Source organism: Limosilactobacillus ingluviei str. Autruche 4 (assembly GCF_000312405.1).
Lineage (GTDB): Bacteria > Bacillota > Bacilli > Lactobacillales > Lactobacillaceae > Limosilactobacillus > Limosilactobacillus ingluviei.
In genome coordinates, this window is the sequence record NZ_HE997177.1 from 39,720 (window position 1) to 97,067 (window position 57,348).

Annotated in this window: 56 protein-coding genes, 1 other RNA gene and 1 pseudogene (1 of these 58 cut by a window edge); 14 read left to right on the plus strand and 44 right to left on the minus strand. The window is 53.5% G+C overall.

From position 1 onward, the window contains the following. Positions 1–195, plus strand: a 195-nt coding sequence (locus tag BN54_RS10360; protein WP_204365252.1) for a hypothetical protein, incomplete at its 5' end; no start/stop codon positions are given. A gap of 204 nt (positions 196–399) precedes the next feature. Here BN54_RS10360 and BN54_RS08945 read toward each other — a convergent pair. Both BN54_RS08945 and BN54_RS08950 read right to left on the minus strand, forming a co-directional pair. Further along, a complete protein-coding gene (locus tag BN54_RS08945) occupies positions 400–933 on the minus strand; it encodes a VanZ family protein (protein ID WP_019206858.1) in 534 nt (177 codons plus the stop codon). An 84-nt stretch (positions 934–1,017) separates the two neighbouring features. After that, positions 1,018–1,893 carry a LysR family transcriptional regulator gene (locus BN54_RS08950; RefSeq protein ID WP_019206859.1) on the minus strand — a complete coding sequence of 292 codons (876 nt, stop codon included), beginning with the start codon at positions 1,891–1,893 and terminating at the stop codon, positions 1,018–1,020. 127 nt (positions 1,894–2,020) lie between these two features. Here BN54_RS08950 and BN54_RS08955 point away from each other — a divergent pair, with 127 nt between their 5' ends. Beyond that, positions 2,021–3,052 carry a YeiH family protein gene (locus tag BN54_RS08955; RefSeq protein ID WP_019206860.1) on the plus strand — a complete coding sequence of 344 codons (1,032 nt, stop codon included), beginning with the start codon at positions 2,021–2,023 and terminating at the stop codon, positions 3,050–3,052. Between the two features lie 499 nt (positions 3,053–3,551). On the opposite strand, the gene BN54_RS08965 is transcribed toward BN54_RS08955, so the two are convergent. The 8 genes from BN54_RS08965 to trxB all read right to left on the minus strand — a co-directional run bounded on the left by BN54_RS08965 (position 3,552) and on the right by trxB (position 12,037). Beyond that, a complete protein-coding gene (locus BN54_RS08965) occupies positions 3,552–4,214 on the minus strand; it encodes an NAD(P)H-dependent oxidoreductase (RefSeq protein ID WP_019206862.1) in 663 nt (220 codons plus the stop codon). A 17-nt stretch (positions 4,215–4,231) separates the two neighbouring features. Continuing rightward, entirely contained in the window at positions 4,232–6,760 is a 2,529-nt protein-coding gene (locus tag BN54_RS08970) for an ABC transporter permease (protein WP_019206863.1), read from the minus strand. Positions 6,761–6,769: 9 nt separating this feature from the next. Continuing rightward, positions 6,770–7,471, minus strand: a complete 702-nt coding sequence (locus tag BN54_RS08975) for an ABC transporter ATP-binding protein (RefSeq protein ID WP_019206864.1) — start codon at positions 7,469–7,471, stop codon at positions 6,770–6,772. Positions 7,472–7,563: 92 nt separating this feature from the next. Next, a complete protein-coding gene (locus BN54_RS08980) occupies positions 7,564–7,776 on the minus strand; it encodes a hypothetical protein (RefSeq protein ID WP_019206865.1) in 213 nt (70 codons plus the stop codon). A gap of 9 nt (positions 7,777–7,785) precedes the next feature. Continuing rightward, complete coding sequence (locus BN54_RS08985; RefSeq protein WP_019206866.1) at positions 7,786–8,421, minus strand: YfbR-like 5'-deoxynucleotidase; 636 nt, start codon at positions 8,419–8,421, stop codon at positions 7,786–7,788. A 70-nt stretch (positions 8,422–8,491) separates the two neighbouring features. Next, positions 8,492–10,204, minus strand: a complete 1,713-nt coding sequence (locus BN54_RS08990; RefSeq protein WP_019206867.1) for a phospho-sugar mutase — start codon at positions 10,202–10,204, stop codon at positions 8,492–8,494. An 82-nt stretch (positions 10,205–10,286) separates the two neighbouring features. Next, on the minus strand, positions 10,287–11,060 hold the full coding sequence (locus BN54_RS08995; RefSeq protein WP_019206868.1) for an HAD-IIB family hydrolase: 774 nt from the start codon (positions 11,058–11,060) through the stop codon (positions 10,287–10,289). Between the two features lie 38 nt (positions 11,061–11,098). Continuing rightward, positions 11,099–12,037 carry a thioredoxin-disulfide reductase gene (gene trxB, locus BN54_RS09000; protein ID WP_019206869.1) on the minus strand — a complete coding sequence of 313 codons (939 nt, stop codon included), beginning with the start codon at positions 12,035–12,037 and terminating at the stop codon, positions 11,099–11,101. Positions 12,038–12,236: 199 nt separating this feature from the next. On the opposite strand from trxB, the gene BN54_RS09005 reads away from it, so the two are divergent. Next, the gene (locus BN54_RS09005; RefSeq protein ID WP_040470190.1) at positions 12,237–12,950 is read left to right on the plus strand and encodes a hypothetical protein; all 714 of its coding nucleotides are present in this window, start codon (positions 12,237–12,239) and stop codon (positions 12,948–12,950) included. Positions 12,951–13,013: 63 nt separating this feature from the next. On the opposite strand, the gene map is transcribed toward BN54_RS09005, so the two are convergent. After that, positions 13,014–13,871 (minus strand): type I methionyl aminopeptidase, encoded by an 858-nt coding sequence (map, locus tag BN54_RS09010; RefSeq protein ID WP_019206870.1) that lies wholly within the window; start codon positions 13,869–13,871, stop codon positions 13,014–13,016. Between the two features lie 141 nt (positions 13,872–14,012). Between map and BN54_RS09015 the strand changes: the two genes are divergently transcribed. Together BN54_RS09015 and BN54_RS09020 are read left to right on the plus strand one after the other, a co-directional pair. Then, positions 14,013–14,465 carry a flavodoxin gene (locus tag BN54_RS09015; RefSeq protein WP_040470192.1) on the plus strand — a complete coding sequence of 151 codons (453 nt, stop codon included), beginning with the start codon at positions 14,013–14,015 and terminating at the stop codon, positions 14,463–14,465. Further along, the gene (locus tag BN54_RS09020; protein WP_019206872.1) at positions 14,465–14,908 is read left to right on the plus strand and encodes a GtrA family protein; all 444 of its coding nucleotides are present in this window, start codon (positions 14,465–14,467) and stop codon (positions 14,906–14,908) included. Before BN54_RS09015 ends, BN54_RS09020 begins: the two co-directional genes overlap by 1 nt. A 61-nt stretch (positions 14,909–14,969) precedes the next feature. Here the strand turns inward: BN54_RS09020 and scrK are convergent, their stop codons facing one another. Continuing rightward, entirely contained in the window at positions 14,970–15,845 is an 876-nt protein-coding gene (scrK, locus tag BN54_RS09025) for a fructokinase ScrK (RefSeq protein ID WP_019206873.1), read from the minus strand. A gap of 116 nt (positions 15,846–15,961) precedes the next feature. Next, on the minus strand, positions 15,962–17,320 hold the full coding sequence (locus BN54_RS09030) for a glucose-6-phosphate isomerase (RefSeq protein WP_019206874.1): 1,359 nt from the start codon (positions 17,318–17,320) through the stop codon (positions 15,962–15,964). A gap of 322 nt (positions 17,321–17,642) precedes the next feature. Between BN54_RS09030 and clpP the strand changes: the two genes are divergently transcribed. After that, entirely contained in the window at positions 17,643–18,233 is a 591-nt protein-coding gene (gene clpP / locus BN54_RS09035) for an ATP-dependent Clp endopeptidase proteolytic subunit ClpP (RefSeq protein ID WP_040470195.1), read from the plus strand. A gap of 69 nt (positions 18,234–18,302) precedes the next feature. On the opposite strand, the gene BN54_RS09040 is transcribed toward clpP, so the two are convergent. The 12 genes from BN54_RS09040 to tadA all read right to left on the minus strand — a co-directional run bounded on the left by BN54_RS09040 (position 18,303) and on the right by tadA (position 29,510). Further along, positions 18,303–19,196 carry a M48 family metallopeptidase gene (locus BN54_RS09040; protein WP_019206876.1) on the minus strand — a complete coding sequence of 298 codons (894 nt, stop codon included), beginning with the start codon at positions 19,194–19,196 and terminating at the stop codon, positions 18,303–18,305. A 58-nt stretch (positions 19,197–19,254) separates the two neighbouring features. Further along, positions 19,255–20,163 carry a UTP--glucose-1-phosphate uridylyltransferase GalU gene (galU, locus tag BN54_RS09045; RefSeq protein WP_019206877.1) on the minus strand — a complete coding sequence of 303 codons (909 nt, stop codon included), beginning with the start codon at positions 20,161–20,163 and terminating at the stop codon, positions 19,255–19,257. Between the two features lie 53 nt (positions 20,164–20,216). After that, positions 20,217–21,233 (minus strand): NAD(P)H-dependent glycerol-3-phosphate dehydrogenase, encoded by a 1,017-nt coding sequence (locus BN54_RS09050; RefSeq protein ID WP_019206878.1) that lies wholly within the window; start codon positions 21,231–21,233, stop codon positions 20,217–20,219. 21 nt (positions 21,234–21,254) lie between these two features. Further along, positions 21,255–22,058: a prolipoprotein diacylglyceryl transferase gene (lgt, locus tag BN54_RS09055; protein ID WP_019206879.1), complete on the minus strand. Its 804-nt coding sequence runs from the start codon at positions 22,056–22,058 to the stop codon at positions 21,255–21,257. Beyond that, positions 22,051–23,007: an HPr(Ser) kinase/phosphatase gene (hprK, locus tag BN54_RS09060; protein ID WP_019206880.1), complete on the minus strand. Its 957-nt coding sequence runs from the start codon at positions 23,005–23,007 to the stop codon at positions 22,051–22,053. The genes lgt and hprK overlap by 8 nt, the downstream gene beginning before the upstream one ends. A gap of 33 nt (positions 23,008–23,040) precedes the next feature. Further along, a complete protein-coding gene (locus BN54_RS09065; protein ID WP_019206881.1) occupies positions 23,041–23,394 on the minus strand; it encodes a phage holin family protein in 354 nt (117 codons plus the stop codon). Positions 23,395–23,400: 6 nt separating this feature from the next. After that, positions 23,401–23,721: a PspC domain-containing protein gene (locus tag BN54_RS09070; protein WP_019206882.1), complete on the minus strand. Its 321-nt coding sequence runs from the start codon at positions 23,719–23,721 to the stop codon at positions 23,401–23,403. A gap of 72 nt (positions 23,722–23,793) precedes the next feature. Then, positions 23,794–24,910, minus strand: a protein-coding gene (gene prfB / locus BN54_RS09075; RefSeq protein ID WP_191976457.1) for a peptide chain release factor 2 whose coding sequence is annotated in 2 segments (ribosomal slippage) — positions 23,794–24,837 and positions 24,839–24,910 — 1,116 coding nt in all. Because the reading frame shifts where the segments join, the coding sequence is not laid out codon by codon here. Positions 24,911–25,019: 109 nt separating this feature from the next. After that, positions 25,020–27,386, minus strand: coding sequence for a preprotein translocase subunit SecA (secA, locus tag BN54_RS09080; protein WP_019206884.1), 2,367 nt, complete (start codon positions 27,384–27,386; stop codon positions 25,020–25,022). A 212-nt stretch (positions 27,387–27,598) separates the two neighbouring features. Then, positions 27,599–28,675 (minus strand): NAD(P)-dependent alcohol dehydrogenase, encoded by a 1,077-nt coding sequence (locus BN54_RS09085; protein ID WP_019206885.1) that lies wholly within the window; start codon positions 28,673–28,675, stop codon positions 27,599–27,601. A 198-nt stretch (positions 28,676–28,873) separates the two neighbouring features. Beyond that, positions 28,874–28,970: signal recognition particle sRNA small type (gene ffs / locus BN54_RS10085), an RNA gene on the minus strand. 48 nt (positions 28,971–29,018) lie between these two features. Continuing rightward, positions 29,019–29,510, minus strand: coding sequence for a tRNA adenosine(34) deaminase TadA (tadA, locus tag BN54_RS09090; protein WP_019206886.1), 492 nt, complete (start codon positions 29,508–29,510; stop codon positions 29,019–29,021). 260 nt (positions 29,511–29,770) lie between these two features. On the opposite strand from tadA, the gene nrdH reads away from it, so the two are divergent. The 4 genes from nrdH to abc-f all read left to right on the plus strand — a co-directional run bounded on the left by nrdH (position 29,771) and on the right by abc-f (position 35,170). After that, entirely contained in the window at positions 29,771–29,992 is a 222-nt protein-coding gene (gene nrdH / locus BN54_RS09095) for a glutaredoxin-like protein NrdH (RefSeq protein ID WP_019206887.1), read from the plus strand. A gap of 125 nt (positions 29,993–30,117) precedes the next feature. Next, entirely contained in the window at positions 30,118–32,289 is a 2,172-nt protein-coding gene (gene nrdE, locus BN54_RS09100; protein ID WP_019206888.1) for a class 1b ribonucleoside-diphosphate reductase subunit alpha, read from the plus strand. A 96-nt stretch (positions 32,290–32,385) separates the two neighbouring features. Further along, positions 32,386–33,387: a class 1b ribonucleoside-diphosphate reductase subunit beta gene (nrdF, locus tag BN54_RS09105; protein WP_019206889.1), complete on the plus strand. Its 1,002-nt coding sequence runs from the start codon at positions 32,386–32,388 to the stop codon at positions 33,385–33,387. A gap of 310 nt (positions 33,388–33,697) precedes the next feature. Further along, positions 33,698–35,170 carry a ribosomal protection-like ABC-F family protein gene (abc-f, locus tag BN54_RS09110; RefSeq protein ID WP_019206890.1) on the plus strand — a complete coding sequence of 491 codons (1,473 nt, stop codon included), beginning with the start codon at positions 33,698–33,700 and terminating at the stop codon, positions 35,168–35,170. Positions 35,171–35,293: 123 nt separating this feature from the next. Here the strand turns inward: abc-f and BN54_RS09115 are convergent, their stop codons facing one another. Together BN54_RS09115 and BN54_RS09120 are read right to left on the minus strand one after the other, a co-directional pair. After that, positions 35,294–36,160, minus strand: coding sequence for a transporter substrate-binding domain-containing protein (locus BN54_RS09115; protein ID WP_019206891.1), 867 nt, complete (start codon positions 36,158–36,160; stop codon positions 35,294–35,296). A gap of 73 nt (positions 36,161–36,233) precedes the next feature. Further along, entirely contained in the window at positions 36,234–36,914 is a 681-nt protein-coding gene (locus tag BN54_RS09120; protein WP_019206892.1) for an amino acid ABC transporter permease, read from the minus strand. A gap of 138 nt (positions 36,915–37,052) precedes the next feature. Here BN54_RS09120 and BN54_RS09125 point away from each other — a divergent pair, with 138 nt between their 5' ends. From BN54_RS09125 to BN54_RS09135, 3 genes are all read left to right on the plus strand, one after another. Beyond that, on the plus strand, positions 37,053–38,531 hold the full coding sequence (locus BN54_RS09125; protein WP_040470200.1) for an amidase: 1,479 nt from the start codon (positions 37,053–37,055) through the stop codon (positions 38,529–38,531). A gap of 68 nt (positions 38,532–38,599) precedes the next feature. Further along, positions 38,600–39,751 carry an ArgE/DapE family deacylase gene (locus BN54_RS09130; protein WP_019206894.1) on the plus strand — a complete coding sequence of 384 codons (1,152 nt, stop codon included), beginning with the start codon at positions 38,600–38,602 and terminating at the stop codon, positions 39,749–39,751. A gap of 321 nt (positions 39,752–40,072) precedes the next feature. Further along, positions 40,073–40,930, plus strand: coding sequence for an amino acid ABC transporter substrate-binding protein (locus BN54_RS09135; protein WP_019206895.1), 858 nt, complete (start codon positions 40,073–40,075; stop codon positions 40,928–40,930). A 71-nt stretch (positions 40,931–41,001) separates the two neighbouring features. Here BN54_RS09135 and adhE read toward each other — a convergent pair whose 3' ends face one another. Continuing rightward, positions 41,002–43,617 carry a bifunctional acetaldehyde-CoA/alcohol dehydrogenase gene (gene adhE, locus BN54_RS09140; protein ID WP_019206896.1) on the minus strand — a complete coding sequence of 872 codons (2,616 nt, stop codon included), beginning with the start codon at positions 43,615–43,617 and terminating at the stop codon, positions 41,002–41,004. A 445-nt stretch (positions 43,618–44,062) separates the two neighbouring features. Here adhE and brnQ point away from each other — a divergent pair, with 445 nt between their 5' ends. Continuing rightward, positions 44,063–45,403 (plus strand): branched-chain amino acid transport system II carrier protein, encoded by a 1,341-nt coding sequence (gene brnQ / locus BN54_RS09145; protein ID WP_155818385.1) that lies wholly within the window; start codon positions 44,063–44,065, stop codon positions 45,401–45,403. A gap of 56 nt (positions 45,404–45,459) precedes the next feature. Here the strand turns inward: brnQ and spx are convergent, their stop codons facing one another. The 16 genes and pseudogenes from spx to BN54_RS09215 all read right to left on the minus strand — a co-directional run. Then, entirely contained in the window at positions 45,460–45,858 is a 399-nt protein-coding gene (spx, locus tag BN54_RS09150) for a transcriptional regulator Spx (protein ID WP_040470203.1), read from the minus strand. A gap of 33 nt (positions 45,859–45,891) precedes the next feature. Further along, positions 45,892–46,629, minus strand: a complete 738-nt coding sequence (locus BN54_RS09155) for an NADPH-dependent oxidoreductase (protein WP_019206899.1) — start codon at positions 46,627–46,629, stop codon at positions 45,892–45,894. Positions 46,630–46,647: 18 nt separating this feature from the next. Next, positions 46,648–47,292 (minus strand): SDR family NAD(P)-dependent oxidoreductase, encoded by a 645-nt coding sequence (locus BN54_RS09160; RefSeq protein ID WP_268869347.1) that lies wholly within the window; start codon positions 47,290–47,292, stop codon positions 46,648–46,650. 197 nt (positions 47,293–47,489) lie between these two features. After that, complete coding sequence (locus BN54_RS09165; protein WP_019206902.1) at positions 47,490–47,894, minus strand: MarR family winged helix-turn-helix transcriptional regulator; 405 nt, start codon at positions 47,892–47,894, stop codon at positions 47,490–47,492. Between the two features lie 11 nt (positions 47,895–47,905). Further along, a complete protein-coding gene (locus BN54_RS10430; protein ID WP_019206903.1) occupies positions 47,906–48,322 on the minus strand; it encodes an NAD(P)H-binding protein in 417 nt (138 codons plus the stop codon). 5 nt (positions 48,323–48,327) lie between these two features. Next, positions 48,328–48,486, minus strand: a complete 159-nt coding sequence (locus tag BN54_RS10435; RefSeq protein ID WP_019206904.1) for a Rossmann-fold NAD(P)-binding domain-containing protein — start codon at positions 48,484–48,486, stop codon at positions 48,328–48,330. Positions 48,487–48,661: 175 nt separating this feature from the next. Then, positions 48,662–49,138: pseudogene (locus BN54_RS09175) on the minus strand (glycosyltransferase family 2 protein); the annotation flags it as partial. Further along, the gene (locus BN54_RS10335) at positions 49,128–49,274 is read right to left on the minus strand and encodes a hypothetical protein (RefSeq protein ID WP_019206906.1); all 147 of its coding nucleotides are present in this window, start codon (positions 49,272–49,274) and stop codon (positions 49,128–49,130) included. The gene BN54_RS10335 and the pseudogene BN54_RS09175, both read right to left, overlap by 11 nt. Positions 49,275–49,366: 92 nt before the next feature. Continuing rightward, on the minus strand, positions 49,367–49,600 hold the full coding sequence (locus BN54_RS09180) for a hypothetical protein (protein WP_155818388.1): 234 nt from the start codon (positions 49,598–49,600) through the stop codon (positions 49,367–49,369). Between the two features lie 44 nt (positions 49,601–49,644). Then, complete coding sequence (locus BN54_RS09185; RefSeq protein ID WP_040470208.1) at positions 49,645–50,121, minus strand: hypothetical protein; 477 nt, start codon at positions 50,119–50,121, stop codon at positions 49,645–49,647. Between the two features lie 149 nt (positions 50,122–50,270). Continuing rightward, positions 50,271–52,793, minus strand: coding sequence for a M1 family metallopeptidase (locus BN54_RS09190; protein ID WP_019206907.1), 2,523 nt, complete (start codon positions 52,791–52,793; stop codon positions 50,271–50,273). 15 nt (positions 52,794–52,808) lie between these two features. Further along, on the minus strand, positions 52,809–53,690 hold the full coding sequence (locus BN54_RS09195) for an alpha/beta hydrolase (RefSeq protein WP_019206908.1): 882 nt from the start codon (positions 53,688–53,690) through the stop codon (positions 52,809–52,811). A gap of 11 nt (positions 53,691–53,701) precedes the next feature. Then, positions 53,702–54,382, minus strand: coding sequence for a 2,3-bisphosphoglycerate-dependent phosphoglycerate mutase (locus BN54_RS09200; RefSeq protein WP_019206909.1), 681 nt, complete (start codon positions 54,380–54,382; stop codon positions 53,702–53,704). 77 nt (positions 54,383–54,459) lie between these two features. After that, entirely contained in the window at positions 54,460–55,413 is a 954-nt protein-coding gene (locus tag BN54_RS09205) for an AEC family transporter (protein ID WP_019206910.1), read from the minus strand. Positions 55,414–55,566: 153 nt separating this feature from the next. Continuing rightward, positions 55,567–56,541, minus strand: coding sequence for a mannose-6-phosphate isomerase, class I (gene manA / locus BN54_RS09210; RefSeq protein WP_019206911.1), 975 nt, complete (start codon positions 56,539–56,541; stop codon positions 55,567–55,569). 17 nt (positions 56,542–56,558) lie between these two features. Beyond that, positions 56,559–57,348, minus strand: the 3' portion of a protein-coding gene (locus tag BN54_RS09215; protein WP_019206912.1) for a beta-galactosidase small subunit. It continues 194 nt past the right edge of the window; only the last 790 of its 984 coding nucleotides appear in the window; its start codon lies off the right edge, out of view; it ends in the stop codon at positions 56,559–56,561.

The following is a 57,348-nucleotide window of genomic DNA, read 5'->3' on the forward strand; positions in this document are numbered from 1 at the left end:
TTTTTAGATATGTCGTATGTCAATTGGCAGATTAGGGAAAATTGCTTTTCAATTTCGCTAGCGCGCGGCAAAGTTACAAATGCAAAAAAGCAGCGCCCTGGTTTGGGACCCTGCCAGCTGTACTTCATTCACTTGATGCTTCGACCGGTCAGTCGGCCAGGCTTTGCAAAATTTCGTCAATCGCTGCTTGCTTAGAACCAAATAATCTGCAAAACCAAAAATCACCGCCAACAAGGACGGTGATCGGCATAAGAGAGAAAGAGAATTGATTAGAAGGTAAATACTTAATACCTTGTGACTATATGTTAGCGTTTACACATGGATTTGTCAATAACTTCCCCGATTTTATTTAAAACGGTTTCATCCCTTGGCTTCTTGACTTGCGCGCCCGGTTATGGCCTAGCGCAGACGGAAGGGCTTAACCAGGGCCTGCAGTGGGGTGTGGGCCAGCCCCCAGACTACTGCGTAGCCCAGCACCAGGCCGGCCCAGTTGGTAATCACGTCGTCAATATCGACCACCCGCAACGTGTGGACCAGCCAGTCCGAGGCAAATTGGGTACTTTCAATCACCAGCCCCGGCACGAGCCCGGCCAAAGCGACTTGCCACCACGCCCAGTGCGGTCGCCAAAGGTAGCAGTACACCCCTAGCGGCCCGGTCAGCAAAATATTGGCCAAAAATTCCGGGTCGACGTGAACCAACGGGTGGAGGTTATACGGCACCATATAAAAATACGACAGGGCCTTGTAAGAATCTGGCAGGACCAGCCCGACCGGCGCAAAGACCAGCCAGGCCACCACCATTAAATAGCCTAGGCTGGTCAAGACCGTCACCCGCTGGGCCGGCGTCCGGTTTGGCACCGCCAGTAGCCGGTAATACCCCGCCAGCAAAATTAGCCAGGCCACCCCAAACGTCAACCACCGTGTCTGCAACATCAAATTGCCCCCTTTTGTAAATAGTTCTAGCTTACCGAACGCAACCGGACCTGACCACCGTTGGTCCCCAAGCTTAACCAGAACTTAATTTCCCAGCACTTCCCGGGCGGTCGCCACCAGGGGGCCAAATTCGGCCGCAAAGGAGCTTTCCTTTAAATAAATCAAATTCAAGGGATGCTCGAGCGGAAAGCCAGCCAGCGGCAATTCAAATAAATCGCCCCGGGCCAATTCGTTGGCCACCAGGGCCCGGTACATAAAGCTGATCCCGACCCCCTGCTTAAGTAATTCAATGATCGCCGTCGGACTGCTTAAGGCCAGGGTCTGACGAAAGTCACTCAGCTGGGCGTTGTGCGCCGCCAGCCAGGTGGTCAAAATCTCGCGGGTCCCCGAGCCCACTTCCCGGACGATCAAAAGCTGGTCAAACAAGGCTGGCAACGTCGCTGGCGCCCCAGGCTGGGCGGCCACGCCGATAAAGGGGGCACTACCCAGTGGGGCAGCGGCAAAGTCCTGCCGCGAATAATTGCCCTCGATCAAGGCCGCATCGAGCTGGCCGGCCAAGAGTTGTCGGGAGAGAGCGGCGGTATTTTCAATCGTCACTTCCAGCTGGTAGCCGGCCGCGATTACCTTGGCCAGCAGCTGCGGCAGCAAAAAGGCCCCCAGCGAGCGGGTCGCCCCTAAGCGCAACGGCGGGGTCTGGGCCAAGCGGAGCCGCTTCAAGACCGCCTGATTATCCTGGCCGAGCCGCTGGGCGTAGGCCACCAGTTCCGTCGCCGCCGCCGTTAATTTGACCCGCCGCCCATGGTAAACCAAGAGCGGCACGCCCAGGTCAGCCTCTAAGCTGGCCAGCTGCTGGGAGACGGCCGGCTGGGTGATAAAGAGCTGCTGGGCGGCGGCGGTCAACGAGCCGGTCTGCGCCACCACCATTAAGGTCGTCAGCCGGTGATCCAGTAAATTTTCCATCGCCCTGCCCCTTTCATAAGGAAAATTAACTTACAAGAAAGAAATCATAATTTTTATTTATCAGTCTAGCATGGTACATTAAGAATGTAAAAAAATCCGGATCCCAATTCGGAAAGGAGAAAGAAGAATGCTCAAGAAGATATTTAGCTGGCCTTTTGCCTGCGCCGCGCTCTTAACCTTAATTTGTTCGCTGGCCGGCAGCTACCTGGCCACCCTGCCCTACCTCAAGGTGATTGGCGCCTTAGTGATTGCCCTCTTGTTAGGGATGGTGATGCAAGTCGGTCGCCCGGTCCTGGATTACAGCCGGCCGGGGATTGGCCTGATTGCCAACAAGTTCCTGCGCCTCGGGATCATCCTGCTGGGCTTTAAGCTCAATTTGATTGCCCTGGCCCAAGCCGGAATCAAGACGATTGCCCTGGCCGTCGTGGTCGTGACCTTCACGATCCTGGTGACTTACCAGCTCGCCCGCCGCTTTGGGGTCGACCGCCACTTAGCGATCCTGACCGCCAGCGGGACCGGGATCTGCGGGGCCGCGGCCGTGATGGGGATTTCATCGCAATTAACCAGCGATGACGATCCGGCCACCAAGTTGCGCCACCAAGAAAATGAGGTGGTTGCCGTGGCGATCGTAGCGATCCTCGGGACCCTCTTTACCCTGATCGAAATCGGGCTCAAGCCGCTCTTGCACATGACTGCCCTGCAATTTGGGGTGATGACCGGGGGCAGCCTGCACGAAATCGCCCACGCCGTCGCCGCTGGGAGCGCCGGGGGCCCGGTCAGCCTTGATACGGCGATCATCACCAAGCTTTCGCGGGTTCTGCTCTTGGCCCCAGTCGCGATCCTCGTCGGGATCTGGTACCAAAAAGCGACCCGGCAAGCGAACCCGACCGGTGAAAAGCAGCCGGTGCCGATTCCGTGGTTCATGCTCGGCTTTATCCTGGCCAGTGTGGCCGGCACCTTTATCCCGGGCCTGGCCGCGTTGGTACCAAGTCTGGTCAAGTTAGCCTACCTGCTCTTAGGGATGGCGATGGCTGCCTTGGGGATGAACGTGAACTTCTCCGTACTCTTCACCCGCGGCAAGAACGCCCTCGTGGCCGCCGGAATTTCTTCGGTGTTGCTCTTGGCCCTGGTCGCAACTTTGTCTAAGACCTTCTTTTAAGCCGTAATCAAACCCTAAAACCGCCGTCTTCCGGGAGTTGGAAGACGGCGGTTTTGCTGTTCTAAAAGTTTTTTTCACTATCCCGATGCCCAACTAGCGTACCGATGCTTTTCGTCCATATGGGGCAAGCACTGATAGACATGAAAGGTTTCTAGGCACATATAGCGATAAGTGTCATCTCTGACCCCCTCGACTTTGGGATCTCGCAAAACTTGGTAGCGCGGTTTTAATTTATACCCTAAAGGAGCTGCCCTTAAATGCTTGAGACGGGGATCCGAAGTTGGCCACGAAAAATCAATCACCGCGACACCCCAATCTTCAAAATCATTTTCAGGATGCGGAGAAAGGGGGGCCCAGTAAAATTTGTACTTGGTCCCGATCTTTCTGATTAGATAATATTTTCCATTCATCTCAGCCCACCTCGCTTCATAAGTATCTGAGGTTAACCCCAAACCGCCCTTTTCGCTCCCAAACCAGCGCAAAGGGCGGCTTTTATTAGCTACACTTCTTCATACAAGTCCCCCAGCGGTTGGCGGACCTTCGGCTTGATCGGTTGGGCCCGGTAGCCAAAGCTGACCATCACCGCGATCTGCCAGTGGGCCGGATCGATAATTTGCTGGTTAGCCAGGAATTGGTTCATCTGGGCGTAATTAAAGCCCTCGATCGGGCAGGAATCAATCCCCAGTTCGGTCGCTGCGAACATCATGTTGGCCATGGCGATGTAGGCCTGACGGCAAGCCCATTCAAAGCGGTCGTGGGCATCTTTCAGGGCCAAGTCGCGCTCCTGGAAAACCTTAAAGTGCTGGGACTGCGGGCTGGTCGGCGAATAGGCCTTGTGCTTGACGTCTTCCACCAAGTGCTGGATGTAGGGCGCATCATAGGTCACGTCGGTCCGCGCCAAGATCAATAAGATTTTATCGGCGCCGGCCAGGCTGTTGAGTGCTCCCCAAGCAAAGGGCTTGATGGCTTCCTTAAGCTGGGGATCTTTGAGCAAGACAAAGCGCCAGGGTTCGTAGCCAAAGGAACTCGGCGCCAGGCGGCCGACCTCTAAAATCGTTTGCCAATCCTGGGCCGGAATATGGCGAGTCGGGTCAAACTGCTTGGTCGCAAAGCGGGTATTTGCGATTTGTAACACGTGGGCACGTTGCGTTTCATTTGCCATTTGGATCACCTCATTGATTATTCACGGGCTTGCAGGGCCGCCAGCATCGAAATTTTTTGGATCTTTTTTTGCATCACCATCGCCACCAGCGCGGTAATCACCAGCGGGATCGCCGCCGACAACAGGAAGTTGGTGACTCGCATTTGCGGATCAAACATCGCATCGACCGGCGGCAGATTGGTAATAATAAAGCCGTGCAGCCAGTGCCCGAGCAAGAAGCCAACTAAAATCCCAACTACCGATAAAATAATCGTCTCACGGTAGATGTACAGTGTCGCTTCGCCTTCATCATACCCCAAGACTTTGAGCGTCGCCAGTTCGCGGCTTCGTTCTTCGACGTTGATGTTGGTCAGATTGTAAATCACCACCGCCGCCAAGACGGTCGCCAGGCCGATTAAAATCACCATCACCCGATCCATCGAGTTCAGCAGGTTATTAATCATCTGCTGGTTACTGCGGTTTTCGTTTACCCCAGCCACGGCCCCGGTTGCCATCAGCTGGCGGGCCACGGGATTGACCTTCGCCCCCGCAGCCAGCTTCAGGAGCTGGGCGTTGGTCCGGTAGGGCTGAGCAAAGTAGTGCTGGTACGTCGCCGGACTCATCACCATAAAGTGACTCATGTACATTTCGGTGATCGCGCCGACTTTAACCGACCGCCACTGGCCCTGGGTGTCCTGGAGGCGCAGGCGCTCGCCGACCTTGACCTGGGCGAGGGTCGCTAATTTTTCCGAGATGATCACGCCGGCGTTTAAGTCCAGCTGCTTTTGACTGGTGCGCGTCCGGAGAGTCATAAAGTGGCGGAATTGCTGGGCATTGCGCGGAACCAGCAGGGTAATCGTCTGCGGGGCCGGATCGGCGGCAAAGCGCCGGGTCAACGTTTCATAATGAATCTCCGTGTGCTCAGCCACCGCCGGCTGGGCCAGAGCCGTGTGAAGGCGCTCAGCTGATGCGGAGGTGACGGTCGGTTTTTGGACCGCCAGCAAGTCATATTTGATCAGCTGGCTGTACTGGCGGTGCACAATCCCGCCCAGCGAATCGCGGATCCCAAAGCCCATCACCAAGAGCCCGGTGCAGCCGGCCACCCCGAGGATCGTCATCAGCATCCGGCTCTTGTAGCGCCAGAGGTTGCGCAGGGTCGCCTTGTGCTTAAAGGCCAAGCGCCGCCACACGGGCGTCACGTGCTCCAGCCACAGCCGTGCTCCCCCCTTAGGGGTCGGTGGCAAGAGCAGCTGGGCCGGGATTTCCCGGGCGTCTTGGGCGAGGACCCAGCCGGCGGCCAAACCAGTCGCGCCCACGGCCAACCCCCACGTGGTCAGCAACCAGCCCCAGGAAAAGCCCAGCTGCAGGCCGCTGATGGTCGAATTGGCCGCGTAAGCCGAAAAAATCAAGCGCGCCAGGAGCCAAAAACCCCCGGCCGCCCCGACCAGGGTGCCGCCCGTCGCCGCCAGGGTGCTGTAAAGCAAGAACTTCTTGGCGACGTCAAAATTCGAATAACCCAACGCTTTGAAAGTCCCGATCTTTTGCCGCTCTTCGGCCACGAAGCGGGCCATCGTCGTCAGCGCCACCAGGATCGCCACGGCAAACATAAAGACCGGAAAGACGTTGGCCACCAGGTCAATCCGCGCCGAATTCGACCGGTAGACGGCATAGCCCGGGTTGCTTTCCCGGGTTTGGACAGTGAGTTGCGACGGTGCGGCTTTCAACTGGGCCATTTGGCGCTGGGCCGTTTGCAAGGCGGCCGCCGCTACCGGGTTGGTGGCCGCCGCTTGCCGTAAGCCGGGCAGTTGGGCCGTCAATTGGGCCACCTGGGCTTGACTTTGGGTCGTCAGTTGGTGGCGCAAGGTCGTTTGCAAGTGGCGCTGCTTGGCGGCCACCGTCGCTTGGTAGCTGGTCGCGTAGGGATCTTGACCAGCCGTCGCCGTCAAAGTCAAGCGGGCCAGCTGGGGCTTTTCGGCCCGAAAGGCCGCCTTGGGCAGCACTGCCATCCCACGCAGCTGGCCGCTGCCGACGGTGGTATTGCCAATTTGGTTGCGATCCAAATACTCACTGGAGCGAATAAAGCCCACCACCTTGACCCGGTGAACCTTCAGACCTGGGGCGGCCGTCAAGGTCAGCCACTGGCCGCGGTGGTAATGCTTCGCCAGCAAGTACGACAGGGCAATTTCGTGACGGTGCTGCGGTAAGCGCCCGCTGACCAGCTGGGCTTTAGACAATTGCCCGCCCAGGCTCGTGAGCCGAATGGCCGTCTGATCGCCTTTAATTACAGCATCGGCGGTATGGACAAATTCGACCCGCTTGACCCCGGCTTCCTGCCGCAAGGTCGTCTGAAGCGCCGGGGTTAACCCCGCCGGGCTGGTGACCGTCAGATCGGCCAAGTGGGTCTGGGCGTAAAAGTGGCGGGCGGTCTGGCGCATGTCCGGCCCGGTCATTTTCAACCCAACCAGGGTTAAGGACGCGACCGCCATTAACAAGAAGATGGCGATAAAACGACCCTTGGTGCGGCCAATCGCCTGCCAGGCGTCCCGCCAGAGAAGCTGCTTTTTCATCTCTGTCACCTACCATTCTAAGGTCGCAATGTCAGCCGGGTGGGCGTGGCGCTCGCTTTTTTGCAGGCGGCCGTCGTGAATGTGGAGGACCTGATCACCGATCGGCGCCAAGGCCGCGTTGTGGGTCACGATCACGACCGTCGTCTGGTGTTGCCTACTCATGTCCTGCAAAATCTGCAGGACCTGCTTGCCCGTCTGGTAATCCAAGGCCCCGGTCGGCTCATCGCACAAGAGGAGCTGGGGCTGCTTAGCGAGCGCCCGGGCAATCGCAACCCGCTGTTGCTCCCCGCCAGACAGTTGAGCCGGGAATTTGTCGACGTGGTCGGCCAACCCAACGGCCGCTAACGCCGTCGTCGCGTCCATCGCGTGGTCGACCAATTCAGCCGCCAGTTCGACGTTTTCCTTGGCGGTCAGGTTCGGGATCAAATTATAGAACTGAAAGACAAAACCGACCACTTCCCGCCGGTAGGCCGTCAGTTGCTTAGGCGTGTACTGGGCGATATCGTGGCCGTTGATGATTACTACCCCGCTGGTGTTGGTGTCCATCCCGCCGAGGATATTGAGCAAGGTCGACTTGCCAGCCCCGGAAGCCCCAAGGATGATCACCAACTCGCCAGCGTCAATGGTAAAACTGATATCGTGGTTGGCGTCGATTTGCGTCGTCCCGCTCTGGTAGGTCTTCGTATTGTGTTTGACTTCGATTAGTGGCATGTGCTGACCCCCTTTTCTTTTCATTGTGAACGCTTTCTGAATTGCTCGCAAGTAAAAAAGCGATCGTCAGTCGACAATCGCTTTGCATTCCCTTAATCTTTTGTTTCTGACTGGTGCAGCGTCAATTCCTTTTTCACCCGCTGGCGCAAGGTCGCCAAGTACCAGGCGTGCACGCAGGTAAAGGCCAAAAAAAGGCCTAAGCAAACCACAAACAGTACCCAGGCCTTGAGAATCAAGCAGGCGCCGGCGGCAAACATCGCCAAGTTGGCGACCGCCATCATGATAATTACCCCGTCGTATTTCATTATTTTCCCCTACTTTTGCAAAATTTGGGTCGTGGCAATTGCTAATTGCTGACTGTTGACATTGGCGTTGTCCTTGAGGAGTTCTGGCAAGATCTTCTTTAAGAAGTATTGCACACTGGTCAGTTCGCGGAAATCCATGATCGCTTCCAGACTTGATTTGTAAATATCCATGTAAACCGGCTCAGGATTCCCCTTTTGAATTTCCCCAAAAGATTCATACATCAAGTCAACCTTATCGGCCACCGAGAGGATCTTGCCTTCCAAGGTCTCGTCCTTGCCCTCGGCAAAGCGGCGCTCGTAAGCGGCCCGGAATTCAACCGGGATTTCGGTTTGGATAAAATTCTCGGTCAAGGATTCATCGACCTTGGCCAACAGCTTGCGCAATTCCGGCGTCGCGTACTTGACCGGGGTCTTGATATCGCCAATGAATTTTTCGGTGTAATCATGGTTAAGCGCCTTTTCGTACAAGGAGCGCCAGTCGACCTCATGGCCAGCCTGCTCTTCGATGTCGCCCAGCATCTGGGCCGCTTGGGTCACCTTAAACGAATGGGCCGCCACGTTGTGTTCTTCAAACTTGAAATAACCCGGCGCCCGGTTGATCATTTCCAGATCACTCAAACTCTTTAGGTATTCGTGCATTCCCATGGTCAATTTCCTCTCTTTTACCAAACGGGAGCAGGGTGTCAGTCACCCCGCTCCCGTACAGTTGATTAAATTAAAATTCGGCCAATGCGGCTTCAAATTCCGCCAATTTGGCAGTAGCGGCCGCTTCGGTTGGGGCCGATGTACCGATGTAGTATTTCAACTTCGGTTCCGTTCCGGATGGCCGGATCGCAATCCAAGTTTCATCATCTAAGACGTACCGTAAGACATTGGAAGTCGGCATTGTCAAGGCTTCGACCGTTCCGTCAGCCAGGGTCTTGGTACCCTGGGCAAAGTCTTCTAAGGCCACGACTTGGTGCCCGGCAAAATCAGTTGGTGATTCTTCGCGGAACTTCTTCATCAAGGCCTTGATCTTCGCCGGGCCATCAACGCCAGCGTAGACGTTGGCAATCGTCTTTTCCTTGAAGTAGCCGTAGGTCTTAAACAATTCTTGCACCCCATCGTAGAGGGTCATGTTCCGGCTCCGGTAGTAGGCTGCCACTTCGGCCAAGAGGGTCAAGGCTTGGATGGCATCCTTGTCGCGGACAAATGGTTGAACCAGGTAGCCGTAGCTTTCTTCAAACCCAAACATGAAGGTGTGGTTGTGCTTGGTTTCGTACTGGTGAATTTGATCGGCGATCCACTTGAACCCGGTCAAGACGTTGATCATTTCCACCCCGTAGCTGGCCGCAATCTTAGTGGCAAAGTCAGTGGAGACAATCGACTTAACGGCCGCCGCGTTGGCTGGCAGGGTGCCGGCTTGCTTGTGGGCTTCCAAGATGTAGTGCAACATCAAGGAAGCAATTTGGTTCCCAGTCAGCAGTTGGTATTCACCATTGGGTTGCCGGACCGCACAGCCCATCCGGTCGGCATCCGGGTCGGTAGCGATCAAGACGTCGGCATCAACCTGCTTGCCGAGGGCAATCGAGCGGGTGAAGGCTTCCGCAAATTCCGGGTTCGGATTCTTTAAGCCCGGGAAGTCCCCGTTGGGTTGGGCTTCCAAGGGTTCAATCACGAAGTTGAAGAAACCGGCTTGGCGCAGGGCCCGTTCCCCCAGCATCCGCCCGACCCCGCACAACGGGGTGAAGACAAACTTCATGTCGCGGCCGTATTCAGCGGCCAGTTCGCGGTTGATCGTAACCGCCTTGGCTTCTTCCAAGTAGGCAAAGTCGACGTCTTCGCCCATCACTTGTTCCAAACCGCTGTTAAGCATCGCCTGTTCGTCGGCCAATTCGATCCCAAAGACATCGTCGATTTGGCGAATGAAGGCCGTCATCTGATCGGATTCCTTCGGTGGCAATTGGCCGCCGTCTTCCCCGTAGATCTTGTAACCATTGTATTCCTTGGGGTTGTGGGAGGCCGTGATCATGATCCCGGCGTAAGCGTGATTGTAGCGCACGGCAAAGGACAGTTCCGGCGTCGGCCGCACGTTGTCGTAGATAAAGACCGGAATTTGGTGCGCCCCTAAGACCCGGGCACAGTCGTGGGCAAATTCGGCTGAGTGGTGGCGGGAATCATAGCCAATTGCCACCCCGCGCTGCTTGATTTCATCGCCCAAGGATTCCATCAAGGCCGCCAACCCGGCCGTGGCTTGCCGGACCGTGTAGACGTTCATCCGGTTGGTCCCCGGGCCCATCAAGCCCCGCATCCCAGCCGTTCCAAAGGAGAGCGGCCCGTAAAAGGCGTCTTCTTTTTCTTCGTCCGTCATCGTGGTTAATTCCTGCTTTAAATCAGCAGCCAGGCGTGGTTCATCGGCCCACGCTTGGTAAGTTTCCTTCCAGCTCAAAGAAACATCTCCTCTTCATTGGTTAACTAATTTCTCACTTTCCATAGTATACCGCATGGGCGATGGTGAGAAAACACACAAATCAGGATTGGGCCAAAAAGTGCGCCACCCCATCGGCTTGGTTGCTGGTCAGGATTTGCCCGGCGCAAGCGCGGACGGCCGGCTGGGCGTTGGCCACCGCCAAGGGGTGGCCGACGGCTTTTAAGAGCGGCAAATCGTTTAAGTCGTCGCCGACCCCGTACAGGTCCACCTGAGCGACCCCCTGGGCCAAGAGGTAACGCGCGGCCTGACTTTTATCGACCCCGGGGGCGGTAATCATCAAATAGCCATCCCCCGAATCGGCCAGGGTCAAGTCGGGCCAACGCGCGGCCAGCTGGGCCTGGATCCGATTAAAGGTCCGGCGGTCCGGTAAGATTAATAAAAAGGCCAGCACTGGCACCGCCGGTAACTTCGGCGCGTAAGTCACCGTTACGCCAGTATAGTCAATTTCGAGCTGGACCTGGGGCGTCAGCTCCGTCGCAAAAAAAGTGCTGGCGGTCAGCCACTGAATCGGCAAGCCCCACTGGGTGTGCACCAGGTCAAACAGTTCCTGGGCAACTGGCACTGCCAACGGGGTCGTGGTCAGCGTCCGCACCTGCCCACCGTTAACCTCAAAAACAATCGCCCCGTTCAACCCCACCTGGAGACCGGTTAAGTCCAGGGCGTCAATCAAGCTCACCATCTGAGCAGGCAAGCGGGCTGAGGCCAGCATTACTTGCCAAGCCGGCTGCTGGCGGATCACTTGGCGCGTGACTGCGCTAAGCTGGCCAGCTTCATTTAACAGGGTGTGATCTAAATCAGAAATCAAATACTTCATTGGTAAAAAAGCAGCTGCTCACCGCAACCGCCCCTCAATTACTTTTGTTCGTCTAAGTACTTAAAAACTTGTTGGCCGGCAATCGCCCCGTCGCCAACGGCCGTGGCCACTTGGCGCAAGAGGGTGTCGCGGACGTCGCCGACCGCAAAGATGCCCGGAATCTTGGTTGCCATCGTCGCGTCGGTTTCGACCCAGCCCTTGGCATTTAAGATCCCGAGGTCCTTAAACGGGGCCGTCATCGGATCGCTGCCGACGTAGATAAAGACCCCGTCGGCGGCCAGTTCACCGGTTTCCCCGGTCACGTTGTTAACGGTCTTGACCCCGGTGACCTTCATGTCATCGCCGACAATTTCGGTCACGCTGGTGTTAAAGATAAATTCCATCTTTGGGTTTTGCATTGCCTTATCTTGGACAATCGGTTGGGCCCGCAGTTGGTCGCGCCGGACCAGGACCGTTACCTTATCCGCCAGTTGGGTCAAGAAGGCCCCTTCTTCGACGGCCGAGTCCCCCCCGCCGACCACGATCAGGTGCTTGTTCTTAAAGAAGGCCCCATCGCAGACCGCGCAGTAAGAAACCCCCCGGCCGGAAAATTCTGCTTCGCCTGGCACGCCGAGCTTGCGTTGGCTCGACCCGGTGGCAATCACGACTGCCTTGGCGGTAAAGACGTCGCCCATGTCGGTCGTGATCTGCTTAACCTCCCCGACGACTTCAACCTTTTCCACCGCGCCATAAGCGTAGTCCGCGCCGAATTGGGTCGCCCCTTCGTACATTTCCTTGGCCAGATCTGGGCCCATGATCGACTTAAAGCCGGTGTAGTTTTCGATTTCGGCGGTGTTGTTTAAGTTCCCGCCGTAAATCCCGCGGTCAAGCATCAAGACGGACAGGTTGGCCCGGGACGCGTACATGGCTGCCGTCATGCCCCCGGGACCGGCCCCGATTACGATTACATCATAGTTTGTCTGCTTTGTTTCTGCCATCTTTTTTTGCTCCTTTTATCTGTGACACGATTTTAAGCTTATCATACTTGTTTTTGGACGTTCTGTCCATTCTCTTGCTTACTTTTTGTAAGGTTATTTTTAGTAAGCAGCAAACGGTAATGCTTTTGTAACCGGCGCACCGCCCTCATTTCTGTTATACTCATTTTTGAAGAAATCGTTAAGAAAGGGGGAGTGAAGTGTGATTAAAAAGTGGTGGTTAACGGTCTTAACCAGCCTTGCCCTCAGCCTGGGAGCCTGGGGTGGCGGCCCGACGACTCACGCTGTTGAGCTGGAAACGTCCACCCCAACGTCGCTAACCGCCCCCGCAACGCCGGCCGTGAACGCAACGCCAGCTTCCCTTACCGCCAGTAATCCAACCGTGGTGCTACCCGTCATGGCAGCGCCCCCGGCTCCGGTAGCGCCCCCGCGCAGCCGAACTTCGCTGCTAATCAGCCCCGCTGCCCCGGCCCAGCTGACGACCGACACCCCGGCCGCCGACCAGCCAACGCCAGTGGCCGCAGTTCAACCGGTGAAATCAACCGCCGCACTAGCGCCAAGCTCTGCTAAGCCTAGTCCGCCGCCCGCTGTACTAAGTCCGGTCTCACCGGCCTCCTCCTCCACGGCGGGCGCGCCCTTGGTCCCGCCGCTGACCAACCAGCGCAACATCGCCCCCGCGCCACCCCAGCCTTTACTAGCGCGGGGCCACCACCCTCTCAAGCCGAACCTTGCTAAGGAACCCGTGAGTGCCCCGGCGCTGACCCGGCAGTTACCCCTGAACAGTACCCCCGTAGCGCCGCCACACGACCAGCCCCTTTGGCAATGGGGCGTAATTGGCAGCCTCGTGATTTTAATCGGCCTCCTGGGGGGCCAAATTGCCCGGCGCCGTTATCCCAAAGCGCCGCCTTCCGAATAACCTACGTAAGCAAAAGAAAATGCGCGGCTGAGAAACCCTCTGTTTCCCAACCGCGCATTTATTTTAAGCAAAGTGCTTTTTGACCACGTCCGTGGCAATTGCCCCGTAGTGGGCTAAAAAGCCGGCGTATTCGTCATCATAGAGGTAATCCCGGTCGGCTTTTGGATCTTGGGAAGTCAAGATCTTCGGCCCGTCATCGGTGATCACCAGGGTATGTTCGTATTGGCACGACAAGCCCCCATCGGCCGTCTTAGCCAGCCAACCACTCGGGTCGGACGTATCGGCTTTCCACGTCCCGGTGTTAATCATCGGTTCGACGGTAATCGTCATCCCCTTGCGCAAGCGCAAGCCGTGGCCGGCTTCCCCGTAGTGGGGAACCATCGGGTCTTCGTGCATCGTCGGGCCGATCCCGTGGCCGACAAATTCGCGCACGTCGCCGTAGCCGTGTTCATCTTCCGTGTAGTGCTGGATTGCCGCCCCGATGTCACCAAGCCGATTGCCTACTTGGCACTGGTCGATCCCCAAGTAGAGGGCTTTTTTGGTGACGTCCATCAGTTTGGCAACTTCAGGACTCGCTTGGCCCACTACGTATGACCAGCAAGAATCAGAATAGGCCCCGTCGAGGTTGACGACCGTATCAACCTTGACCAGGTCGCCCTCCTTTAAGAGCAGCTTCTTGCGGGGGAAACCGTGGCAGATTTCGTCGTTAACACTGACACAGGTGGCGTACTTGTAGCCTTCAAAACCGATTTGGGCGGCAATCGCGCCAGCCTGCTTAAAGTACTTGCGGGCAAATTCTTCTAAGACCCAGCTGGAAATGCCCGGCTTGATGATTTGGCGCATCCCCAGGTGCATCCCGGCCAGGACAGCCCCAGATTTTTCCATCGCCCGAATTTCGCGCGGTGATTTTAAACTAATCATTCTAAATGCTTACTCCTTTGATTCCCGTTTTCAACCAACGAGATAAAATAAAACTTCAATCTTAAGTATATCACCAGAATCCAAAAAAGGAGTGTGATATACTTTCTTTGATTACGAATAAGAAAGAAACAGGTGAAGAACATGACAAAAGCAGTGGTAGTGTTTGCTACAATTACTGGCAACAACGAAGACGTTGCCGACCTGATCACCGACGCCCTGGAAAACCTCGGCGTTGACGTTGACGAAAAGGAAATCACGATGGCCGACGTCGCCGATTTTGAGGACGCCGACATCTGCGTGGTCTGCCCCTACACTTACGACGAAGGGGCCCTGCCAGAAGAAGGCTTGGACTTTTATGACGACCTAAAGGAAGCCGACTTAAGCGGCAAAATTTACGGGGTCGCCGGTTCGGGCGATACCTTCTACGCCGATGATTACTGCCGGGCCGTTGACGACTTCGGCGCCGCCTTTGAAAGCGCCGGGGCCACCAAAGGGGCCGAATACGTCCACATCGACCTCGCCCCGGAGGGTGACGACGTCGACACGCTGGACGCCTTTGCCGCCAGCCTGGTTGAAAAGGCGGCGGGCAAGTAATGGCCGCCCTGACTGCCCTGTGGCAGAAGTACAAAAGCATCATCGCCTACCTCTTTTGGGGCGTGGTGACGACGATCGTCAACCTCGCTTCCTACCAGTGGTTGAGTACTGGTTTGCACTGGCACTTTGAAGTGGCGACCGTGATTGCCTGGTTCTTATCCGTCTTGGTGGCTTACTTTACCAATAAGGTCTGGGTCTTTAACTCCCCATACACCACCTGGCGGGCCTTCTGGGACGAACTGGTGCAGTTCTTCTTCTACCGTGGGTTGACCTTATTATTAGACATGGCGATTGTCTTTATCGGGGTCTCGTGGTTGGGCTTTACGTCCTCGTTGGGGCAATTTATTGTGAAGGTCATTGACAATGTCCTAGTAGTGATTGCCAACTACGTCTTCTCGAAGTGGTTGATCTTTAAAAGCAACGCCAAAATGATGAAAAAATAAGCTGAAAGGCGCCGGAAGCATCAAACTTGATGGTTCCGACGCCTTTTTAACGTCCTGGTCTTTAATTCAAGTAGGTCTTCAAGGCTAACGCAAAGTTGCCGACCGTCGCCGAGCCGTTGTGTTTAGCCAGCGGCATCACGATGTATTGGTCGAGGTCGCCGACTTCCACGTAATCATTTAACAAGTCCTTGAATTGGGCCCGCACCTTCTTCAAGAAGGCTTCGCTGACCACGCCACCACCAAAGATAATCTTGGCTGGCCGGAACATCAAGGTCGTATCCAAGGCCGCTTGGGCCACGTAGTACGCCATGATGTCCCAAACGGGATCAGTCAGCGGTACGTCCTTGCCCTTCTTGCCGGTCCGAGCTTCAAAGGTCGGCCCGGCGACCAACCCTTCCAAGCAGTCGCCGTGGAACGGACAGATCCCCTTAAAGTCCAGGTCAGCGGTGTGGCGCTTCAACCGGATGTGGCCCATTTCCGTGTGGCCAACCTCCCCGACAAACTTACCGTCAATCACTGCCCCGGCGCCGACCCCAGTCCCGATCGTGTAGTAAACCAGGGAATTGATCTTTTGGTTAAAGAGGGTTGAAAGGACATATTCCCCGTAGGCCGAACCATTCACGTCCGTCGTCCAGTAGATCGGTAAATCAAAGGCTTGCTTTAAGGTACCGACAAAATCGACGTTTGACCACCCCGGCTTGGGCGTATCGGTGATGTAGCCGTACTTAGGCGAATTGTGGCGGATTTCAATCGGCCCAAAGGACGCGACTGAGATTGCCTTTAAGTCTGGGAATTGCTTAAAGTAGTCAATCGTCTTTTGCAAGGTTTCTTCTGGGGTGGTGGTGGGGAATTGGGTCGTATCTTGGATCCGGTAATCTTCATTGCCGACCGCGCAAACAAACTTGGTGCCCCCTGCTTCTACACTTCCGAGTAACATAGTATTTCCTCCTTTAACTTGGGTCATGTTCACGGTTGGTCTGGTGTTGCAACCGCTTAACATAAACTGGGAAAAATTACCGCCTGGTCGCCCAGACGGTAACCATAGTGATTAAATTATTGGTTGTCAGCCATTTCTTGGCGTAACTTGGCCCCGACTTCTTCGTAGCCCGGCTTGCCCAACAGACCAAACATGTTGGTCTTGTAGGCTTCGACCCCTGGTTGGTTGAACGGGTTGATCCCGTTTAAGTAGCCTGAGATTGCAATGGCCACTTCAAAGAAGTAGATTAAGTAGCCCAAGGTGAAGGCATCTTCCTTCTCGATGTGGACAGTCATGACCGGTACCCCACCAGCCACGTGAGCCGCCACGACGGCTTCGTAAGCCTTGGTGTTGACCCAATCCATGTTCTTGCCTTCCAGGTAAGCCAACCCGTCGAGGTTGGATTCGGTCGCTGGGATGACTTGATCATGGTTTGGCGTATCCAATTTAACGACCGTTTCCATCAAATTCCGCAGCCCTTCTTGGATGTATTGGCCCAAGGAGTGCAGATCGGTCGTAAAGTTGGCACTGGATGGGTAGATCCCCTTTTGGTCCTTCCCTTCGGATTCACCGGCTAATTGCTTCCACCATTCGGCAAACATCGTCATGTTTGGTTCATAGTTTTCCAGCAGTTCGGTGGTAAAGCCCTTCCGGTACAAGATGTTGCGGTAAGCTGCGTATTGGTAGGCCTCGTTCTTGGTCAGATCCGGATCCACGTAGGTGTCTTCGGCGGCCTTGGCCCCAGCCATCAGTTGGTCGATGTCGGCCCCCGAAGCGGCAATTGGCAAGAGCCCCACCGCCGTCAAAACGGAGTAGCGACCGCCGACCCCATCCGGAATCACAAAGGTTTCCCAGCCGGCCGCATCGGCTTCGGTCTTCAAAGCGCCGCGTTGGCGGTCCGTCGTGGCGTAAATCCGGTGGTTGGCTTCTTCTTCCCCGTACTTGTTGACCAGCAGTTCCTTAAAGATCCGGAAGGCAATCGATGGTTCCGTCGTCGTCCCGGACTTGGAAATCACGTTGATCGAGAAGTCCTTGTCGCCAATCAGTTCAATCAGATCATGAACGTAAGAACTGGATAAGGAGTTCCCGGCAAAGACCACCAGCGGAGCCTTACGGGCAGCTGGCGCTTGCGCTTGATAGAAGCTGTTGTGCAAGAAGTCAATGGCCATCCGGGCACCCAAGTACGAACCCCCGATCCCGATAACGACCAGGACTTCGGAGTCGCTTTGGATCTTTTTAGCGGCCGCCTTAATCCGGGCAAATTCTTCCTTGTCGTAGTCGGTTGGCAAGTGCAGCCAGTCGCGGAAGTCCGCCCCGGCACCCGTGCCTTGCCGCAATTGTTGGTCCGCGGCGTTGACCATTGCTTGCATTTCGCCCAATTCGTTATCGTGAACAAATTGCTTCAACGCTGAACTGTCAAATGATACGTGAGCCATGAATACAAAACCTCTTTCTTCCAAAATCAGTTGGGTTTATTTCTACATAATACGATCATATGCGTTTGTGAACCCGTTTTCAATACGCAAAACGAATTTTTCGTCGCCCTTACCGCCCTAATGGTCAATTGAAAATTTGTGGAAGCGGTTTCTTTTGGTGACGCCTATAATATACTTTACTTCCCAGCGTATGTCAACCGGTTAATATAAGATTGGGGGTCAGCTTTTTGACCAAATAATTTGACCTTTGCTGACCTACAGAGTAAACTATTCCTATCAGTTAGCAAACTACGCTAACCACTGCTAATTAGGAGGTTAGAAAATGAATCTTGTACCTACTGTCATCGAGCAATCCTCCCGCGGGGAACGCGCTTATGACATTTACTCACGCCTGTTAAAGGACCGGATCATCATGGTATCCGGCCCAATCGAAGACAACATGGCCAACTCGATTGTCGCCCAACTGCTCTTCTTGGACGCTCAAGACTCCACCAAGGACATTTACATGTACATTAACTCCCCAGGTGGGGTGGTTACGGCCGGGATGGCAATTTACGACACGATGAACTTCATCAAGTCCGATGTCCAAACGATCGTGATCGGGATGGCTGCTTCCATGGCCAGTGTATTGGTCTCCTCTGGGGCCAAGGGCAAGCGCTTTGGGCTGCCACACTCCACGGTAATGATCCACCAACCATCTGGTGGGGCCCAAGGGCAACAAACCGAAATTCAAATTGCCGCCGAAGAAATCCTGAAGACCCGCAAGATGCTGAACGAAATCTTGGCGGCCAACTCCGGGCAAACCTTTGAAAAGGTCCAACAAGATACGGAACGGGACAACTTTATGACGGCCCAAGAAGCGGTTGACTATGGTCTGTTAGACGGGATCATGGACAGCAACAGCCTCAAGTAATCCGGGAATTTAAAAACGGCTGACGTACCATTTCGGCACGCCAGCCGTTTTTTATCGTCTTCAAAAAGCCTATTGGGCACTCGCCTTCAACCGCGCAATCCGCTTCTCCAGCGCGGGATGATCCGCCAGTAAGTTGGCCCACCAACGTTGCGGTGGGGCCGCGTTAAAGGCCAGGCTGTTGACCACGAGGTTGGTTGCCTCTCCCGGGGCGGGCAGGGCCGCCAACTTTTGCAAAGCAGAAATTAAGCCCCGCGGGTCCCGGGTTAAGTCCGCTGAGCCGGCATCCGCCAAGTATTCACGTTGCCGCGACAGGGCAAAAAACATCAGCTTGGCTAAGGGAAAGCCCAGCACCAGCAAGGGTAGCCCCAAGCCCATCACCGCTACCCCGAAGATCACCAAAACCAATTTCAGCCAGCCGCCAACCCGGCTGGCAAATATCCCCCAGCCAAAGGCGACCAGCGTTACCCCCGTCAACAAGACGAGCTGAACCAAGGCCGCCGTCAACGTCGTCACCCGAATGTCATAATTACGGATGTGGGCTAATTCGTGGCCGAGCACCCCGCGCAGTTCTTCTTGATCCATCATGGCCAAGAGCCCGGCCGTGACCGCTAAGCTAGCGTGCTCCGGATCGCGGCCGGTCGCAAAGGCATTCGGCTCTTCGTCGGGCGTAACGTACAAGGCTGGCATTGGCAGCCCGCCCGCCAAGCAGAGTTCTTCAACGAGTTCGTACAAGACGGGGGCGTCCGCGCGGCTGACCGCCTGGGCATTGGTGACCCGCATTAAATAGCGGGTCGCGTGGTAGTAAAAGTACCAAACATAGCCGAGGCCAAAGAGGGCAAAGCCCAGGGCCACTTGCCAGCTAACCTGAGCAAACAAAATCGTGATCGCGATTAAAAGCAGCCCATAGCCGACCAGCACCCAACGGGTATTGCGCTTATTTTGGGCAATTTGGGTAAACAACATGCTTGATTCCTCCAAAAAAGCCAACGCCGAACCTAATCAGCGTTGGCTTTCTAGTTAATTACTTCTTCTTGGCCTTGTCTTCAGCGGCTAACTTCGCCCCTAAAGTCTTAATGTATTCGCGCAATTCGTCCTTGGTTTGCGGATGGTTCAAGCCGTATTCAATGTTGGTTTCCAGCCAGCCAAACTTGTTCCCGGTGTCGTAGCGGTCCCCCTTATATTCGTGGGCAAAGACCCGTTGCGTCTTGTTCAAAGTGTTGATCGCATCGGTTAATTGGATTTCATTCCCCTTGCCCGGCTTGGTGTTTTCCAAGACGTCAAAGATTTCCGGCGTGAAGACGTACCGGCCGATGATCGCCAGATCGGATGGGGCATCCTTGGGGTCTGGCTTTTCCACGAAGTTGGTAACGTTGTAAAGCCCCGGCTTAACTTCAGCACTTGGGTTGATCACCCCGTACTTAGCGGTGTCTTCGTGTGGGACCCGCATTACGGCCAAAGTAGAAGCCCCGGTTTCTTGGTAGCTGGTAATCAGTTCCTTGGTCAGCGGGTTGCCATTGCCGTTGATGTTGTTCAAGTCGTCACCGAGCATCACCACGAATGGTTCGTCGCCAATGAAGGCCCGCGCCGTCAAAACGGCGTCCCCCAAGCCCCGTGGGTGGGATTGACGAATGAAGTAGATGTTGATGTCGGTCGTTTCTTCCACCAACTTCAGCATTTCGTCCTTGTGCTTGGAACGCAGGTTGTCTTCCAATTCTGGATTGGAGTCGAAGTGGTCTTCGATTGAGCGCTTGTTCTTGCCGTCGACCACGACGATATCTTCAATCCCGGATTGGCGGGCTTCTTCGACGATAAATTGGATCGTTGGCTTATCCACGATCGGCAGCATTTCCTTGGCTAAGGCCTTGGTGGCTGGTAAGAAGCGGGTCCCCAAGCCCGCGGCTGGAATAATTGCTTTCCGTACTTGTTTCATAATTTAACTAACCCTCCGTAAATCTATTTGCATGCGCTACCATTTTACCATATTTACTCGACTTCGGACGTAACTTCTCGGCTCATCAGGTTTTTAATCGCCGTTTCGACGTTTTCGTCTTCGTATAAGACCCGGTAGATCGCTTCGGTAATCGGCATTTTAACGTGCCGTTTTTGAGCTAATTCGAAGGCCGCCTTGGTGGTGTAGACCCCTTCAATCACCATCCCCATTTGTTCAATCACGTCCTTGAGCGGCTTGCCCTGACCCAGTTGGTAACCCGCGCGCCAGTTGCGCGAGTTCTTGCTAGTGGCGGTCACCACCAAGTCCCCCACACCGGATAACCCAATGAAGGTCAGCGGGTTGGCCCCAAAGGCCACCCCTAAGCGCCGAATTTCCGCCAAGCCCCGGGTAATCAAGGCCGCCCGGGCATTGTCATGGTAGCCCAACCCTTGCAAGGCGCCCGCCCCAATCGAAATAATGTTTTTCAGCGCGGCCCCAAATTCCGCCCCGATCACATCGTCATTGGTGTAAACCCGGAAATATTGGTTACTAAAGAGGCTTTGCAACAATTCGGCACTGGCCAAGTCTTCACTGGCCGCCGTGACCGCCGTCATGTCATGAATGGCCACACTTTCGGCATGGCTTGGCCCCGACAGGACCACGATCGCTTGCCGGTTGGCAGCCGGAATTTCTTCCGCTAAAATTTCTGACGGCCGCTTGTAGGTCGCTTGTTCCAACCCCTTCGTCGCGTGGGCAATTACCGGTTGGTCCCCACTAGCCGCCAATACTTGGGCTAATTGATGGCTGACTTGGCGCAAGCCCTTGGTTGGGATTACCACTAAGACCACTTGGGCCCCCGTAACGGCGGCGGCCATGTCTGTCGTCGCGTGTAAAGCCGGCTGATAGGTAAAGTCCGCTAAATACTTTTGGTTCGTGTGGTGCTCATTTAATTCAGCCACCTGATCCGGGTTCCGGGACCACAACTGGACTTGATGGCCATTTTCTGCTAACACATTGGCTAAAACGCTCCCCCAGGAGCCTGCCCCTAAGACGGCAATCTGTTTTTTCATCATTCTTTCCTCCAATTCCGCTTAAGCGGCGTACCATGGCAACGTACGCTGGCGCCGCCGGTAAACAACGGCGCCCAACGCAATGACAAACAAAAGCACGGACAAGCCCTGCGAAAAGCGCACCGGCCCCAACATTAAACTGTCCGTCCGCATCCCTTCAATAAAGAAGCGGCCAAAGGCATACCAGGCCACGTAAGCTAAGAACACCTCGCCCCGCTTAAAGAAGTGGCGCCGGTGCCGCAACAACATCAACAGGACAAAACCGGTCAGATCCCAACTCGATTCATACAAGAAGGTCGGTACCCGGTAAGCCCCGCCGATATACATTTGGTTAATCAACCAGGCTGGTAAGTGTTGGGCCATTAAGGCCGCTTTGGTGGTAATTCCCCCAAAGGCTTCCTGGTTAAAGAAATTTCCCCACCGGCCCAGGCCTTGGGCCATGATAACCGTCGGGGCGATAATATCCAAGAACTGCCAGGCTGAGCGCCGCTGGCGGCGACAATACCACCATAGCACGGCAGCGCCCCCGAGCAAGCCCCCATAGATGGCGATCCCGCCGTCCCAAATGGCAATAATTTCACTCGGGTGCAACCGGTAATACGACCATTGAAAAATCACGTAGTACAAGCGGGCACAAACCAAGGCGACAGGCAAGGCATACAACAAGAAATCATAAAAGGCGTCTTCTTCAATGCCTTGGCGTCTTCCTTCCCGAATTGATAAGACTAGGGCCAAAACCACGCCAGTAGCAATAATCACCCCGTACCAGTGGACCTGCAAAGCGCCCCACTGCCAAGCGATCGGATTAAGCGCAGCTTTAATCATGGCTGCCCCCAGTTTGGTTGGCCTGGGAGTTTTGTTTGATCAACCGGTTTAGGTTCTCGTCAAAGGTCTTGGTCGCATCGTACCCCATCGTTTCCGCCCGGTAGTTCATCGCTGCGGATTCGATGATGATCGCCAGGTTCCGCCCCGTTTTAACTGGTACGGAAACCTTTGGCACTTCAACATCCAAAATCATTTGGGTATCGCCACGGTCACCCAAGCGATCAAAATGGGTATCCGGCGTCCAAGTCTCCAAGTGCACAATCAAATCAATCGTATCTTGCGGCATCACGGCCCCAGAACCATACAGGGTCATAACGTTGATGATCCCAATCCCCCGAATTTCCATCAGGTGTTCCAAAATCATCGGAGCTTCGCCGACTAAGGTCTGTTCATCACGCGCGTAGACTTCAACCCGGTCGTCGGCGACCAAGCGGTGCCCCCGCCGGACCAATTCTAAGGCCGTTTCACTCTTGCCGACCCCGGAGTCACCAGTGATCAAGACCCCGACCCCGGCAATGTCGACCAACACCCCGTGCAGGGATTGACGCTTGGCAAGCCGCGCCACCAAGTAAGAGGTCATGTTCCCCAAGATCCGCGATGAAGTCAGCGGCGTGCCTAGAATCGGAATGTGGGCGGCTTTAGCGGCCGCCTTTAGTTCTGGCATTACCGGCAGATCGGTTGAAACCACAAAACACGGCGTGGCGGGCATACACATCCGCTCTAAGTACTCCTTGCGCTTTTCGTGGCCAATCTCCTTGGCAAAGGATGTTTCCGTAATTCCCAACAATTGAATCCGCATCGCCGGGTAGTGCTTAAAGTACCCCGCAAACTCGAGGGCCGGGCGACAAATATCACTGGTCGTAATCGGCCGGTCCAAGTACTCTTCCCCCTGCAAGACGGACAAGCGCACGTTTTTGGCCAAATCGGCGACCGTAACTGAATCAGGCATAGCTGCCTCCTTTCAAAAATCCCTTGAGCCCCACTAGTCTAAAAAGTGGCTGCTCAAGATGGCGTTGCAAACAGACATCAATAAGGCAATCAAGATTGCCGACCACAGCGAGGAAAAGCGAAAATAATCTTCCCCCAGCACATAAGAAGTCAGCATCAACATAATGCCGTTTAACACAAAACTGAATAAGCCCAACGTCAAAAGGTGAATGGGAAACGACAAGATGAACAAAATTGGTTTGACCAGCAGGTTCAACAGGGCCAGGACCAAACTCGCCAAAATCGCCACGCCAAAACTGCTGACGTAAAAGGCCCCCGTTTGAGCAAACAGGCCAGCCAAGGCGACAAACAAAATGGTGTTGAGCAAAATCTCTTTTAAAAAATTCATGACCTGCTACTCCTTTGGCTCAATGTCGTTTTCTTCAACATCATGCAATTCTTTGCGCTTGTTCGGGGCAGCTTTGGGCGCCGCCCCCGGGCCAAAGAAGTTGGACCAAGCCGGGGCGTGGGGATCAGCGGGCATCGCTAAGGTCATTAACAAGTAGATGATTAACCCGGGGACAATTTGCGTCACCAAGGTAAACACCACAAACCCTAACCGAAAAATCAAGGGCTTGACCCCGAAATAAGCACCTAAGCCCCCACAAACGCCACTTAACCGCCGGTCGGTTGCCGAACGCGTTAACCGCCGGGACTGGCCATGTCGACTTGCCATCGTTACCTTCTCCTTTCCAAAGTCAGTTGTCTTAATTGTCTTAATCTTACTTTCTCCGTTAGCAGAACGCAATTAATCCTGGGTCTTTTGACTTAACTTCCATTGTAAGAAGGCATTGATGAACGGATCCAGGTTTCCGTCCATGACCCCTTGAACATCGTGGGTCTCGTAACTGGTCCGGTTGTCTTTAACCAGGGAATACGGGTGAAAGACGTACGAGCGAATTTGCGACCCCCAGCCAATTTCCGCTTGTTCCCCTTCCAGTTGCGCCCGTTCCTGGGCCTTTTTTTCCTGTTCCAATTCGTACAACTTCGACTTCAGCATGTTCATCGCCGTCACCCGGTTTTGCAGCTGGGAACGTTCCGCCTGGGACGCCGTGACGATCCCGGTTGGCAAGTGGGTAATCCGCACCGCCGATTCCGTCTTGTTGATGTGTTGGCCCCCGGCCCCACTCGAACGGAAGGTATCAATCCGTAAGTCGGTGGGATCAATGTTGACCTCCACGTCATCATCCAATTCCGGCATGACGTCGACTGAAGCAAAGGAAGTATGCCGCCGGTTAGCCGAATCAAATGGCGAGATCCGCACCAAGCGGTGCACCCCTTTTTCCGGATGCAGGTAACCATAAGCATTGTGCCCCTTGATCAAGAGGGTTACGCTCTTAATCCCGGCTTCTTCACCAGCTTCATAGTTCGCCACTTCAACCGTAAAGTGGTGCTGGTCCGCCCACCGCGTGTACATCCGCAACAACATTTCGCCCCAGTCCTGGGCTTCCGTCCCCCCGGCTCCCGGGTGAATTTCTAAAATGGCATCCTTGGCGTCATAAGGTTCACTTAAGAGCTGACTCAACCGGTAGGCTTCCAGTTGCGCTTGGGTCGTTTTCAGGTTGGTGGCTAACTCCGCGGCCAAAGCCGGATCGGCTTCTAACTCCAATAATTCAATCGTGTCGGCTAAATCCCGCACCGCGGCTTGGAGGTCCGTAAAAGTATCCCGGCGCTCCTTCAATTCATTATTTTGGGCGATCAATTTTTGGGCCGCTTGTTGGTCTTGCCAAAAGTCCGGTTCGGCCATCCGGTGTTCGTTTAAGGCGATGCTTTCATTTAAGGCATCTAAGTCAAAGAGACCTCCCGAAGCGCGCAATCTGTGATTGCATGGCTTCTAACTGCTTTTTTGCTTCACTTAATTCCATAATTACTCCTTTATTTTTGGCCTGGCAAAGCGTCGTTTAAACCAAAATGGGCGCCCCAATGCAAAGTTCCCCTTGCGATTGGGAACGCCCCGATCGTTAACGTTAGACTTTAACGGGTGACATTTTGCCGAATTTCCGACTTCATAAAGAGCCGGGTCGTTTCGTATTCAATGTCGGCAATCATCTGTTCAAACATGTGGTAACCCGCGGTTTGGTATTCGACCAGCGGATTCAACTGGCCGTATCCCCGCAGCCCCACCGACTGCCGGAATTGGTCCATAACGTCAATGTGATCAGTCCAGTGTGAATCCACCACCCGCAAGATGACGACTTTTTCAAATTCCAGCATTTGGGCTGCGTCGTAGAGCTGCCGCTGCTTATCCTTGTAAACCCCTTCGGCCAGGCTCATCAAGTAATCAACGATTTGATCGGCATCCTTGCCGACTAAATCGCGCATACTGATCTGGTCGGGCTTGACCAAGACCTCGGTGGCAAAGTCCAAGATCCCTTGTAATTGCCAGTCTTCTGGGTTCCCTAAGGTGTGTTGGTCGACTTCGCGTTGGATCGTCCGCTTGACCATCGGCATCAAGACCCACTTCAATGATTGCTTTTCCGTAATCACTTGTTGCCGTTCTTTGTAGATGATTTCCCGCTGTTCGCGCATTACGTCATCGTATTGCAACACATTTTTCCGCGAGTCGTAGTTGTTCCCTTCGACCCGCTTTTGCGCGGATTCAACCTGGCGGGTCAAAAAGCGGCTCTTGATGACGGCGTCTTCACCGTCCACCTTCATCCGTTCCAAGAAGGCCTTGATCCGTTCACCCCCGAACCGCTTCATTAAGTCGTCTTCCAGGGAAAGGTAGAACTGGGATAAACCTGGGTCCCCCTGCCGACCGGAACGGCCCCGCAGTTGGTTATCAATCCGGCGCGATTCGTGCCGTTCGGTCCCGATCACCGCCAGCCCGCCGAGTTCCTTGACCCCTGGTCCGAGCTTGATGTCAGTCCCCCGCCCGGCCATGTTGGTCGCAATCGTGACGGCGCCCACTTGCCCGGCGTTCTTAACAATTTCGGCTTCCTTCGCGTGGTTCTTCGCGTTTAAGACCACGTGGGGAATCTTTTCTTGGTCTAACAGGTGCGACAGGTATTCCGACGTTTCAACGGCCACCGTCCCGACTAAGACGGGCTGCCCTTTTTCATGCAAGGCCTTGATCCGCTTGACCACCGCCGTAAACTTGCTTTCCAACGTCGGGTACAGCAAGTCGGGTTCGTCTTGCCGGGCAACCGGCCGGTTAGTCGGAATCGAGATCGTTTCCATGTTGTAGATTTCTCGGAATTCTTCCATTTCGGTCCGGGCCGTCCCAGTCATCCCCGCCAGTTTGCTGTACATCCGGAACAGGTTTTGGTAGGTGATGTTGGCCATCGTCTTGTTTTCTTCCTGGATTTCCACGTGTTCCTTGGCTTCGATGGCTTGGTGCAAACCATCGGAGAAGCGCCGGCCTTCCATTACCCGCCCGGTAAAGGAGTCCACGATCAAGACTTCACCGTTGGAAACCACGTAATCCTTATCCTTTAACATGATGTAATTGGCCCGCAAGGCTTGATCCAAGTGGTGAGTCAAGGCGGTGTTGTCGGGATCATAGAGGTTCTTCAAGTTAAAGTATTTTTCAGCCTTTTGGATCCCTTCGTCCGTCAAAGCAACCGTCTTGGATTCCAAGTCGATCTTGTAATCCTGCTCCTCTTGCAGTTTCTTAACGAAACGGTCCGTTTGTTGGTAGAGCTTGGACGTCCCCGTCCCGGGACCGGAAATAATCAAAGGCGTCCGCGCTTCGTCAATTAAAATGGAGTCCACTTCATCGACCAAGGCAAAGTTTAACCCCCGTTGCACCTGATCTTCTTGGTAGACTGCCATGTTGTCACGCAAGTAGTCAAACCCGATTTCACTGTTAGTCGAGTACATAATATCGGCTTGGTAAGCTGCCCGCTTTTCATCCGGCGTCTTTTCGGTCCCATTGACCCCGACCGAGCATCCCAGCCAGTTGTACAGTTGCCCCATTTCTTCGGCGTCCCGCTCTGACAGGTATTCGTTAACCGTGATTACGTGTACCCCTTTCCCACTCAGGGCGTTTAAGTAGACCGGCATTGTGGCCGTTAGGGTCTTCCCTTCCCCGGTCTTCATTTCCGCGATGTTCCCCTCATGCAGGACAATGCCCCCCATGATTTGCACGTGGAATGGGTACAGCCCCAAGACCCGCTTGGCCCCTTCCCGGGCCACCGCAAAGGCTTCGGGCAACAAGTGATCCAGATCTTCTCCTTGTTCTTGAACCCGCTTTTTAAATTCCGTTGTCTTCGCTTTCAACTGGTCATCAGAGAGCGCTGCCATCTGATCGGCATAGCTTTCCACTTTATTTGCGATTTTATTGATCCGGCGCAATTCCCGCCGGTCACTTTCAATCCACTTTCTGAGTATGTTCGCCATTAATGCGTCCTGTCCTTCCTCATCAGATTTGCCGGCCGTAGTTACCTAAAATAACCGGTATTTTTCCATTCTAATTTAAAATTCACAAAATCCATTTTAACATGATCAATATGCAATTGAAACTAATAACTCGCCTTCGCTGCGCCTTTGATCAGCGAATAAAAAAACAGTGGAGAAATTTCGTTTCCCCACTGCTAACCACAGTTACGGCCTTAATCGATATCGTTGCAAATGACCACCGGTTTGATCACGTCGGCTGGCTTCTTGTGCATTAATTCAACCGCATCGGCAATGTGTTCAAAGCCTTCAAACCGTTGGGTAATCATCAAAGATGGGTCAATCCGGCCGTTAACGACCAAGGAGGCCAGCTTTTCCATCCGCAGCCGGCCACCAGGCATCAGGCCACCGTGCAGGGTCTTGTGACTCATCCCGACTCCCCAGTTGGCGGCATTGAAGACCACATCATCGTGTCCGTTCAAGTAGTTAACGTTCCCGATCGCGCCACCGGGCTTGAGGATCCGCATCGCTTGATCAAAGGTGTGGGCAGCATCCCCACCGGCAATCAAAACTTTGTCCACGCCCTTGCCATCGGTTAACTTCAAGATTTGGTCTGCTAAATCACCAGCGTGGTAATCAACCAGATCCGTGGCGCCATACTTCTTAGCGACTTCAAAAGTAATCGGCCGGTCGTTAGAACCCACGGCAATCAAACGGCCCGCGCCGTGTAAGACGGCACCGCGCACGGCCATTAAGCCAACTGGGCCCACCCCGATTACGGCTACGGTGTCCCCAAACTCGACCCCGGCCAATTCTGAAGCGTGCAAGCCCGTCGGGATCATGTCCGATAGCATTGTCGCAACGGCCGGGTCGATTTCCTTTGGCAATAAGGCCAAGTTGCCGTCGGCGTCGTTAACGTGGAAGCGGGTCGCAAAGACCCCGTCCTTAATATTGGAGAACTTCCAGCCGGCCAGCATCCCGCCGGAGTGGACCGCGTAGCCAGCTTGCGATTCCACCTTCGACCAATCGGGGGTGATGGCTGGAACTAAAACCCGGTCACCCACCTTAAAGTCCTGCACCTCGGAGCCGACTTCAACGATTTCCCCGCAGGCTTCGTGCCCCAAAATCATGTCTTCACGCGGGCCAATCGCATCTTCAAAGACGGTGTGAATATCAGACGTACATGGCGCCACGGCCAGTGGCTTTACCAAGGCATCGCGCGGGCCAACTTTCGGATCTGGTTTTTCAATAAACCCGGTCTTGTTTGGTCCCAACATTGCAAATCCACGCATGTAAATTTCCCCTTTCTGTCAATCATTAAGAAAACCCTTACACACTTATTGTAGATAACCCCGTCACGTTTGTTAACCAATTCACTCATTTGTTTTTTTATCGGGAAAAGGCGGTTGGGACTGACCTTGTGGCCACCATGCTTGGATCAACGAAAAAAGCCACCGGGCAGAATTATCCTCCTGCGCCAGTGGCATTCCAAAATATGTACATAAAGCACAAGCCGGAGCATCCTTAGTGCTGCTACCTTCCGGTCCTGACACGGTTCGCGAGTCCAACCTTGCTTTACGGCCATAACGGCAAGTACTACTTTACCGTATTTACCCCCAAATTACCAGTCTTTTCTCAATTATTTTGTTTGGCCGCTTGCTTAGCCAACTTTTTCCGGCGGCGAATCCCCCGGAAAAATTGCCGCAGCAATTCACCGCCTTCCGCTGCCAACACCCCGGCTACGACTTCAACTTGGTGGTTCAACCGCTCATCATTCAATAAATGGTAAAGTGACGCCACGGCCCCGGCTTTGGGGTCAGGCGCCGCGTAAATCACCCGCTTGACCCGGGCATTGATAATCGCCCCGCTGCACATAATGCAAGGCTCGAGCGTGACGTACAGATCACAATCTTCCAAGCGCCAGCTCCCCAAGGTTTGGCAGGCTTCCATAATGGCCAACATCTCAGCATGATAGGTAGCATCTTGAAATTTTTCCCGCATGTTGTGGCCACGCCCCACGATTTGGCCCTGGTACACGACCACCGCCCCAATTGGCACTTCCCCCAACAATTCGGCTTGGCGCGCTTCAGCTAAGGCTGCACGCATGTATTTTTCATCTTGACTCATTTTTCCTCCGCGCATTTTACTGTTTTTTTCTCTGAACCAGTGTATAATAAATTCTCGTTGATCACCACGGTTCAAATGACTTAAAAATCATTTTCAAATCTTTTTTTCTGGTGATTGAAAGCGAATCAAAGTCCGTTTTTATCCACCATATCTTGTATTCGATTTTTTATCGACCACGAGATATGGTGGTTTTTAAATTGCTTTTTCCGCAAAATCCGCTATACTTTAATTCAACAAATTCGTAACAGGGGGACTTAATGATGGTAACTGTCTTTTCCAAAAATAACTGCATCCAATGCACGATGACCAAGCGTTTCTTAGAACAACACCACGTCAACTTTATTGAACACAACATTGATGAACAACCCGAATTCGTTGATGCATTAAAGCAAGAAGGATTTAAGGCTACACCGGTAGTTAAGTTACCGAACGGGTCAGCTTTTACCGGTTTCCGGCCGGATATGCTCAAGCAATTGGCCTAGGGTCCCCCCAGAAATAAGGCTGGGGCGTGCCCCCGGCAGCCCAACCATGTCGAGTGGGAGGTTTGAAAATTGACCACCACTCTTTTTTTATGTAACAAATTTGACTTGAAGGAGAATTTAACACCATGGCACTCTCTGATATCGACCTGACCCAAGTTAAATACTTTGACTTAAACAATGAAATCAACATTCCCAAAAATGGCCAAATTCAATTAAACAAGGATCAAGAAGCCTTGCAAGATTTCTTGGCTACGAATGTTAAACCCAACACCAAGCAATTTGGTTCCGTGGCCGAACGGTTGAACTGGTTGATGGATCACGACTACATCGAACGGGACTTTATTGAACAATATTCAATGACCTTCATTACCCGGCTGTACGATTACCTCAAGGGTGCCGGCTTCCAGTTCCATTCCTTTATGGCCGCTTACAAATTTTATGCCCAATACGCCCTGCGGACCGACGATAAGGAATACTACTTGGAAAATTACATCGATCGCGTCGCAATGAACGCTTTATTCCTGGCTGGCGGGGATGAAGATTTAGCCATGGATCTGGCCGATGAATTGATCCACCAACGCTACCAACCGGCCACCCCGACCTTCTTAAATGTCGGGCGCAAGCGGCGCGGGGAATTTGTTTCCTGCTTTGAAATTCAAGCGACCGACAACATGAACACGATCGGCCGGACGATCAACTCCGCCTTGCAACTGTCTAAGATTGGGGGCGGCGTGGGGATCAACCTGACCAACTTACGGGAAGCCGGGGCCCCAATCAAGAAGATCAAGGGTGCAGCCAGTGGGGTCGTCCCGGTCATGAAGTTATTGGAAGACGCCTTCTCCTACTCAAACCAATTAGGCCAACGCCAAGGGGCCGGGGTCGTGTACCTGTCGGTCTTCCACCCCGACATTGTCGCTTTTTTATCGGCCAAGAAAGAAAACGCCGACGAAAAAATCCGGCTTAAGACCCTCTCCTTAGGGATTACCGTCCCGGATAAGTTCTATGAACTGGTTGAAGCCGGCGCGCAAATGGCCCTCTTTAGCCCTTACGACGTCGAACGGGTCTACGGCGAACCCTTTGCTTACGTTGACATTACCAAGGAATATGACAACCTGGTCAACAACCCGGAAATTACCAAGAAGTGGATTGATGCCCGGGAATTGGAAGATGAAATTTCCAAGTTGCAACAAGAATCTGGTTATCCTTACATTGTCAATTTAGACACCGAAAACCGGGCCAACCCGGTCTTTGGGAAGATCACGATGAGCAACTTGTGCTCCGAAATCGCCCAAGTCCAATCGCCATCCGTGGTTGCCGATGACCAATCCTATGAAACGTTAGGGACCGACGTTTCTTGTAATTTAGGCTCAACCAACGTCGCTAACCTGATGGAAAGCCCAGACCTGGGCCGGTCGATCCGGGCCATGATGCGGGCCTTGACCCACATTTCAGACGCGGAAAGCCTGACCGTTGTCCCATCCATTCGCAAGGGCAATGACCTCTACCACTCCGTCGGGCTGGGCGCGATGGGGCTGCACGGCTACTTGGCCAAGCACCACATCCAATACGGCAGTCCAGTGGCCATCGAATTTACCGGGGTTTACTTCATGTTGTTAAACTACTGGACGTTGGTGGCTTCCAACGAAATCGCCAAGGAAAAGGGCGAAAGCTTCTATGAATTCGAAAAGAGTGCCTACGCCGATGGTTCCTACTTTGACAAGTACCTCAGCCAAGACTGGGGGCCAAAGACGGCGGCCGTCAAGAAACTCTTCCAAGGCTTCTTTATCCCCGGTCCCGCGGATTGGGCGAAATTAAAAGCCAAAATTCAAGCCGATGGACTTTACAATGCCTACCGGCTAGCGGTCGCCCCGAATGGTTCGACTTCTTACATCGGCGATTCCACTTCCAGCCTGCACCCAATCATCAACCGCATCGAAGAACGGCAAGAAAAGATGATCGGCAAGATTTACTACCCGGCCCCATACTTAAACAATGATACAATGCCATACTACAAGTCTGCGTACGATACTGATATGCGTTCGGTCATTGAAACTTATGCGGCGGCCCAAGAACACGTCGACCAGTCCTTATCGATGACGCTTTTCATGCGTTCGACCATTCCGGCCGGGATGTACGAATGGAAGGACGGCGGCACCGACAAGATGACGACCCGGGACTTAAACATCTTGCGTCACTACGCCCACCAACGGGGCATCAAATCAATCTACTACATCCGGACCTTTACGGATGACAGTGCCGAAATCGGTGCGAACCAATGTGAATCCTGTGTCATTTAAGCGACTGCACAAGCATCGTACCAACGTGATATAATCGAAAACGTGGTTTTACCAGCCCGATTTTCAAAGAAACTAGCAGACAGAGAGGCAAACACCATGGCAATCAAAAACTATGAAGCGATCAATTGGAACCAAGTTTCCGACATGATTGACAAAGCAACCTGGGAAAAGCTCACGGAGCAATTCTGGCTTGATACCCGGATCCCGGTCTCCAACGACCTGGATGACTGGCGCGAACTGGATGACGATCACCGCTGGGTGGTTGGGCACGTCTTTGGGGGGTTGACCCTGTTAGACACCTTGCAATCTGAAGCCGGGATGACGGCCTTAAAGCAAGACGTCAAGACCCAACACGAAACGGCGGTTTTAAACAACATTCAGTTTATGGAATCCGTCCACGCCAAATCGTATTCCACCATCTTTACGACTTTGAATACGCCCGACGAAATTGAAGAAATCTTCAAGTGGTCCGATACCGAAGAATTCTTGCAAAGCAAGGCCATCCGGATCGGAAATCTCTACTTAGACCCCGAAGAAGATCCGCTGAAAAAGAAGATTGCCAACGTGTTCTTAGAAACCTTCCTCTTCTACTCTGGTTTCTACACCCCGCTGTATTACTTAGGTCACAACAAACTGAACAACGTGGCTGAAATTATCAAACTGATTTTACGGGATGAATCCGTGCACGGGACTTACGTCGGTTACAAGTTCCAAGTTGGGATGCGGCAATTAAGCACCAAGCGCCAACAAGAAATCAAAGATTGGATGTACACGTTCTTGTACGACCTCTACGACAACGAAGAAAAGTACACCCACTTGCTTTATGATCAAGTCGGGTGGACCGATGATGTCTTAACCTTTATTCGCTACAATGCCAACAAGGCGTTGATGAACCTCGGGCAAGATCCGCTCTTCCCGGACACCGATGAAGACGTCAACCCAGTGGTTATGAACGGGATTTCAACCACGACTTCCAACCACGACTTTTTCTCCCAAGTCGGTAACGGCTACCGGCTCGGGGCTGTAGAAGCCATGCGCGACAGCGATTACCACGTTGCCAGCCCAAACGCCGGCAAAGACGCCGACGCGAAGGAATAATTTCATCAGGAGCTAAGGAGCGTCCGCGTTCTTAGCCCCTTTTTTGCTGCTATTTCGTTGACACGATTGGCCAAGCTTGTTACAATCAACCTATCATTTTACGAAAGGTGGCATCCGCCCTTGTTGAACTAATCTTGTCCAGACCAACCAAGTTTCCCGTCCCTTACGACGGCTGATTTGGCGATGACAAGATTAGACTATCGTGTGGAGAGCCCCTCAGTGGGCGGTCTTTTTGGGCCACCGCCAAAGTCCTGTCATCCCGACAGGACTTTTTTAATTGGTCGTCAGTCCCCTTGAAAGGATTGATTGAATGCCAACCTTAACCATGAAAAACTTAACCTTTGCCTACCCGGGCCAAGCGCCCCTCTTCGACCACGTCAACTTAACCCTTGACACCAATTGGCGACTCGGCTTGCTCGGGCGCAACGGCCGGGGGAAAACGACCCTCTTAAAATTGCTGTTGGGCCAGCTGAAGGCCCAGGGGACCATCACCGCCCCGGTGGCTTTTGAATATTACCCCCACCCAGTCGCTGATTCCGACCAATTAACCCTCTTTGCCCTGCAGGCCACCAGTCCGGCCGAACAGTGGGAAATCGAGCGGGAATTAGCCCAGCTGAATTGTGAGCCAACGATTCTCTGGCAGCCGTTTGCCACGCTGTCCGGCGGTGAACAAACCAAAGCCCTGCTGGCCCTCGCCTTTGCTGATCCCCGCCGGTTTGTCTTACTGGACGAACCGACCAACCACCTCGATGCCCCGACCCGGGCGGTCGTTGCCAATTACCTCCGCCACAAAAAGCAGGGCTACATCGTCACCAGCCACGACCGGCGTTTTTTGGATCAAGTCATTGACCATGTCTTGGCAATCGAGGCCACCCAGCTGACCCTGCAACAGGGCAACGCCACCAATTACCGCCAGCAAAAGGCCCGGCGCGATCAGACTAACGCCGCGCAAAACCAGCGCCTCAAAAAAGAAATTGTCAGCCTCCACCAAGCCGCCGAGCAACGCCGCCACTGGGCCCAACAGGCTGAGCGCAAAAAGGAGCGGGCCAGTCACGGTGACAAGGGCTTTTTGGGCGCCAAAGCCGCCCGGGCCATGAAACGTTCGCAAAGCCTGGTCAAGCGCTTAAACGACCAAGCCGCCCAGCGCCAGGGTCTGCTAGCCAACCTCGAAACCAGTGCGCCGCTGACAATGGCCTGGCAAGCGGGCCACCACGCGACGGTCTTGACGGCCCGCCACCTGACCCTGGCGCTGCCTACTCACTCACTGGGGCCGCTCGATTTTACCCTTAAACGCGGCGAGCAATTAATCATTACCGGTCCCAATGGCTGCGGCAAAACCAGCCTCTTAAGATCTTTACAGCACGCAATTGACCACCACACCCCGACGACCACCCTGCAGTTTACCCCGGAGCTAAAGCTGGCCACCCTCCCCCAGCAAGTCCACTTTGCCCACCAATCCCTCCGCGAATACGCCAAGGATCACCAGCTTGATTATCCTGCCTTACTCAACTTTCTCTTCAAGCTCGGGATGGCCCGCGCTGAATTTACCCACGCCACCGATGAACTCAGTTTCGGGCAGCAACGCAAATTGGCCCTGGCAACCTGTCTGCTGACCCCCGCCAACCTCTACTTCTTAGACGAACCCTTTAACTATCTCGATCTAATTAATCAGGATCAAATCTTGGCGCTGTTAAAGCAAGTCCGCCCGACCATGCTATTAGTGGAGCACGATCCGGCTTTGATTGCCCAATTAGGCGCCCCCACCTTGCCCCTGAATAATTAATTTGCTCACACCAGCACAAACGCTTAAATAATCTTGATTTTTTAAGTTTTTGCCGGTTTAATTTTAAATTATGTAAGAAAAAGTCCCGCACGATCGCAGCGTGCGGGACTTTGTGCATTCTATCTAATTGCGGCCAGTGTATTGGTCAGAAATCGTAAAGTGCTTGGAGATGTGGACCTGTGGTTGCTTGGTAACGTCCGCTCCGTAGTACTTTTCGGCAATCTTCTTGATCGTTCCATCCTTGAGCAGCTTCTTTAAGGACTTATTAATCTTCTTTTGCAGGGCCTTATCCTGCTTGTTAATAATCATCCCTTCCCCAGCGCCATCGAGGTTGGTGGTAAAGTACATGTTTGGCAAAATCTTCAAACCACTGTCCGGCACTGCCTTTAGGGCTAATTTTTGCAGGTAGTAGTCATTCATAATCAAGTCCGTCTTGCCGTTCTTGACGTCCTTTAAGTAGACGTCATTTGAAACATTATCGTAGTTGACCAATTGGGCCCCCAATTGTTGGGCTAAGCGTTGGTAACCCGTCCCGGCTTCTCCGGCCGCTTTCTTGCCCTTAATATCGGCCCAAGAATGGATCCCAGAGTCATCGCTGGCCCGCACCACGATACTGTTAAAGGAGTGCTTAAATGGCGTTGACATTAAGAATTGCTTTTGCCGGGCTGGTGAGATGGCAAAATCATTCACGGCTAAGTCGGCCTTCCCGGATTTAACCGCGGCCAATTGCCCATCGACGTTGTATTCCTTAAACTTGACTTTCATCCCCAAATCCTTGGCCACGGCCCGGACAACTTCAATGTCGTAACCCGTCAGCTTCTTGGTCTTGGAGTCATGATATGAGGTTGGATACAGCGTCCCGGAAGTCGCAACGGTTAAAGTTTTTGGCGTGGCGGTTGACTTTTTACCACACGCTGTCAAGCCCCCAACGACCAACAAGGCCGCTGCCGCGACCGCCGCTAATTTCATCCGACGTGATTTGAAAAACATAGTACTGCCTCCTAAAGTTGATGGTTACATGATAAGTGATTTTACCAAAAAAGCAAGCGCTCCCATTTGTGCTTTATTGCGCAAAATGACGATTTAAGTAGCGTTCTAAGACATCTTGGCCAAAGGACATCAAACAGCAAACCAACCAGTAAATGATGGCAATCACGATATAGATCGTCATGTAATCCTGGTTGGCCCCGGCCACGATTTTGGCCTGCATAAACATTTCGGAAACCGTGATCATCGCTACCAATGAGGTGCCCTTAAACAAATCCAACAAGACGTTCCCCAAGGACGGAATTGCAATCCGAAAGGCCTGGGGCAGGAGAATGTGGTAGACCACCCCAAGGTAGGAAAAGCCCAATGACAACCCCGCTTCTAACTGGCCCGGGTCAATGGCAATAAAGGCGGACCGGTAATATTCAGCAATAAAGGCCGCTGGCACAATCGTCAGCGATAAAATGGCCGCTGGAATCGCATCCAGGTTCAACCCAAAGTAAGTCAAAAACAAAACGACCAGCATCGGCACCCCCCGGAAAAAGGAAATATAAAACCGGGCCGGCCACTGCAAGATTTTAAAACGACTGATCCGCATCAACATGATGACAAAGCCCAAGACGTTTGCCAAACTAAAGCAAATCACCAACAACAACAACGACATCGGCAACCCACTTAGAATCGTTGGCAAGGACGACACGGCCAATGGCGCATCAAAATAGCCCGGAATCGAGAGCTGTTGCAACAAAGCTTCCATTTTGCATCCCACCTTTTAAGAATTATTAACATTTACCCTCAAATCGTATATAATTTAACCACTAAATTCAAGCGCTTACAAGAAATAAGTGGTAAGATAAGAACCAATTAGCCACTAAAATTTGTTTTTTTGGAAAGGATGCTTGCGATGAGTGAAAATCTGATGTTACAGTCGGCAACGCATTTAGCCCACTTGGTGCGCACCAAGCAAGTCAGTGCCCGGGAGCTGATTGCGGCCGCTTTTGACCAAATTGAACGGCAAAATCCCCAGCTTAACGCCGTGATCAGCGAACGGCGCGCCCAAGCCGAACAGGATGCTGACCGCCTGGTCGATCACGGGCAACCCTTCTTGGGAGTCCCGCTGTTACTCAAGGGTCTGGGACAAGCCAAAGCCGGCTTGCCTGCGACCAACGCCAACCGCCTCTTTGCCGACCAAATTGCTCACCAATCCAGCAATTTTACCAAGGCCTTGGAAGCAGCCGGGTTTGTAATTATCGGTCAAACCAATTATCCCGAATTTGGCTTCAAAAACGTAACTGATTCCCAAATGTACGGTGATGCGCATAACCCGTGGAATCTTGCTTACTACCCGGGTGGTTCGTCCGGGGGGGCCGGGGCGGCGGTCGCTGCCGGACTCCTCCCCCTGGCCGCTGCTAGCGATGGCGGCGGCTCCATCCGGATTCCAGCCTCTTGGACCGGAACCATCGGCTTAAAACCGACCCGCGGACGAATCGTGACCGGTCCGACCGACTGGCGTTCTTGGCAAGGAGCGGCCGGCAGTTTTGCCATTACCCGCTCCGTCACCGACACGGCCCGGCTCTTGGAAGCTCTCCAAGCGTTGCAGCCAGCGGCCGTCTTCCAGGTTCCCTTAGCCGCCAGTTTTACTGACCGTTTAAACGAATTACCACCCCTTAAAATTGGTTATTTAACCACCTCACCAGTTGGCACTCCGGTTGACGATGAAGCCGTGCAAGCCGTCCAACAAGCCGTGACCTTTTTACAAGGGCAAGGTTTAACCGTTGAAGAAGTCGACTGGCCCACCAACGGTCGCCAATTAATGGAGACCTACTACCTGATGAATGAGGGCGAAACGGCGGCAATGTTTGACCAAATTGCCGCTGGGTTGGGGCGGCCGGTTACCCCAGCCGACATGGAACCGCTCACCTGGGCCCTGTATCAAACCGGGACCCACGTCTCGGCCAGTCAGTACAGCCGGGCCTTAAGTGCCTGGGATTTGGCTGGTGAACAAATGGCCCGTTTCCACGAGCAATACGACCTTTTGCTGACGCCGACCACGGCCACGATCGCCCCACGCATCGACCAGCCCTTGAATACCCCTGCTGAGTTGGCCACCATGGCCCACATTACCGAACTAAACCCGGCGGAGCAACAACAGTTCATTTGGGACCAGTGGCTGGCCGCTTTGACCCGCTCGCCCTTTACCCAGCAAGCCAACTTAACAGGGGAACCGGCGATCAGCTTACCAACCTACGTGACTGACGCCGGGCTACCCCTCGGGATTCAATTTATCGCCGGCAAGGGCCAAGAACTGCAACTGCTGCAAATCGCTGCCCGCTTTGAGCGCCACGGTCAATTCCACTTTTTGCATGCCAACTAACTTTACTTTTCTTTCCGGCTCTCGTATGATGAGAGTAGATTAAAAATAAATGAGAAAGGCTGATCGAGATGGAAGACAACGCGCGCCTCGCCTTATTAAAAAAGGCGATCCAATTTAATACCGCCAACGGCAACGAAGCCCCCCTGGCCCAGTGGCTCCAGCAAGTCCTGGCTGAACACGGCATTCAAAGTGAACTGGTCGAATTCGCCCCCCACCGGGCGGGCCTGGTCGCCGAAATTGGGACGGGCCAAGAACCAATTCTGGCCTTTGCTGGCCACCTCGATACGGTCGCGCCCAATGCAGCCGGCGCCTGGCAAACGGACCCCTTTGCGGCGGCAATCCATGATGGTGCCATCTACGGACGGGGCGCCGTTGACATGAAGGGCGGGCTGATTGCAACCGTCATTGCCTTGATCGAGTTGCATGCCGCTGGACTGCCCAAGACGGGCACGATTCGGCTCCTGCTATCTGGTGACGAAGAAGGCAGCGGTACGGGCGCCACGGCCTTGACCCAACGCGGTTACTTAGCGGGCGTTAGGGCCTTGGTCATGGCCGAAGCTTCTTCCCAAACGATCGAATACGCCCACTGCGGTTCCTTTGATTACATCGTCCACGCCCGCGGCAAAGCCGTCCACAGTTCCACCCCCGCCCTTGGTCACAACGCCTTGATGGACCTGGTTGATTTCATCAACGCCGAACAAACGGCGTTTGATGAGGTCGATGACAATCCGGTCTTAGGCGCCTTGGTCCACTCGATTACGGTCCTGCACGGGGGTGAACAGTTAAATACGATCCCCGACGCGGCCTTTTTAAAGGGCAATGTCCGCACCATTCCGGAATGCGACAACCAAGCGACCCAAGCCCGCTTGCAAGCCATTATTGAGCGCCTCAACCAAGGCGGGGCGGCCTTGGAGCTAGAAGTAGTCGGCGACTTTGCTCCGGTCGTCACGGACCCCGCCAACCCATTTATCACCCAGGTGCAAGCCGCCGTGAAGGAAATTAACCAAGTTGACGCACCCGTCGTCATTTCCAAGGGCGCCACTGACGCGTCGATGTACGTTAAGGGCAATCCGGATTTTGCCTTCGTGGAATACGGCCCGGGCGATGACACCCAATCGCACCAGGTAAATGAACATTTGAACCTCGCGGAATTTCTCGCTGCGCCGGCCGTGTACCAACAAATTGCCCACAATTTTTTCGCGGCCCTTGACAAAGAATGAGAATTCGATTAGATTATCATTAACAACCACGAGCAGACTAGTAACTTGACTTGATTTGTCCAGCGAGTCGGAACTGGTGAAAGCCGACCAAACCGGTAAAGTGAATCACCCCTGTCAGTTGCCCCGCTGAAGGCAGTAAGCGTGGGCCGGTCGGCGGCCGTTATCCCCACGGGTTTAATGATTGAACCTACTGAGTCTGGTTTTGTGAAAAAGCAGGGATCCGGGGTGGGACCGCGCCAAGCGCCCCCGTCACCATTTTTTGGTGGTGGGGGTGCTTTTTTATTCTTGTTTACGTTAATGACAACTAAAGGAGGAGCGTTTATGCAAAAAAAGCGTTGGTTAATCAGTTTCAGTTTGATTGCAACCCTAATCGTAAGTCTCTTGATTAGTCCCGTCGGCAGCTTGGCCAACCAACGGGCGGACCAAAGTGATCAATGGACCCAAATCAAGAAGCGGGGGACCCTGCTGATCGGGGTCGATGACAGTTTTGTGCCGATGGACTTCCGGCAAAAGAATGGGACGCTAGTCGGCTACGACGTTGATTTATCCCGCGCCGTTTGCAAAGTCTTGGGCCTCAAGCCCGAATTCCAGTCGATCGATTGGGCGATGAAGGAAACCGAACTTAAAAACGGCACGATTGATGTCATCTGGAATGGCTACACCGCCACCCCCGCCCGGGCCAAACAGCAAGCCTTCAGCCGGGTGTATGAGCGCAGCGGCCAATCCTTGGTAGTGCGCAAGGATGCCGGGATCAATTCCTTTGCTGATATGAAAGGCAAAGTGGTCGGTCTGCAACAAGGTTCGACCGCTTATACTGATTTTTACAAGTACCCCGCTAAGCTGAAGCGCTACGTCAAAGGCCGGATTATCTACCAAGACAACAACTCGGCCTTCTTGGATCTTAAAGCCGGCCGCATCGACGGGGTCTTAACCGGGACGGTCTATGGTGGTTACTACGCTAAGCACCTCGCTGGTTCCAATGACTATAAGTTAATTGGTTCGGACGTCTTTCCCCAAGACGAAGTCGCCGTGGGAATCCGGAAAAAGGACCGCACCCTGGTTAAGAAAATCAACTACGCCCTCAAAGTCTTACAAAAAGATGGGACCTTGCGCCAAATCAACAAGAAATGGTTGGGGATTGATACTGATTACCTCGGCCCCGTCGATCAATTCAAGTAACGATCAACGCGAAAAGCCCTGGTCGAGCGTAGTGCTCACCAGGGCTTTTTAGCTAGTGAATTACCAACGGCTTACTTGGTTTCGACACCCTTGCCGTCGTATTCATCAATCATGATTTGCTTCAGGTCGCTGATCAGTGGTTCTTGCGGGTTGGCCGTCGTACATTGGTCTTCGTAGGCCAAGGCGGCTAACTTGTCAACCACTTGGTCGAAGTGGGCCTTGTCAACGCCCCAAGCCTTCAAGCTCAAGGTGACCCCAACGGAGTGGGCCAATTCCTTGACCTTTTCGCACAGTTGGTCAATCAAGGCTTGGTTGCTGTCACCAGTCAGGCCAATTGTCTTGGCAATCGTCGCGTAGTCTTCTTCCGCCCGGAAGGCTTCGTACTTCGGCCACGTGCTGAACTTCTTTGGCAGGGTCGCATTGAACTTGATGACGTGCGGCATGGTAATGGCAATGCAGATCCCGTGGGTCAAACCAAATTCCCCACCCAACTTGTGGGCAATCGAGTGGTTGATCCCTAAGAAGGCATTCCCGAAGGCCATCCCCGCCAACGTCGAAGCATTGTGCATCGCCGCCCGGGCTTCCGGATCCCCGTTGTAAGACTTAGTCAGGTTTTGGAAGACCAGCTTGATGGCTTGCAAGGACAGTGGCCGGGTGTAATCGGACGCCATCGAGGAAACGTAGGATTCCATCGCGTGGGCCAAGACGTCCAAGCCAGAAGCTGCAATGTTGCCCTTTGGTACCGTGTCGACAAATTGCGGGTCCACGATGGCCACGTCTGGCGTCAAAGCATAGTCAGCCAATGGGTACTTAACGTGGGTCTCGGAGTCAGTAATAACGGCAAATGGCGTTACTTCGGATCCCGTCCCGGACGTTGTCGGAATAGCGACCATTTGGGCCTTGCTTGGCTTGTCAAAGCGGTAGGCCCGCTTACGGATGTTCAAGAACTTTTGCTTAGCGCCAAAGAAGGAAGCATTCTCGTCTTCGTAGAACATCCACATCCCCTTGGCCGCGTCCAATGGCGAACCACCCCCGAGGGCGATAATCGTGTCGGGCTTAAAGGACTTCATCAAGGCGACCCCTTTTTCAACCGTCTTGGTCGATGGGTCAGCTTCGACGTCCGAGAAGACCAAGTATTGAACATCATTTTGCCGCAACTTCAATTGATCAACTACGACATCAACGTAGCCGTGCGCGTAAATCGATGGGCCCGTAACAATGAAGACCCGGTTGATGTTTGGCATGTCCTTGAGGTAACGAACGGAGTCGCGTTCAAAGTAAATTCGTGGTAATTTGATCCATTGCATGTTATTCCGCCTCTTGGCAATTGTCTTGATGTTAAGCAGGTCGTAATCGGTGACGTTGTGAGAAATTGAGTTTTCCCCCCATGAACCGGTCCCCAACGTTAACGATGGCGTCATCCGGTTATAGATGTTCCCAATGCCCCCTAGCCCCGATGGGGAGTTAACGATTACCCGGGACGCCTTCATAGCGACCCCATATTCGCGGGCCAGGTCCATATCAGTCGTTTGAATGGCCGCCGTGTGGCCCAAGCCCCCGTAGTTGAGCAAGGCTTCACACTTGGCAAAGGCATCGTCCTTGCTTTGGGCTTGGTAAACTGACAAGACTGGGCTTAACTTTTCACCGGACAGCAATTCCTTGGGCCCGATTTCTTCTACTTCAACGGCTAAGACTTGCGTGTCGGCTGGAACCTTAATGCCCGCCATTTCGGCAATCTTCATTGCTGACATCCCGGCAATCGGCCCGTTGACGCCCCCGGTCTTTTCATTAAACATCGTCGTCCGCAACTTGGCGTGATCTTGCTTTGGCACGAAGTAAACCCGGTTGGCTTCTAAGCCGGCCTTCACTTCGGCGTAGATTTCCTTATCAATCACGGCACTGTTTTCCGTGGCACAGATCATCCCATTATCAAAGGTCTTGGATAAGACCAGGTCGTTAATGGCCCGGGCGAGGTTGGCACTCTTTTCAATGTAGACGGGCCCATTCCCAGGACCGACCCCTAAGGCTGGCTTCCCCGTGGAGTAAGCCGCCTTAACCATCCCTGGACCCCCAGTTGCCAAGGTGCAGGCAATCCCAGGGTGGTTGATCAAGGCCGTGCTGGTTTCCCGGCTTGGTTCGTCAATCCATTGAATTGCCCCCTCTGGCGCCCCCGCTGCAATCGCTGCATCGCGGACGATCTTAGCCGCATGCCGGGAGCACTCTAAGGCTTGCGGGTGGAAGGAAAAGATGATCGGGTTACGCGTCTTCATCGCAATGATCGCCTTAAACAAAGTCGTCGACGTCGGGTTGGTCACCGGCGTGATCCCTGCTAAGACCCCCAGTGGTTCGGCAACGGTGATCAATTCATCGGCCTTGTTGTCTTCAATCACCCCGACCGTGTGGTGCTTGCGGATGTGGTGCCAGATTTCTTCGGTTGCGAACATATTCTTGATCGCCTTATCTTCGACCACTCCCCGGCCGGTTTCCTTTACGGCTTCAATCGCCAACTCCATGTGCTTGTCTTGCCCAGCTTCGACCATTTGGTGGGTAATGTAGTCAACCGTCTTTTGGTCAAAACCTTGCATGACGTCTAAAGCCGCGTGGGCCTTTTTAACTAAGGCGTCCACCATTGCTTCGGCCCGGGCCTTTGGATCTTGGGTAACTTGAGTTTCATTCTGCTTAGCCATTCTAAACAGTCCTCCTTGAACTCTGATCTGTGCTTGTACTTGATTACGGTTCTTACTTTAACTTACGAATGTGAAAAAGTCAACAAGTCTAATACCTTGAAATATAGGTATTTATCCACTGTTTAAGTTTATAATTGTGAATAATATCCCAATCAAGGGGGGGCGTTTTCCCAACCAAGCGACAATGGAACCGCCTTCAGAGCATGTGAAAGTAAATGCAAACTCGTCCTAAGTGACCCCTAAAAAAATATTGGTCTACTTTGCTCCCTAACCTCAACTAGTGGTTAGAAACTAGGCCAGGCCGGTTGCTGTGCTTAATGAACACTTTTGGATCGCCCCAGCTGGCAAACCAATATGGTATAATTACCTTTCGTGTCAACCAAAACAAAACGTAGTAAATACTAACCGGGGGATCAGCAGCGTCCTCCCATAGAAAGGATTTATCATTGTGACTCAAAAACTCACCTGGAAAGATTATTTGGTGCTAGGTTCCCTCTTTTTTGGGATGCTCTTTGGGGCCGGAAATTTGATTTTCCCGGTCCACCTCGGCCAATTGGCGGGGCAACACTGGCTGGCGGCCGCCGGCGGCTTCTTGCTTTCGGGGGTCTTGTTGCCCCTGATGGCCTTTTTAGCCCTGGGCCTTTCCAAAACCAGCGGCCTGTATGAGCTCACGAAACCCTTGGGCAAATGGGGCGCCTTGCCGCTGATCTTATTGGTACAACTGACGATCGGTCCCCTGCTGGCCACGCCCCGCACGGCGACGGTTTCTTATACGATCGGGATCGCCCCGTTTTTGCCGGCCCACTGGCAAGGCGGCGGATTATTGCTGTATACTGGCCTTTTCTTTGGCTTAACCTACTTGGCGATGGTCCAAGAAAGCAAAATCACCGCTTTGATCGGGAAATACTTAAACCCCTTATTCTTGCTGATTCTAGCCGTAATCTTTGCCCTGGCCTTTAGCCACCCCCTCGGTCAAGCGCACCACCTGGCCGCCCTAGGGAGCTACCGCCCAGCGGCCTTTGCCAATGGCTTTTTGCAGGGCTATAACACGATGGATGCCCTGGCCGGGTTAATCTTTGGGATGACGATCATTACCGCCATCCATGAGTTAGGGGTCACCGATCGGACCGCGGTCTCGTGGGCGACCATCAAAAGTGGGCTGATCGGAATGGGGAGTGTGGCAATTATCTACCTCGGCTTGATTTGGTTGGGTGCTACCAGCCGGGCAAAATTTGCCCTCGGTGCCAACGGCGGCATCACCCTGGCGCAAGTTGCCCACCACTACTTAGGCAGCTTAGGGGACGGGTTGTTGGCGGTCTTAACCATTTTGGCTTGTATCACGACCGCGATGGGGTTAGTGGCCGCCTTTGCCCAAGCCCTCAACCAGCTGTTCCCTCGTATTAGCTACCGGACCTTTTTACGCTTGGCCTGCGGCGGTTCCTTTCTGATCGCTAACCTCGGGTTAGATCTGATCATCGCCTGGTCGGCCCCCATCCTGACCTTCCTGTACCCGCTCGTGATTGCCTTAATTGTCCTGGGAATTTTAACCCCCTGGCTGGGCTTAGATCGGACCAGTTTTCGGTTAACCGTTGGGCTAACGGCTCTCCCGGCCTTTTTAAGCCTCTTTAAGGATCTACCGCCGGTTTTGGCGCACACTGCACCGATTCAAGCGCTGGTCACTGCCGCTAGTCACTGGCTGCCGTGGTACTCACTGGGCTTTGCCTGGCTACCGTTCACCTGCCTAGGGCTCTTGCTCAGCGGCCTCTTAAAATTGCGCCGGGCCTAAAACGCCAACAGGCGGCTTCCTCCCCGAATTAATCAGGGCGGAAGCCGCCTGTTTTTTTACCCCAACGCTGCTTGCTGGGCCTTGGCCAATTCTAAGCGCCGCACTTGCCGGGGCAAGAAGCGCCGAATCTCATCTTCATTGTAACCCACCAATATCCGCTTATCATCCAGGATAATCGGCCGGCGCACCAAGCCGGGGTGCGTTTGAATCAAAGTCGTCAGCTGGCTTAATGATAATTCATCCAGCTCAATGTCCAGGGCTTGGTAAGCCTTGGAACGTTTGGAAATGATATCGTCAATCCCATTTTCGCTCATTTTCAAAATCGACTTAATTTCCGCTAAACTCAACGGTTCGACTGCCAGATTGCGCTCTACAAACGGAATTTGGTGCGCCGTGAGCCACGCCCGCGCTTTACGGGATGAACCGCTGCTCGGCGCTAAAAATAACGTTACTATTTCCTCTTCCCCCTTAGTAAAATTAATTCTGAGTTAACGCGTAAGCTCAAACCCCTGCGCCTTTACAAAGGCGGCGACGGCTGGCCGGCGCAGGGTCGCAAAAAAGTCCCGCTGAGTCGTTGTCCAGTCCGTGTCCTTCGGGTGGCTGGGCCGGTGCAAATAATAGTCACGGACTACTTCATCATAATCCCCTAACTCCGTAAACTGGGCCGCCGGGTAGGTGTCAACGGCGGTAAAGTTAGCCAGCGGTAACCGCGGCTTGACCCCATTTTTCGTCCGGGGAACGCCAATCGTCAACCCAAATAACGGCACCGTATACTTGGGTAAGTGCAACAATTCCGCCACCCGGGCCAAGTCATTGCGCAGGCCACCGATAAAGCAAATCCCCAAGCCCTGCGCTTCTGCGGCGACGGCCATGTTTTCCGCAGCAATCGTGGTATCAACTACGCTGACCAAAAACGATTCCAAATTCGTTACCGGCACCACCGGCTGGCCCGCAGCTTCCAGTAAATGGGCCTGGCGGTACAGATCCGCCACAAAGACGAAAAAGGCCCCACTTTTTTTGACATAGGCCGCACTTTGGGAAATTTCCGCCAATTCATTCCGCAGCGCCGGAGCTTGCACTTCAATAATCGAAGTGGCCTGCACAAAATTAGACGACGAGCCCGCGTGGGCCGCCGTTAATAATTGTTGTTTGATCGCCGCTGACAGCGGAGTCGCTTCAAAATCCCGCACTGAAACGTGCTGGGTCAATAAATCAAATACTTCCATCTTCCTCATCCTCTTTGATCATTCGTGATCGATGCTTTGGGTTAAGTCCAGGTGTTGGTTAACCTCATTGACGACTTCTTCAATCTTGGTTTGCAACGCGGCAACCGACCAATTCCCTAAATACAAGCGGCGCGGAGCGTGGGCCAGTTGGGCCAATTTGACAATCGCTTGGCCGACCAGGACCGGATCGCCGCTTTGGTGGTGATTAAGTTGGCCTAAGCCCGTCATGGTCTGCGCCACAACTTGATACTCGGGCAACGTCTTAGCAGACCGCTTCATCGAACGCCCATCTAAAAAGTCCGTCCGCACCCCGCTCGGGCCGACCGCCGTAACTTGAATCCCAAACGGCGCTACTTCCGCCGCCAACGCCTCACTCATCATGATGACCGCGGCCTTAGTTGCCGAATAAATGGACTGGCTGGGGCCGGCCACCGTTCCAGAAATGGAAGCAATATTAATAATGCGGCCGTGCTGTTGGGCGTGCATGATCGGCAGGACGGCTTGGGTCATTTGCATTAACCCAAAGACGTTAACGTCAAAATTTTGCTTGACTTCGGCCAAGGAAAATTCTTCAAAGGCCCCTAAAATGGCATACCCCGCGTTGTTGGCCAGGACGTCTAAGCGGCCCCACCGCGCCATTACCTTGGCAACCGCCGCTTGAATGCTGGGAGCTTCAAATTACATTTCCAGTGGTAAAAACTGGGCTTGCTGATCCGGGGCGGCCTGGGCTACCTGCGCCGTTAACCGAGCCGCATTCCGCTACGTTGCCGCCACGGCATAGCCGGCCTTTAAAGCTTGAATTACCGTCGCCAGGCCGATCCCCTTTGATGCGCCCGTTACCAACATTACTTTTGGTTCACTCATGCTCCTCCTTTGAGCACGGTTAACCGTTCCAACACGGGGTGGTATTTGGCTAAAATTGGTGCCACCACCCGTTCTGCATTTTGCAAATACTGCCAGCCCGCTGGCGTCAAATGAATCAAGACGCTTCGCTTATCCACGCTGCTGGGCTGCCGTTCAATGACCTCACAGGTCCGTTCAAAGCGGGTCAGCATCCGCGAGGTCGCGCTTTGACTGAGCCCTAATTTGGCACTTAAATCATTGACCCGCAGGGGCTGTCCCTCGGCTTGCGCCAAAAAGTGCAAGACGTAAAATTCATTTAAGCTGATCTGATCGACCAGCGTTTGCAACGCGGCGGTCAGCTCTTGATCAATCTGTTGGGTTAAACTTTGTAATTTTAACCAGTCAGTTAAAGCCCTTGTCATCATAATCCCCCTTAATAAAAAGACGGGTGAGCAAAATGGGTGCCCGGCTTCCCCACCCCGTAGCTGGTCCGCCACAGATGATCGTCATCAGCCAACAAATCTAAGATGGCTTGCACGACGGCTTGGCGGGATACTTCAGCATCGGCAAAGGGTTGCCCGCTCGGCACCAATTCGTACTCGCGATCAATGTCATCGTCAAACAACCAGGTCAGCTTCAACAACAGGTAATTGAGGTCCGAATCCTGCATCAACTTGGCGGAGGCCAATTCTCCCTGCAAATAACTTTGCGGCAGGTTCGCCGCCGTCCAGTCCGCCAAGGCTTGGGGAACTTCATTTTCAATGCCGGCAATCGTAGCGGCGATCACGTGCGGAACGTGAGCGGCTTGCATTGCTTGAAGCAAGCTGGCGGTGTCAGCGGCATCCGACATTGAATTTAAATAGACCAGTCCGTGCCAACCAGTGCGGCTTGTAAGCGGGCTTGGTCTTGAAAATCACCATCCACCAACGTCACCCGGTCATTGGCCGCCCACCTTGCCAGTCGTTGACTTACGTGACGACCGTACAAGACTAAGTTTAAATCCGTTTCAGCCAACAGCCGGACCGTCAGTTGGCGGGCAATTTATCCCGCGGCCCCTAAAATCACCATTTTTTTACTCATCATTGTTTCCTCACTTTTAATTTGTTTGCGCATGCATATAATATACGATTGGCCGCTTGGTAAGCCAGGGCAATTTGCTTGCCCTGTAACATCAGCTTAAACGACAAGTTTGTTTGATCAAGAAGTACAGCGCGTGTTCTTCTGGCATCGCATCCGCATCGTAAACCGCTAAGTATTCCCCCTGGGCAATTTTAAGGGCATCGTTTAAGACCCCGGCCTTCCCGCCGGTCCCCGTTCGTTCAATCACTTGAATCCGGCGCTTGGCATACTCCGGTCGGTCCACCACCTGGTGCATCATCGCAGCCGTCTGATCACTGCAGTTATCAGCATACAGCAGGACTTCCACCTGAGCGGGGGGATAATTTAAGTTCAAAATCGCCTGGGTCGTTTGGGCAATCACCAATTCCTCATTGTGCGCGGGAACGACAATGGTCACCGTCGGATAGGTTGGCAACGGCGTCACGTGCGCCCGCTCGTTAGCGTGTTTTAGCCAAAATTTAGTGGCCCCAAAGAGGTTTATCAACGACGTTAACAGGCCGATCCAAATCGTGACCAAAGTTAACATCAAGACGACTTTAATGACCATCTTTTATCACCCCCGGACTAATTACGGCGCGTTCGACCCAGGTATAGATTATCCAGGCGCACACAAAGAGAATCACAAACGACACAAAGAAGATCCCGGTAATCACCAGGGCCACCCACATAAATCCCGTCATCATTGCTCTGCCTCCAGTAAGTATTCCATCACAATATCCGTTTCCAACTCGCGGACCAAGTGGTGGAGCAAGCGGTGAAAATCATACTTAGCCGCTTAGGCTTGCGTCAAGTGGGCTTGCCTCATTTTAAGGCCAGTTGGCTGAACCGGTGCCAAGGCAGCCAAGTGCTGACGCGTCGTCTGCGTTAATTGGGCCATTTGGTGCTCACTCAAATCATAGGAGTAGATTAAAAAAGTCGCATCGTCAATATAAAAAAACTGTTCAGCTGGCAAACGGTGGGTCCGTAGTTCATGCGCCAGCGCGCGCAAAAAGGCGTCGTGCTCTTCCAAGTGGAACTGCTCGTATTGTTGATGGTGTTCCCAGTGAATAATCGTCACATCCAGGGAACGTAAAAAACGCCCGTTTGCAACAATTCCCGTGACCGCTCGTAAACTGCTTGGGCCAGGGCGGTGGTCCGTAAGGTCACGACTGGATCACGGTGTTGCAGATAACGTTCGATTTCGGCTTGCGTAGCCGCTAACCGGCGGTACTGTAACAAATCCCCCCGAATCACGGCCGCCAGGGAAGCCATTAACGGAAAGGCCGCCAATAGCAGTAACTTAGCGGGGATCGGGATCACTACATAACCAAAAAGCAGAATCGCGGTTCCTAGGGCCGTTAAGCCAATCATCAACCAGGTCAACATCAAGCTGGGAAGCAACAATCCTACCACGGCACCCAGCGCCAGTTGTAAGGCCAGGCCGATTTGTAAATTAGCCTGGTAAGGCTGGGCAACAAAAAACAACCCGACTGGCAGTAGCATGACCGCCAATAAGGCACAATAAATCGGTATTAAATTCCGGCGAAGCACTTAGAGTCCTCCCTCAAAAACGTTTTGTCAATCTTTTTCGTGTAAAGTCAATCAGGTTAATTATACCGGTCCCCTCAGCGAATGTACACGCAAGCCAAATAAAAAAGCGCTGGCTCTGTATAGAACCAGCGTAATTAACAATTTTTTCATTAATCGACTACCGCGGCTACGGCTGCTTGCACCGCCGTGGCTTCGGCTTCAACTAAGGCCGTCTTGCTATCAACCACCTTAATATCCATTTCAATTTCCCGGGTTAAACCAGGGGTATTGACTTTCGGCGCAAAGAAGGCCGAAAATTCTGTCTGCCGTTGCCGGGTATGGAAGAGCCGTGCCGTCACCGTGATAAAGGTGGCAAATTCCATGTCCCCACCAACGGTCGCATCCAACCAGCCCCACTCCTGCCGGAGCCAATCCCAGGCCAGTTGTTGGCCCACTGGGTTGGCCAACACGCCCCGGTACCAAGCCCGCAAGTCCTGCGGCTTGATCGTGGCGGCATCTTCAAAGTGGTCAACCAACTGCTTCAACCAGGTTGGGTTGTCAACCTTGGTCAAAGCCGCCGTCAAATCCTTTTTGTAGGCCGGATCGCTGGTCTGCCGGTAGGCTGCCAACAACGTTTGGAATAAGGCCTCATCACCGAAGTGGCGTAATTCGTTGGTCAAAACCAGCGCCCGGACATCCGCTGGCAATTCCGCGGCCGGGGTCTGCGTAAACAGGGTGTGGGCCGCTGCTACTGCCATAGGGTCTTCCGCATACAGCGCGGCCGCCAAGACCGTCGGCCGCATCAATTCATCGTCAATGCCTTCGCCGGCTTGCTTAACCCACCCTAAGCGAGTGGCTTGCTGCTGGCTCAGCTGACCAAAGTAGCCTTTCAGCACCTTTTCGGCCTCCGTTTGCGGCGTGACAAAGTCCTTTAGGCCGTTGGCAATTTGGTACAGCGCATCAATCACAATCGCGGATTGACTGGCCTTAAACCGGGGCAGCCAGCCGGCCAACTGGGCGTACGAAATTTGCCGGGCTTCCGCCAGTAAGCGCAAGTCTTGCAAGAGTTGCAACTGTGCAATCGCATCCAGTTCAGTCAAATGGTCCAACAAATCCGTCAATAAGGTTTGATCGTACTTGACAATATAGTGGGCCGCATTCCCCACGTTCAAGCGCAATGGGGCTCCCGCCGCTTGTTGCAAACCAGCATAATCGCCTAAATCCAAACTGGCCGTCTCCATCAACTGCGGGGCGGTAAAGTTCGCGTTTAATGGTAATGGCCACCGTCGGCCTTGCTCGTTGCCATCCCCAATAAAGAATTGTTGCTGGCTGAGTTGCAAGTGCCCGTCAACGACCTTGGCTTCAACCACGGGATACCCCGGCTGCTCGAGCCAAGCATGCATAATCGCCCCGATATCCAATCCCGCCGCTTCGCCAAGCGCTTGCCATAAGTCTTGGCCCTTGGCGTTGCCATACTGGTGAGTCGCAAAGTAATTCTTTAAACCGGTCCGTAAAGCTTGATCGCCAATTAAAGCCCGCACCATCACTAACAAGCGACTCCCCTTGGCGTACACAATTGCGCCGTCAAAGATGGCATCAATTTCGCGCGGGTCTTCCACCGCCACGTGGACTGATTGTACCCCATCCGTGGCATCCCGTTGTAAGGCCATCGGGGCTTCTGACGTTTGGAACATTTCCCAAACGTGCCAGGTTGGTTCCAAGGCATCCAAGGCGACGTATTCCATCATGTTGGCAAAGGATTCGTTCAACCACAAGTCATCCCACCAGTTCATGGTGACCAAATCACCAAACCATTGGTGGGCCAGTTCGTGGGTAATCACCGTTGCCACCACCCGCTTGGTCTCCAAGGCGGTGTTATCAGGATCAACTAACAGGTAGGCTTCCCGGTAGGTCACTAAGCCCCAGTTTTCCATCGCCCCGGCCGAAAAGTCTGGCAAGGCCAACTGCCAGGAATGTGGCAATGGGTACGGCGTTTGGTAAAAGTCTTCGTAAAATTCAATTGCCCGCTTGGCAATGTCTAAGGCAAAGGTCAGTTCCTTGGCCTGGTGGGCTTGGGTTGCAAAGACGCCGACTTGTACCCCGCTCTTGGTGGTCGTAACCTGCTTTTGCATTTCCCCAAAGGCAAAAGCCACCAGATACGTTGACATCTTGACCGTCGGTTGAAAGTAGTGCACGCCCGCGGTTTCGTGATCTTCCGGCATATTGGCAATGATCGTTTCACCCGGCTGTTCATCATACTTAATCGCCAGCGCAAAGGTGGCCTTGGCAGCTGGTTCGTCCACACACGGGAAGGCTTGCCGGGCAAAGGTGGTTTCAAATTGGGTCCCGATTAATTGCTTTTCTTGCCCGCCGACTTGGTAATACGAAGGATAAATCCCCATCATCGTGTCGGTCAAACGCGTATTGTAATCGATCACCACGGTAACCGCCCCCGGCGTCGGTAAATCAATTTCTAACGTTTCTTTTTCGGCATCGAGGTCAAACGGTACCGCCACTCCATCGACGCTCACCGCCGTCACGTTTAAAAATTTTTGGTTCAGCGCAATGTGCGCTGCCTTAGCTTCCCCAGTGACGGTGGTCCGACCTTGAATCGACTTGGTCGCCCGGTTAATGTCTAAATATAAATCGTAATGGGCCGGTACGAACCGGTCTAACAAGCGTTGCTTGGTCATTTCCTTGCTTCCTTTCTACTTTGCCGTTGGTTCAAGCTTGATTTGGCGGGCCAAGAAGTCCGCCACGGTTTGATAAACGGCGGGACTCCAAAAGTCCTTTTCGTGATCCGCGCCCTTGACCCGGACCGCTTCCACCGCTACCCCGGCAGCAGCCAAGGCCGTCGCCATGTCTTCCATTTCATGATATGGCACAACCTGGTCGGCATCCCCATGTAACAATAAAAAGGCTGGGTAGGTTTGCCCAGGTTGGATCCGGTACAACGGACTCATTTCCTTCATTTTGGCTGGCCACTGAGCTGGGTCTTGCCCGAATAGGCAGATTTTCAACAAATCAGAACCTGGCACATGCTGCGTATAAGCAAAGGTATCCGCCACATCCGTAGGAGCAAAGCAAGCCACCACTGCATTTACCTGATCCGACTGGTCCGGATAATCAGCGGTCCGGTAAGCCGGATCATTGGCAGTCAACGCCGCGAGCAAGGCTGCATTGCCACCGGATGACGTCCCCCACAAGACGACTTGGTGCGGGTCGATTGCATACTGCGCCGCATGCGCCCGCAAGTAGCGGATCGCCGTCTTGACATCTTGCAAAAAGGCCGGGAAGGGATGGCCCTCAATCGCGTTGCGGTGTTGAACCGTGGCAACGACAAAGCCCTGATGCACATATTGCACCAGTTGGGGGATTTCTTCCCCCAAGGTCGGTCGTTGCCAGGAGCTGCCCTGCACAAAGACCAACAGGGGCCGGGGCGCTAATTCAGCGACCCGATGCCGTTGCAGCCACGGGACCAATAAAGATAGGTGCAAAGCTTCCCCATCAGCCGCTGCGTAAGTTACGTTTTCAATCAACCGGACTTGGCCGGCCAAGGTTGGATTGTTGGTAAGTTCTTTAATTTGCATTCCGCACCTCTTTAACTTGGTTGATTAATAATTTCTTTGGTTTGAATTTGCAAACGGGTATCAAGTTGGTAGACGATCGGCTCAGCATTAGGGACCTCAACACGATCAATTTCTGCATCACCGATCCCTTCCAGGTATTTGATCAAGGCCCGCAACGAGCTGCCGTGCGCAACCACCAGCTGATCTTGGCCCGCTAACAGCCGGGGCGCAATCTGATCCTGCCAATACGGGACCAGACGCCGTTCGGTCATCGCCAGGCTTTCGGCCCGTGGAATGGCCACCCCCAAGCGATCATACCGCGCTTCGTGCTGGGCGCGTGGCAACTGGGGTGGCACCGCCGTATACCCCCGGCGCCAAGCTTGCAGTTGGGCCGCCCCGACCTTAGCCTTCACCGCCGCCTTATTCTGCCCACTTAGAGCCCCATAGTGGCGTTCATTTAACCGCCAGGTTTTAAACATGGGAACATATAACTGATCCTGGGCCGCCAAAATCAAATTGGCGGTCTTGATCGCCCGTTGCATGTACGAAGTGTGCACCGCTCCATACTGGTAATCTCGTTGGGCCAACAGCCGACCGACCGCTTGAGCCTGGGCAATCCCGTGGGGTGTCAAGGGCGAATCCGTCCACCCCGTAAAAATATTGGCTAGGTTCGCCTGGCTTTGACCATGGCGAACAATGACTAATCTTGCCATACTTCACCCCCTCTTTTCCTCGTTCTTATCTTATCACGAATCTGCCCGCTGCCGGGTGAATTGTGGCGCTGATTTCCCTACTTTACTAAAGTTTGGACTACCACCATCAAAATTGGAATTACGATCACCGACAAAACGGTCGTTTCCGTCACCATAATCGCCGCGTAATCAGCATCGGCGTGATAAAGCTTTGAAACGACCGGCGCATTGGTCATCACCGGCATGGCCGCTTGAATAATAAAGACTTGTTTCATCAACGTCGGCATGTCCGTTGGCAAAACCAACAGGGCCATCAAAGCCGGTGCAATCAGAAAGCGGCCGAGTAAAATCCCCCAGGCATCGCGATTAAAGCGGACCCGGGCCAGGCCGGCATTAGAAATGGCAATCCCAATAAACAGCATGGACAGCGGGATCGTTAAGCCCCCCAAATAATTGCACGTCGACAAAATAAAGCGGGGCAACTTAACGTGGGCAACGACTAAAATTACCGCCACAATAAACCCCAACAGCGGCGGAGAAAACAACTTGCCCAACGCCTGTTTGACATCCAATTTGGCTGCGCCAGTGCCATCCTTTTGAATCAGCCACACCCCCAGGGTCCAAAAAAAGGTCGTGTTGGCCATGTAATATACCAAAACATACGGAATAGACGGGCTGCCAAAGAGGGCTAGATTAATCGGCAACCCAATAAAGACCGTATTGGAATTAAAAAACATCGATGAAAACAAGCCCAAGTGATCGCGCTTAATCGCTAAGGCTTTGGCCACCGCTAATGACAGGGCAAACAAAATCAACATCGAAATCACCGGATACCGCAAATCCGGCAGCAGAACATGGAGTTGATCGGCGGAAAATTCCTTGGTAATCGTTGAAATCATGTAGGCTGGCAAAGCCACTTGGGTCACGAGCCGCGAAATCACCCGGCCCGAAGCGGGGGTAAACCAGCCTCGTTCATTCAGGATAAAACCAATGACCACCATCGCCAAAATTACGCCGACCCCCGAAAGCGCCGCTAAAAAGACCGCAAACATTCAATTTTCCTCTCTTACGTGTAGTTTTTGTCGAAGCGAAACTCGCCTTAAGTAACCCTATTATTGTATGCCGGATTCAAAGGGATGACCAGCTTAAATGAGAGAAAAATTAGAAAAGGAGCTGGCAAAACGCACCAGCTCCTCTAGAGTCATTTAATATTTATCTGGAGCCGGCACCGACGTGATCAAGGTCAGTTGCCCACGGAAGGTCCAGTCCGTGACCGGGTGCGGCAAGATAAAGTGCTGCCCCTTAGCGAGGGGATAAGTTTGGCCCGCCACCACCAATTCACCATGCCCCGCAATTACCGAGGCCAAAACAAAGGCTTGCGAGCCCATTTGTTGCGGCAACTCCCCGTTGACGACCACCTTTTGGACCGTAAAGTATGGTGACGTCGGTGGCGCCACCAAGGTGGTCACCGTTGAGGTGCCCACGGTTTGCGTGGTTTGGTGCAATTGGGGAGCAACAAAGGGAACCGTAATGACTGCCTTAGCGGGCGCTAAATGGAGCTCTCGCAACTTGCCATCCGGGCCCTTGCGATCATAATCATATAAGCGATAGGTCACGTCAGAACTCTGCTGGGTCTCGAGCACTTCAATCCCTTCGGTCAAGGCGTGGATCGTCCCGCTGGGCACGTAGACAAAGTCCCCCGTCTTGACTGGCAGTTTCCCTAATAATTGGTCCCACTGGCCGGCATCGATCAACTCGGCCAATTCAGCCCGGCTCTTCGCCTGGTGGCCATAAATCAAGTAGGCGTTCGGCTGGGCCTTTAGGACGTACCAACATTCCGTCTTGCCCAGTTCACCTTCATGCGTGCGAGCATATTCATCGCCAGGGTGAACTTGGACGGACAGCTTGGCATTGGCGTCTAAAATCTTGGTTAATAACGGGAAGCGATCACCCTGAGGGTAATTAAAGAGCGCCGGTTGACTTTGGTAAAGGGTGGCCAAATCTTGCCCGGCAAACTCACCATTCGCGACGATACTGACCCCATGGGGGTGCCCAGAAATTGCCCAACATTCGCCGATCGGCCCGGCGGGAATTTGGTAACCAAAGTCACTGGCTAAGCGGCGCCCGCCCCAGATTTTTTCATGGAAGACGGGCTTTAAAAACAGTGGTGCTTGCGTCATACTACTCATTTCCTTTGTTAGTGTGTTTGAACGTTTCCTTGCAACCCTGGATCAATCACGAAGCTGACCTTATGATCGACGGTGCCATCAATGTGATAAGCCGGTTCCACATCTGCTCCCCAGCTATCGATCCCCCCAACACCACGGACCGCCCCCGCAATTACCAGTACGGTCCGCCGGGCTGGCGGCAATTCCTCTTGGTGGGTGGCATTTTCTAATTCTTCACTGGTGTATGGCAAGGCACTAAAGGCAAAATCGCCGTTTGCAGCCTTAAAAGTCAAGCTAAAGGGTTGATCATCATGATCGGCGTTGTTCAACGTCGTCTGCCGGGTGATTTTTACCCACTTGGTAGCCATGTGCATCCCATTTTCCTGGGGTACCAAATACTTAGTCACCGGTAACCCTTGAATTTCGTAGGTTCCCGGCCGCCCGCCGGCCATCCGGTCCGGATAAGTTTCGCCCGACAGACCTTCATATTCATAGCCGGCGGCCATCGTTGGCATGATCAAGCGCATCCCAAAGACTGGCAGCTCTGGCAAGCCGGCTTGGCCGTGGTACTTGGCGGTCACCTTCAGCGTCCCATCAGCCTTGACCTTATAGGTCACCTTCACCGTCGTCGCGGGAACCGTCAACGTTTGGTAGGTAAAAGTAATTTTAACTTTTTCAGCTTCTTCATGGTTGGTAAATTCATTCGTGGCTGGCGCGACCGGCACTTGCTTGAATTTGCGCTCATCGACTTTTAAGCTGATTGCTTGGCACGGTAAGGCATAATCCGCGGCTAACCACTGGGCTGCTTTCACATTAAAG

Coding starts and splice junctions, on each gene's coding strand:
- BN54_RS08945 (WP_019206858.1), bottom strand. CDS start 933: ATGTTGCAGACACGGTGGTTGACGTTTGGGGTGGCCTGGCTAATTTTG.
- BN54_RS08950 (WP_019206859.1), bottom strand. CDS start 1,893: ATGGAAAATTTACTGGATCACCGGCTGACGACCTTAATGGTGGTGGCG.
- BN54_RS08955 (WP_019206860.1), top strand. CDS start 2,021: ATGCTCAAGAAGATATTTAGCTGGCCTTTTGCCTGCGCCGCGCTCTTA.
- BN54_RS08965 (WP_019206862.1), bottom strand. CDS start 4,214: ATGGCAAATGAAACGCAACGTGCCCACGTGTTACAAATCGCAAATACC.
- BN54_RS08970 (WP_019206863.1), bottom strand. CDS start 6,760: ATGAAAAAGCAGCTTCTCTGGCGGGACGCCTGGCAGGCGATTGGCCGC.
- BN54_RS08975 (WP_019206864.1), bottom strand. CDS start 7,471: ATGCCACTAATCGAAGTCAAACACAATACGAAGACCTACCAGAGCGGG.
- BN54_RS08980 (WP_019206865.1), bottom strand. CDS start 7,776: ATGAAATACGACGGGGTAATTATCATGATGGCGGTCGCCAACTTGGCG.
- BN54_RS08985 (WP_019206866.1), bottom strand. CDS start 8,421: ATGGGAATGCACGAATACCTAAAGAGTTTGAGTGATCTGGAAATGATC.
- BN54_RS08995 (WP_019206868.1), bottom strand. CDS start 11,060: ATGAAGTATTTGATTTCTGATTTAGATCACACCCTGTTAAATGAAGCT.
- trxB (WP_019206869.1), bottom strand. CDS start 12,037: ATGGCAGAAACAAAGCAGACAAACTATGATGTAATCGTAATCGGGGCC.
- map (WP_019206870.1), bottom strand. CDS start 13,871: ATGATTAGTTTAAAATCACCGCGCGAAATTCGGGCGATGGAAAAATCT.
- BN54_RS09015 (WP_040470192.1), top strand. CDS start 14,013: ATGACAAAAGCAGTGGTAGTGTTTGCTACAATTACTGGCAACAACGAA.
- BN54_RS09020 (WP_019206872.1), top strand. CDS start 14,465: ATGGCCGCCCTGACTGCCCTGTGGCAGAAGTACAAAAGCATCATCGCC.
- scrK (WP_019206873.1), bottom strand. CDS start 15,845: ATGTTACTCGGAAGTGTAGAAGCAGGGGGCACCAAGTTTGTTTGCGCG.
- BN54_RS09030 (WP_019206874.1), bottom strand. CDS start 17,320: ATGGCTCACGTATCATTTGACAGTTCAGCGTTGAAGCAATTTGTTCAC.
- clpP (WP_040470195.1), top strand. CDS start 17,643: ATGAATCTTGTACCTACTGTCATCGAGCAATCCTCCCGCGGGGAACGC.
- BN54_RS09040 (WP_019206876.1), bottom strand. CDS start 19,196: ATGTTGTTTACCCAAATTGCCCAAAATAAGCGCAATACCCGTTGGGTG.
- galU (WP_019206877.1), bottom strand. CDS start 20,163: ATGAAACAAGTACGGAAAGCAATTATTCCAGCCGCGGGCTTGGGGACC.
- BN54_RS09050 (WP_019206878.1), bottom strand. CDS start 21,233: ATGAAAAAACAGATTGCCGTCTTAGGGGCAGGCTCCTGGGGGAGCGTT.
- lgt (WP_019206879.1), bottom strand. CDS start 22,058: ATGATTAAAGCTGCGCTTAATCCGATCGCTTGGCAGTGGGGCGCTTTG.
- hprK (WP_019206880.1), bottom strand. CDS start 23,007: ATGCCTGATTCAGTTACGGTCGCCGATTTGGCCAAAAACGTGCGCTTG.
- BN54_RS09065 (WP_019206881.1), bottom strand. CDS start 23,394: ATGAATTTTTTAAAAGAGATTTTGCTCAACACCATTTTGTTTGTCGCC.
- BN54_RS09070 (WP_019206882.1), bottom strand. CDS start 23,721: ATGGCAAGTCGACATGGCCAGTCCCGGCGGTTAACGCGTTCGGCAACC.
- secA (WP_019206884.1), bottom strand. CDS start 27,386: ATGGCGAACATACTCAGAAAGTGGATTGAAAGTGACCGGCGGGAATTG.
- BN54_RS09085 (WP_019206885.1), bottom strand. CDS start 28,675: ATGCGTGGATTTGCAATGTTGGGACCAAACAAGACCGGGTTTATTGAA.
- tadA (WP_019206886.1), bottom strand. CDS start 29,510: ATGAGTCAAGATGAAAAATACATGCGTGCAGCCTTAGCTGAAGCGCGC.
- nrdH (WP_019206887.1), top strand. CDS start 29,771: ATGGTAACTGTCTTTTCCAAAAATAACTGCATCCAATGCACGATGACC.
- nrdE (WP_019206888.1), top strand. CDS start 30,118: ATGGCACTCTCTGATATCGACCTGACCCAAGTTAAATACTTTGACTTA.
- nrdF (WP_019206889.1), top strand. CDS start 32,386: ATGGCAATCAAAAACTATGAAGCGATCAATTGGAACCAAGTTTCCGAC.
- abc-f (WP_019206890.1), top strand. CDS start 33,698: ATGCCAACCTTAACCATGAAAAACTTAACCTTTGCCTACCCGGGCCAA.
- BN54_RS09115 (WP_019206891.1), bottom strand. CDS start 36,160: ATGTTTTTCAAATCACGTCGGATGAAATTAGCGGCGGTCGCGGCAGCG.
- BN54_RS09120 (WP_019206892.1), bottom strand. CDS start 36,914: ATGGAAGCTTTGTTGCAACAGCTCTCGATTCCGGGCTATTTTGATGCG.
- BN54_RS09125 (WP_040470200.1), top strand. CDS start 37,053: ATGCTTGCGATGAGTGAAAATCTGATGTTACAGTCGGCAACGCATTTA.
- BN54_RS09130 (WP_019206894.1), top strand. CDS start 38,600: ATGGAAGACAACGCGCGCCTCGCCTTATTAAAAAAGGCGATCCAATTT.
- BN54_RS09135 (WP_019206895.1), top strand. CDS start 40,073: ATGCAAAAAAAGCGTTGGTTAATCAGTTTCAGTTTGATTGCAACCCTA.
- adhE (WP_019206896.1), bottom strand. CDS start 43,617: ATGGCTAAGCAGAATGAAACTCAAGTTACCCAAGATCCAAAGGCCCGG.
- BN54_RS09155 (WP_019206899.1), bottom strand. CDS start 46,629: ATGGAAGTATTTGATTTATTGACCCAGCACGTTTCAGTGCGGGATTTT.
- BN54_RS09165 (WP_019206902.1), bottom strand. CDS start 47,894: ATGACAAGGGCTTTAACTGACTGGTTAAAATTACAAAGTTTAACCCAA.
- BN54_RS10430 (WP_019206903.1), bottom strand. CDS start 48,322: ATGTCGGATGCCGCTGACACCGCCAGCTTGCTTCAAGCAATGCAAGCC.
- BN54_RS10335 (WP_019206906.1), bottom strand. CDS start 49,274: ATGATGACGGGATTTATGTGGGTGGCCCTGGTGATTACCGGGATCTTC.
- BN54_RS09190 (WP_019206907.1), bottom strand. CDS start 52,793: ATGACCAAGCAACGCTTGTTAGACCGGTTCGTACCGGCCCATTACGAT.
- BN54_RS09195 (WP_019206908.1), bottom strand. CDS start 53,690: ATGCAAATTAAAGAACTTACCAACAATCCAACCTTGGCCGGCCAAGTC.
- BN54_RS09200 (WP_019206909.1), bottom strand. CDS start 54,382: ATGGCAAGATTAGTCATTGTTCGCCATGGTCAAAGCCAGGCGAACCTA.
- BN54_RS09205 (WP_019206910.1), bottom strand. CDS start 55,413: ATGTTTGCGGTCTTTTTAGCGGCGCTTTCGGGGGTCGGCGTAATTTTG.
- manA (WP_019206911.1), bottom strand. CDS start 56,541: ATGACGCAAGCACCACTGTTTTTAAAGCCCGTCTTCCATGAAAAAATC.